Source organism: Rhizobacter sp. P2_D12 (assembly GCF_056404395.1).
Genome location: NZ_JBFUEB010000050.1, coordinates 1 through 44,706, shown reverse-complemented (window position 1 = coordinate 44,706; position 44,706 = coordinate 1). Strand labels below are relative to the sequence as shown.

The 44,706-nt window shown below is 69.7% G+C and carries 43 protein-coding genes and 1 pseudogene; 27 read left to right on the top strand and 17 right to left on the bottom strand.

What is annotated here, in order from left to right; translation table 11 throughout:
- Positions 1–320 precede the first annotated feature (320 nt).
- The 10 genes from AC1DYN_RS17570 (at position 321) to AC1DYN_RS17525 (ending at position 11,844) form a co-directional block, all read left to right on the top strand.
- Positions 321–2,420, top strand: coding sequence for a bifunctional rhamnulose-1-phosphate aldolase/short-chain dehydrogenase (locus tag AC1DYN_RS17570; protein ID WP_477961810.1), 2,100 nt, complete (start codon positions 321–323; stop codon positions 2,418–2,420).
- A 22-nt stretch (positions 2,421–2,442) separates the two neighbouring features.
- The gene (gene rhaI / locus AC1DYN_RS17565) at positions 2,443–3,735 is read left to right on the top strand and encodes an L-rhamnose catabolism isomerase (protein ID WP_477961808.1); all 1,293 of its coding nucleotides are present in this window, start codon (positions 2,443–2,445) and stop codon (positions 3,733–3,735) included.
- A gap of 103 nt (positions 3,736–3,838) precedes the next feature.
- Positions 3,839–4,768, top strand: a complete 930-nt coding sequence (rhaS, locus tag AC1DYN_RS17560) for a rhamnose ABC transporter substrate-binding protein (RefSeq protein WP_477961814.1) — start codon at positions 3,839–3,841, stop codon at positions 4,766–4,768.
- The gene (locus tag AC1DYN_RS17555; protein WP_477961806.1) at positions 4,768–6,303 is read left to right on the top strand and encodes a sugar ABC transporter ATP-binding protein; all 1,536 of its coding nucleotides are present in this window, start codon (positions 4,768–4,770) and stop codon (positions 6,301–6,303) included. The genes rhaS and AC1DYN_RS17555 overlap by 1 nt, the downstream gene beginning before the upstream one ends.
- Complete coding sequence (locus AC1DYN_RS17550; RefSeq protein ID WP_477961804.1) at positions 6,300–7,274, top strand: ABC transporter permease; 975 nt, start codon at positions 6,300–6,302, stop codon at positions 7,272–7,274. The genes AC1DYN_RS17555 and AC1DYN_RS17550 overlap by 4 nt, the downstream gene beginning before the upstream one ends.
- Positions 7,271–8,236: an ABC transporter permease gene (locus AC1DYN_RS17545; protein WP_477961802.1), complete on the top strand. Its 966-nt coding sequence runs from the start codon at positions 7,271–7,273 to the stop codon at positions 8,234–8,236. The genes AC1DYN_RS17550 and AC1DYN_RS17545 overlap by 4 nt, the downstream gene beginning before the upstream one ends.
- Entirely contained in the window at positions 8,236–8,550 is a 315-nt protein-coding gene (locus tag AC1DYN_RS17540; protein ID WP_477961800.1) for an L-rhamnose mutarotase, read from the top strand. Before AC1DYN_RS17545 ends, AC1DYN_RS17540 begins: the two co-directional genes overlap by 1 nt.
- A complete protein-coding gene (locus AC1DYN_RS17535; RefSeq protein WP_477961797.1) occupies positions 8,547–9,845 on the top strand; it encodes an FGGY-family carbohydrate kinase in 1,299 nt (432 codons plus the stop codon). The genes AC1DYN_RS17540 and AC1DYN_RS17535 overlap by 4 nt, the downstream gene beginning before the upstream one ends.
- A 14-nt stretch (positions 9,846–9,859) precedes the next feature.
- Entirely contained in the window at positions 9,860–10,966 is a 1,107-nt protein-coding gene (locus tag AC1DYN_RS17530) for a GGDEF domain-containing protein (RefSeq protein WP_477961795.1), read from the top strand.
- Positions 10,967–10,974: 8 nt separating this feature from the next.
- Positions 10,975–11,844, top strand: a complete 870-nt coding sequence (locus tag AC1DYN_RS17525; protein ID WP_477961812.1) for an EamA family transporter — start codon at positions 10,975–10,977, stop codon at positions 11,842–11,844.
- A 194-nt stretch (positions 11,845–12,038) separates the two neighbouring features.
- Here AC1DYN_RS17525 and AC1DYN_RS17520 read toward each other — a convergent pair whose 3' ends face one another.
- The gene (locus tag AC1DYN_RS17520) at positions 12,039–12,914 is read right to left on the bottom strand and encodes an AraC family transcriptional regulator (protein ID WP_477961793.1); all 876 of its coding nucleotides are present in this window, start codon (positions 12,912–12,914) and stop codon (positions 12,039–12,041) included.
- 103 nt (positions 12,915–13,017) lie between these two features.
- Between AC1DYN_RS17520 and AC1DYN_RS17515 the strand changes: the two genes are divergently transcribed.
- Positions 13,018–13,926: a DMT family transporter gene (locus tag AC1DYN_RS17515; RefSeq protein WP_477961791.1), complete on the top strand. Its 909-nt coding sequence runs from the start codon at positions 13,018–13,020 to the stop codon at positions 13,924–13,926.
- Here the strand turns inward: AC1DYN_RS17515 and AC1DYN_RS17510 are convergent.
- On the bottom strand, positions 13,907–14,377 hold the full coding sequence (locus AC1DYN_RS17510) for a nuclear transport factor 2 family protein (RefSeq protein ID WP_477961789.1): 471 nt from the start codon (positions 14,375–14,377) through the stop codon (positions 13,907–13,909). The genes AC1DYN_RS17515 and AC1DYN_RS17510 overlap by 20 nt on opposite strands.
- Positions 14,378–14,471: 94 nt before the next feature.
- Here AC1DYN_RS17510 and AC1DYN_RS17505 point away from each other — a divergent pair, with 94 nt between their 5' ends.
- The 3 genes from AC1DYN_RS17505 (at position 14,472) to AC1DYN_RS17495 (ending at position 18,139) form a co-directional block, all read left to right on the top strand.
- Positions 14,472–15,035 carry a TetR/AcrR family transcriptional regulator gene (locus tag AC1DYN_RS17505; protein WP_477961787.1) on the top strand — a complete coding sequence of 188 codons (564 nt, stop codon included), beginning with the start codon at positions 14,472–14,474 and terminating at the stop codon, positions 15,033–15,035.
- 76 nt (positions 15,036–15,111) lie between these two features.
- Positions 15,112–17,211 (top strand): RecQ family ATP-dependent DNA helicase, encoded by a 2,100-nt coding sequence (locus tag AC1DYN_RS17500; protein WP_477961785.1) that lies wholly within the window; start codon positions 15,112–15,114, stop codon positions 17,209–17,211.
- Positions 17,212–17,221: 10 nt separating this feature from the next.
- Positions 17,222–18,139, top strand: coding sequence for a DNA-processing protein DprA (locus AC1DYN_RS17495; protein WP_477961784.1), 918 nt, complete (start codon positions 17,222–17,224; stop codon positions 18,137–18,139).
- 52 nt (positions 18,140–18,191) lie between these two features.
- Here the strand turns inward: AC1DYN_RS17495 and AC1DYN_RS17490 are convergent, their stop codons facing one another.
- The 3 genes from AC1DYN_RS17490 to AC1DYN_RS17480 all read right to left on the bottom strand — a co-directional run bounded on the left by AC1DYN_RS17490 (position 18,192) and on the right by AC1DYN_RS17480 (position 20,669).
- Positions 18,192–18,674 (bottom strand): hypothetical protein, encoded by a 483-nt coding sequence (locus tag AC1DYN_RS17490; protein WP_477961782.1) that lies wholly within the window; start codon positions 18,672–18,674, stop codon positions 18,192–18,194.
- A 25-nt stretch (positions 18,675–18,699) separates the two neighbouring features.
- The gene (locus tag AC1DYN_RS17485; RefSeq protein WP_477961780.1) at positions 18,700–19,473 is read right to left on the bottom strand and encodes an NIPSNAP family protein; all 774 of its coding nucleotides are present in this window, start codon (positions 19,471–19,473) and stop codon (positions 18,700–18,702) included.
- Positions 19,474–19,559: 86 nt separating this feature from the next.
- Entirely contained in the window at positions 19,560–20,669 is a 1,110-nt protein-coding gene (locus AC1DYN_RS17480) for a GGDEF domain-containing protein (RefSeq protein WP_477961777.1), read from the bottom strand.
- 215 nt (positions 20,670–20,884) lie between these two features.
- On the opposite strand from AC1DYN_RS17480, the gene AC1DYN_RS17475 reads away from it, so the two are divergent.
- Together AC1DYN_RS17475 and AC1DYN_RS17470 are read left to right on the top strand one after the other, a co-directional pair.
- Positions 20,885–22,612 carry an ABC transporter permease gene (locus AC1DYN_RS17475; RefSeq protein ID WP_477961775.1) on the top strand — a complete coding sequence of 576 codons (1,728 nt, stop codon included), beginning with the start codon at positions 20,885–20,887 and terminating at the stop codon, positions 22,610–22,612.
- 17 nt (positions 22,613–22,629) lie between these two features.
- A complete protein-coding gene (locus AC1DYN_RS17470) occupies positions 22,630–23,907 on the top strand; it encodes an ABC transporter ATP-binding protein (RefSeq protein ID WP_477961773.1) in 1,278 nt (425 codons plus the stop codon).
- A gap of 52 nt (positions 23,908–23,959) precedes the next feature.
- On the opposite strand, the gene AC1DYN_RS17465 is transcribed toward AC1DYN_RS17470, so the two are convergent.
- Positions 23,960–25,069, bottom strand: a complete 1,110-nt coding sequence (locus AC1DYN_RS17465; protein WP_477961771.1) for a sigma-54 interaction domain-containing protein — start codon at positions 25,067–25,069, stop codon at positions 23,960–23,962.
- Between the two features lie 250 nt (positions 25,070–25,319).
- On the opposite strand from AC1DYN_RS17465, the gene AC1DYN_RS17460 reads away from it, so the two are divergent.
- A complete protein-coding gene (locus AC1DYN_RS17460) occupies positions 25,320–25,898 on the top strand; it encodes a peroxiredoxin (protein WP_477961769.1) in 579 nt (192 codons plus the stop codon).
- A gap of 2 nt (positions 25,899–25,900) precedes the next feature.
- On the opposite strand, the gene AC1DYN_RS17455 is transcribed toward AC1DYN_RS17460, so the two are convergent.
- Positions 25,901–26,350: a rhodanese-like domain-containing protein gene (locus tag AC1DYN_RS17455; protein ID WP_477961767.1), complete on the bottom strand. Its 450-nt coding sequence runs from the start codon at positions 26,348–26,350 to the stop codon at positions 25,901–25,903.
- A gap of 252 nt (positions 26,351–26,602) precedes the next feature.
- Between AC1DYN_RS17455 and AC1DYN_RS17450 the strand changes: the two genes are divergently transcribed.
- The 9 genes from AC1DYN_RS17450 (at position 26,603) to AC1DYN_RS17410 (ending at position 35,848) form a co-directional block, all read left to right on the top strand.
- Positions 26,603–29,137 (top strand): TonB-dependent receptor, encoded by a 2,535-nt coding sequence (locus tag AC1DYN_RS17450; RefSeq protein WP_477961765.1) that lies wholly within the window; start codon positions 26,603–26,605, stop codon positions 29,135–29,137.
- 35 nt (positions 29,138–29,172) lie between these two features.
- Complete coding sequence (locus tag AC1DYN_RS17445) at positions 29,173–31,635, top strand: DUF1549 and DUF1553 domain-containing protein (protein ID WP_477961763.1); 2,463 nt, start codon at positions 29,173–29,175, stop codon at positions 31,633–31,635.
- Between the two features lie 20 nt (positions 31,636–31,655).
- A complete protein-coding gene (locus tag AC1DYN_RS17440; protein WP_477961761.1) occupies positions 31,656–33,074 on the top strand; it encodes a DUF1501 domain-containing protein in 1,419 nt (472 codons plus the stop codon).
- Between the two features lie 20 nt (positions 33,075–33,094).
- Positions 33,095–33,451 carry a hypothetical protein gene (locus AC1DYN_RS17435; protein WP_477961759.1) on the top strand — a complete coding sequence of 119 codons (357 nt, stop codon included), beginning with the start codon at positions 33,095–33,097 and terminating at the stop codon, positions 33,449–33,451.
- The gene (locus tag AC1DYN_RS17430; RefSeq protein ID WP_477961757.1) at positions 33,448–33,837 is read left to right on the top strand and encodes a hypothetical protein; all 390 of its coding nucleotides are present in this window, start codon (positions 33,448–33,450) and stop codon (positions 33,835–33,837) included. Before AC1DYN_RS17435 ends, AC1DYN_RS17430 begins: the two co-directional genes overlap by 4 nt.
- Positions 33,838–33,863: 26 nt before the next feature.
- Positions 33,864–34,349 carry a cytochrome c gene (locus AC1DYN_RS17425; RefSeq protein WP_477961755.1) on the top strand — a complete coding sequence of 162 codons (486 nt, stop codon included), beginning with the start codon at positions 33,864–33,866 and terminating at the stop codon, positions 34,347–34,349.
- A gap of 71 nt (positions 34,350–34,420) precedes the next feature.
- A complete protein-coding gene (locus tag AC1DYN_RS17420; protein ID WP_477961753.1) occupies positions 34,421–35,119 on the top strand; it encodes a lectin in 699 nt (232 codons plus the stop codon).
- 77 nt (positions 35,120–35,196) lie between these two features.
- Positions 35,197–35,604, top strand: a complete 408-nt coding sequence (locus AC1DYN_RS17415; RefSeq protein ID WP_477961751.1) for a hypothetical protein — start codon at positions 35,197–35,199, stop codon at positions 35,602–35,604.
- 79 nt (positions 35,605–35,683) lie between these two features.
- Positions 35,684–35,848 (top strand): hypothetical protein, encoded by a 165-nt coding sequence (locus tag AC1DYN_RS17410; RefSeq protein ID WP_477961750.1) that lies wholly within the window; start codon positions 35,684–35,686, stop codon positions 35,846–35,848.
- Between the two features lie 20 nt (positions 35,849–35,868).
- Here AC1DYN_RS17410 and AC1DYN_RS17405 read toward each other — a convergent pair whose 3' ends face one another.
- From AC1DYN_RS17405 to apaG, 9 genes are all read right to left on the bottom strand, one after another.
- Complete coding sequence (locus tag AC1DYN_RS17405; protein ID WP_477961748.1) at positions 35,869–36,552, bottom strand: energy transducer TonB; 684 nt, start codon at positions 36,550–36,552, stop codon at positions 35,869–35,871.
- On the bottom strand, positions 36,549–37,004 hold the full coding sequence (locus tag AC1DYN_RS17400; protein WP_477961746.1) for an ExbD/TolR family protein: 456 nt from the start codon (positions 37,002–37,004) through the stop codon (positions 36,549–36,551). Before AC1DYN_RS17400 ends, AC1DYN_RS17405 begins: the two co-directional genes overlap by 4 nt.
- A complete protein-coding gene (locus AC1DYN_RS17395; protein WP_477961744.1) occupies positions 37,001–37,432 on the bottom strand; it encodes an ExbD/TolR family protein in 432 nt (143 codons plus the stop codon). Before AC1DYN_RS17395 ends, AC1DYN_RS17400 begins: the two co-directional genes overlap by 4 nt.
- Before the next feature lie 10 nt (positions 37,433–37,442).
- Entirely contained in the window at positions 37,443–38,189 is a 747-nt protein-coding gene (locus AC1DYN_RS17390) for a MotA/TolQ/ExbB proton channel family protein (RefSeq protein ID WP_477961742.1), read from the bottom strand.
- A gap of 214 nt (positions 38,190–38,403) precedes the next feature.
- Complete coding sequence (mltA, locus tag AC1DYN_RS17385) at positions 38,404–39,570, bottom strand: murein transglycosylase A (RefSeq protein ID WP_477961741.1); 1,167 nt, start codon at positions 39,568–39,570, stop codon at positions 38,404–38,406.
- Between the two features lie 115 nt (positions 39,571–39,685).
- Positions 39,686–40,090, bottom strand: coding sequence for a VapC50 family PIN domain-containing toxin (locus AC1DYN_RS17380; RefSeq protein ID WP_477961739.1), 405 nt, complete (start codon positions 40,088–40,090; stop codon positions 39,686–39,688).
- Positions 40,091–40,297: 207 nt separating this feature from the next.
- Positions 40,298–40,783, bottom strand: coding sequence for a helix-turn-helix domain-containing protein (locus tag AC1DYN_RS17375; RefSeq protein ID WP_477961737.1), 486 nt, complete (start codon positions 40,781–40,783; stop codon positions 40,298–40,300).
- 50 nt (positions 40,784–40,833) lie between these two features.
- Positions 40,834–42,864 (bottom strand): site-specific recombinase, encoded by a 2,031-nt coding sequence (locus AC1DYN_RS17370; protein ID WP_477961736.1) that lies wholly within the window; start codon positions 42,862–42,864, stop codon positions 40,834–40,836.
- Complete coding sequence (gene apaG, locus AC1DYN_RS17365; RefSeq protein WP_477961734.1) at positions 42,864–43,238, bottom strand: Co2+/Mg2+ efflux protein ApaG; 375 nt, start codon at positions 43,236–43,238, stop codon at positions 42,864–42,866. The genes AC1DYN_RS17370 and apaG overlap by 1 nt, the downstream gene beginning before the upstream one ends.
- An 84-nt stretch (positions 43,239–43,322) precedes the next feature.
- Between apaG and rpe the strand changes: the two genes are divergently transcribed.
- Positions 43,323–44,003 carry a ribulose-phosphate 3-epimerase gene (gene rpe / locus AC1DYN_RS17360; protein ID WP_477961732.1) on the top strand — a complete coding sequence of 227 codons (681 nt, stop codon included), beginning with the start codon at positions 43,323–43,325 and terminating at the stop codon, positions 44,001–44,003.
- 406 nt (positions 44,004–44,409) lie between these two features.
- On the opposite strand, the pseudogene AC1DYN_RS17355 reads toward rpe, so the two are convergent.
- Positions 44,410–44,706, bottom strand: a pseudogene (locus tag AC1DYN_RS17355) (hypothetical protein); the annotation flags it as partial.

Below are 44,706 nucleotides of genomic sequence, written 5' to 3'. Positions count from 1 at the left end.
GGCTTGCATCTATGGGCCGTCAGCATCCCCCGGTCTCACGACCGGGGTTGCTGCGGCTGCGTTCCTCATCGACGCTTGGGCGAACGAAATGGGGAATCACTACGGTGGTCTGTCCGCTGCTGACGGCAGATGGCCCGGATCGTCCCTCCATCCCGACACCCTCATCCGCTGCGTCTGGGGGTGCAGACGGAACATACAAGCCCGGATGCCAATCCGGGTCCCGGGTTGCCACCCGGGCCACGGGGAAGCATCAGTTCATCTTTGCCATCCGATAAGAAACCGTTGCTTGTCCTTATGAATGCCCCGCCCTAGATTTCGGCATGACCGAACCGACCCTCCCCTTCCCGACCTGGGATGCCGACCACGCCGCGCGCCTGGACGAGCCCGGCCGGCTGCTGTACCGCTCCAACCTGCTGGGCTCCGACCTGCGCATCACCAACTACGGCGGTGGCAACACCTCGGCCAAGCTGCTGCAGCGCGACCCGCTGACGCAGCGCGAGGTCGAGGTGCTGTGGGTCAAGGGCTCGGGCGGCGACCTCGGCTCGATGAAGCTCGACGGCTTCTCGACCCTCTACCTCGACAAGCTGCGCGCGCTGCAGGCGCTGTACCGCGGCCCCGCGCACGAGGACGAGATGGTCGGCTACCTGCCGCATTGCACCTTCAACCTGAACGCGCGTGCCGCCAGCATCGACACGCCGCTGCACGCCTACCTGCCGTTCCGGCACGTCGACCACATGCACCCCGACGCGGTGATCGCGATCGCCGCGATGGAGAACAGCCGCGCGCTGACCGACCGCATCTTCGGCGGCAGCGTCGGCTGGCTGCCGTGGCGCCGCCCGGGCTTCGAACTCGGGATGCAGCTGCAGCGCCACGTCGCCGACCACCCCGGCCTGCGCGGCCTGGTGCTGGCCGGCCACGGCCTGTTCACCTGGGGCGAGGACGCGCGCAGCTGCTACGAGAACACCGTCGGCGTGATCCGCGATGCGCAGGCCTGGCTGCAGGCCGAGCGCCAGGAGCGCCGTGTCGTCAGCTTCGGCGGCGCGGCGCGCGAGCCGCTTGCGCAGGCCGACCAGGACGCGCTGCTGGCGCGCCTGCTGCCGGTGCTGCGCGGTGCCGTCTCGCGCAGCGGCCACAAGCTGGCGCACGTCGACCGCTCGGCCGTCGTGCAGGAGTTCGCGGGCAGCCGCGACCTCGAGCGCCTGGCGGCGCTCGGCACCTCGTGCCCCGACCACTTCCTGCGCACCAAGATCCGCCCGCTGATCCTGCCGCAGGCCGTGTACGCCTTGCAGGGCAGCGAACTGGCCGCCGCGATCGAGGAGCGGCTGTCCGCCTATCGCGCCGACTACACGGCCTACTACGAGCGCTGCAAGCGCGAGGACAGCCCGGCGATCCGCGATGCCAACCCGGTGATCGTGCTGCTGCCCGGCGTCGGCATGGTCTCGCTCGCGAAGGACAAGGCCACCGCCCGCATCGCCGGCGAGTTCTACGTCAACGCGATCAACGTGATGCGCGAGGCCGATGCGCTGGACCGCTACGTCGGCCTGCCGGAACAGGAGGCCTTCGACATCGAGTACTGGCTGCTCGAAGAGGCCAAGCTGCAGCGCATGCCGAAGGCCAAGCCGCTGGTCGGCAAGGTGGCGCTGGTGACCGGCGGGGCCGGCGGCATCGGCCGCGCGATCGCCGAGCGGCTGCTGGCCGAGGGCGCCTGCACGGTGCTGCTCGACATCGACGCGCAGGCGCTGGCCGAGGTCGGTGCAGACCTGGCGAAGCGCTTCGGCCGCGACGCGGTGCGCACGCTGCGCTGCGACGTCACCGACGAGGCCGCGGTGCTGCGCGCCTATGCCGACGCGACGATCGCCTACGGCGGCGTCGACATCCTGGTCTCGAACGCCGGCATCGCATCGGCGGCGCCGATCGAGGACACCACGCTGGAACTGTGGATGCGCAACCAGTCCATCCTGTCCACCGGCTACTTCCTGATCGGCCGCGAGGCCTTCCGCGTCATGAAGGCGCAGGGCGTCGGCGGCGCGATCGTCTTCATCGCCAGCAAGAACGGCATGGTCGCGAGCAACCAGGCCTCGGCCTACTGCGCGGCCAAGGCGAGCGAGATCCAGCTGGCGCGCTGCTTCGCGCTCGAAGGCGCGCCGCTGGGCATCCGCGCCAACGTCGTGAACCCCGACGCGGTGATCCGCGGCAGCAAGATCTGGACGGGCAGGTGGAGCCAGGAGCGCGCCGCGGCGAACAAGATCCCCGAAGACGAGCTCGAGGCCTTCTACCGCGACCGCTCGATGCTCAAGCGCAGCGTGCTGCCCGAGGACATCGCCGAAGCCACCTGCTTCTTCGCTTCCGAGTTGTCGGCCAAGTCGACCGGCAACATCCTCAACGTGGATGCCGGCAACCTGGCCGCCTTCCCGCGCTGAGCCCTTGCAGGAGACAACCGCCATGGCCACCCCCTTGATCGCCCCCGGCCTGATCGAATCGCACAACGCGCCGCTCGCCAGGCGTGTGCGCGACGACTACGAAACCCTCGGCGAGCAGCTCGCGCGCCGCGACGTCGACATCGAGACCCTTCGCCGCCAGGTGGCCGAGTTCGCGGTGGCCGTGCCGTCGTGGGGCGTCGGCACCGGCGGCACGCGCTTCGCCCGCTTCCCCGGGCCGGGCGAGCCGCGCGACGTGTTCGACAAGATCGAGGACTGCAGCGTGATCCAGCAGCTGGCGCGCTGCACGCCGACCGTCTCGCCGCACTTCCCGTGGGACAAGTGCGGCGACTACACCGAGCTGCGCGAGCATGCCGCAATGCGCGGCCTGGCCTTCGATGCGGTCAACTCCAACACCTTCTCCGACCAGAAGGGCCAGCCGCTGAGCTACAAGTTCGGCAGCCTGACGCACAGCGATGCCGCGGTGCGCGCGCAGGCCGTCGCGCACAACCTGGAGGTGATCGAGATCGGCCGCCAGCTCGGCAGCCGCGCGATCACGGTGTGGATCGGCGACGGCGCCAACTTCCCCGGGCAGCAGCATTTCCGGCGCAGCTTCGAGCGCTACCTCGACAGCACGCGGCGCATCTATGCGGCGCTGCCGACAGGCTGGCACATGTACCTCGAGCACAAGATGTTCGAGCCGGCGTTCTACGCGACGGTGATCCAGGACTGGGGCTCCAGCCTGCTGGCCGCGCAGGCGCTGGGCGACCAGGCGCGCTGCCTGGTCGACCTGGGCCACCATGCGCCGAACGTCAACATCGAGATGATCGTCGCGCGGCTGGTGCATGCGCGCAAGCTGGCCGGCTTCCACTTCAACGACAGCAAGTACGGCGACGACGACCTGGACAGCGGCAGCATCAACCCGTTCCAGCTGTTCCTGGTGTTCAACGAGCTGGTCGATGCGGCGCAATCCGGCGTGCCCGATTTCGCGCCGGCCTACATGCTGGACCAGTCGCACAACGTCACCGATCCGATCGAGAGCCTGATGASCAGCGCCGCCAGCGTGCAGCGCTGCTACGCGCAGGCCTTGCTGGTCGACCGCAAGGCGCTGTCGGCCCACCAGGACGCCAACGACGTGCTGATGGCCGCGCAGACGCTGAAGCAGGCCTACCAGACCGACGTGACGCCGATCCTGCAGCGCGTGCGGCTGGAGGCGGGCGGCGCGGTCGAGCCGGTCGCGGCCTACCGCGCGAGCGGCTACCGGGCGCGTGTCGCCGAGACACGCCCCGCCGCCGGCCCGAGCAGCGGCATCGTTTGAGTTCCCCCGTCAGTCCATAAAACCACCAGGAGACAAACCCGTGAAGAAACCTCTGCAAGTGCTGTTGTCCGTCCTCGCCTGCGCGGCCTTCGCGCCCGGCGCGATGGCCGCCGACAAGATCGCGCTGGTCGTCAAGAGCCTGGGCAACGGCTTCTTCGATGCCGCCAACCAGGGCGCGCAGGAAGCGGCCAAGGAGCTGAAGGACGTCGAGATCATCTACACCGGCCCGGCCAAGGCGACGGCCGAAGGGCAGATCGAGATCATCAACTCGCTGATCGCGCAGAACGTCAAGGCGATCGTGATCTCGGCCAACGACCCCGATGCGCTGGTGCCGGCGCTGAAGAAGGCAATGGCGCGCGGCATCAAGGTGGTGTCGTTCGATTCCGGCGTGCGCAAGGACGGCCGTCTGATGCACCTGAACCCGTCGTCGAACGCGTTGATCGGCGAGAAACTCGTCAAGATGACGCAGGAGGCGATCGGCCCGAACGGCGAGATCGCGGTGCTGTCGGCCACCGCGCAGGCGACCAACCAGAACATCTGGATCGACGAGATGAAGAAGGTGCTGGCCAAGCCGCCCTATGCCGGGCTCAAGCTGGTCAGCGTGGTCTACGGCGACGACCAGACCGACAAGAGCTACCGCGAGGCGCAGGGCCTGTTCAAGAGCTACCCGAACCTGAAGGCCATCGTCGCGCCGACCACCGTCGGCGTCGCGGCGGCTGCCAAGGCGGTGCAGGACGAGAAGAAGGTCGGCGCGCTGTTCGTCACCGGGCTCGGGCTGCCGTCCGAGATGGCCGGCCACGTGAAGAGCGGAGCGGTCAAGTCGTTCGCGATCTGGAACCCGATCGACCTCGGCTACTCGGCCATCTACGCGGCGCACCAGTTCGTGCACGGCAAGGCCAAGGGCGCGGCGGGCGAGAAGGTGTCGCTGGGCCGCGTCGGCACGGTCACGCTGGATGCGAACAATGAAGCGGCGATGGCCGAGCCGTTCACCTACGATGCAGGCAACGTCGAGAAATTCGCGAAGTTCTTCTGATGACCCAGCCCCTGCTGCAGTTGCGCGGCATCCACAAGCGCTATGGGGCCACCCATGCGCTGCGTGGCGTGGACCTCGCGCTGCAGCGCGGCGAGGTGCTCGCGCTGGTCGGCGAGAACGGCGCCGGCAAGTCGACGCTGGTGAAGATCCTGACCGGCGTGGTGCAGCCGGACGAGGGCACGATCGAACTGGACGGCCAGCCGCGCTGCTTCGCGCACGCGCAGGCCTCGCAGGCGGCCGGCATCGTCGCGGTGCACCAGGAAACGGTGATGTTCGATGAGCTCTCGGTGGCCGAGAACATCTTCATCGGGCGGCACCTGCAGCGCGGACCCTTCATCGACTGGGCCGCGATGCACGCGCAGGCGGCGCAGGTGCTGGCCAGGATCGGTGCACGCTTTGCCCCGGGTGCGTTGGTCAAGGACCTGAGCCTGGCCGAGCGCCACCTGGTCGAGATCGCCCGCGCGCTGTCGCAGCAGGCCTCGGTCGTGATCCTCGACGAGCCGACCGCCGCGCTGTCGCAGCAGGAGATCCGCGACTTCTACGGCCTGGTGCACACGCTGCGCGACCAGGGCGTCGGCGTGATCTTCATCACCCACAAGTTCGACGAGATCTTCGCGGTGGCCGACCGCTACCTGGTGTTGCGCGACGGCGCCTCGGTGGGCGCGGGCGCCATCGCGCAGGCCGAGGAGCGCGAGCTGGTGAAGCTGATGGCCGGCCGAGCGATCGAGCAGATCTACCCCGCACCGGCCGCGCCGCCGGGCGAGGTGGTGCTGTCGGTGCGCGGGCTGTCGCACCCGAGCGAGTTCGACGACCTGTCGTTCGAGCTGCGGCGCGGCGAGATCCTCGGCTTCTACGGCCTGGTCGGCTCCGGTCGCAGCGAGGCGATGCTCGCGCTGATGGGGCTGAACCCGCAGGCGCGCGGCGAGTTCGAGGTGGGAGGCCAGCGCTTCCAGCCGCAGCGCGCCGGCGACGCGATCGCCGCCGGCATCGCCTACGTGCCCGAGGAACGCCAGCGCCAGGGCGGCATCCTGAGCTTCTCGGTGCAGCACAACATCAGCCTGGCCGGCCTGTCGCGTTTCGCGCGCGGGCCATGGCTGTCGGCGCTGCGCGAATCGGCGCTGTGCCGGCGCATGACCGAGCGGCTGCAGATCAAGACCGGTTCGCCGCACACGCCGATGGCCGGGCTGTCGGGCGGCAACCAGCAGAAGGTGGTGATCGCGAAGTGGCTGGGGCTGGACCCGCGCATCGTGATCCTCGACGAGCCGACCAAGGGCATCGACGTCGGCGCCAAGCAGGCCGTCTATCAATTGATCGGCGAGATGGTCGCGCAGGGGCTGGCGGTGATCCTGGTGTCGTCCGAGTTGCCGGAGGTGATGAACCTGGCGCACCGCGTGATCGTGATGCGCCGCGGCCGGCAGGTGGCGGCCTTCGAGCGCGGGCAGGTCGATGCGGAGGCGATCGTCGCGGCGGCCTCGGGCATCGCACCGGTGCCGCGCGCCATGCCGCTGGCCGAGCTGCGGGAGCTGGCGGCATGAAGGGCCTGCACCGCGAGATCGCGCTGCTCGCGATCATCGTTGCCATTGCGCTGGCAGTCGGGGTGCGCGCGCCGGTGTTCCTGACCTGGCACAACGCGCTCGACATCGCCAACGATTCGGCCATCCTGGCCATCCTGGTGATGGGCCAGATGCTGGTGCTGCTGACGCGCGGCGTCGACCTGTCGGCCGCGTCGAACCTGGCGCTGACCGGCATGCTGTGCGCGCTGGCCGGGCGCGCGATGCCGCAGTTGGGCGTGGTGCCGCTGCTGCTGCTGGCGGTGGCCATCGGCACGCTGCTGGGGTTGGTCAACGGCTGGCTGATCACGACCTTCGAACTGCCGCCGATCGTCGTGACGCTGGGCACGCTGTCGGCCTACCGCGGCGCGATCTTCGTCGCGAGCCAGGGCGCATGGATCTCGGACCACCAGATCCACCCCGCGATCAAGGGCCTGCCGCGCGAGCAGTGGCTGGGGCTGCCGGCGCTGGTGTGGATTGCCGCGGTGGTGGTGGTCGCGATGGCGGTCTTCCTGCGCTGGCGCCGCGAAGGGCGCGAGCTGTACGCGCTGGGCGGCAACCCGCACGCGGCGGCCTACGTCGGCATCCCGCTGCGGCGGCGGCTGTTGCTGGTGTACGCGGTGTCGGGCGCGCTGGCCGGGCTGGCGGGCTTGCTGTGGGTGGGCCGCTATGCGATTGCCTTCACCGAACTGGCCGCGGGCTACGAGCTGACGGTGATCGCAGCCTGTGTGATCGGCGGCGTCAGCATCGGCGGCGGCATCGGCAGCGTCGCCGGCGCGGTGCTCGGCGTGCTGTTCATCGGCGTGGTCAACGGGGCGCTGCCGGTGATCCAGGTGTCGCCGTTCTGGCAGCAGGCCATCGCCGGCGTCGTGATCCTGGTGTCGGTGGCGCTGAACGCCGGGGCGCAGCGCCGCAGCGGGCGGCAGATCCTGGAACGGCGCGAGGTGGCTGCATGACGAACGCGTTCGCGATGTGGGAGCGGCTGCTGCTGGCACTGCTGGTGCTGCTGCTGGCGGGCTTCGGCCTCGGCATCGACGGCTTCATGACGCCGTACGCACTGGCCGACAGCACCTTCAACTTCAGCGAGAAGGGCTTGCTGGCGCTGGCGATGGCGCTGCTGATCGTGGCCGGCGAGATCGACCTGTCGATCGCCGCGACGCTGTCGCTGTGCTCGCTGGCGATGGGTCTCGCGATGAAGGCCGGGGCCGGCCTGCCGCTGATGCTGCTGGCGGCGTTCGCGACCGGCGCGGCCTGCGGCGCGCTGAACGGCTGGCTGGTCACGGCCTGGCGGCTGCCGTCGATCGTCGTGACGATCGGCAGCCTGTCGCTGTACCGCGGCATCGCGCTGGTGGCGCTGGGCGACCAGGCCATCACCGGCTACCCGGAGGCGCTGTCGGTGCTGGGCAACGGCTACCTCGGCGACCTGGTCGGGCTGCCCTGGTTGATCGTGCCGATCGAGTTCGCGATCCTGCTGCTGATGGCGGTCGCGGTGGGCACGCTGCTGCACCGCACGGTGGTCGGGCGGCGGCTCTACGCGATCGGCGCCAACCCGGTGGCGTCGCGCTTCTCGGGCATCGAGGTCGATCGCCACCGCTTCGCGCTGTTCGTCTTCGCCGGGCTGATGGCGGCGCTGGCCGCGGTGCTGCTGACCGGCCGCATCGGCAGCACGCGGCCGAACATCGCGCTCGGCTGGGAGCTGGATGCCGTGACGATGGTGATCCTGGGCGGCGTCGCGATCGAGGGCGGCCGCGGCAGCATCGTCGGCGTGCTGCTGGCGACGCTGCTGTTGGGCCTGTTCACCTTTGCGCTCGGCATGGCCAACGTGTCGGGCATCGTGATGGCGATGATCGTCGGCGTGCTGCTGATCGCCTCGATGGTGCTGCCGCGCCTGTTGCGCGGACCGCGGGTGCTGCTGTGATGGAGCAACTGGCCTTCCGCATGCGGCTGCGGCCCGGCTGCGCCGCCGAGTACAAGCGGCGCCACGATGAACTGTGGCCCGAACTCGCCGCGCTGCTGCACGCGGCCGGCGTGCGCGACTACAGCATCTTCCTCGACGAGGAGAGCCTCGCGCTGTTCGCGGTGCTGCGGCGCACGCCGGAGCACCGGATGGACGAGCTGCCGTCGCAGCCGGTGATGCAGCGCTGGTGGCGGGCGATGGCCGACCTGATGGAGACCGAGCCGTCGCTCGCGCCGCAGGTGACGCCGCTGCAGCCGATGTTCCACCTGCCATGAAGCCGCGTGCGACGGTGGTGCTGGACGTCGGCAAGACGCATGTGAAGCTGCGGGCGCTGGATGGCGACGGGCACGAACTCGATGGCCGGGCGCGCGACAACCGGGGCGTCGACAGCGCGCAGGGCTACCTGGCGCTCGACACGGACGGCATCGAGGGCTGGCTCTGGGACAGCCTCGCGTCGATGGCGGGGCGGCTGCACATCGAACGCTTCATCGCGAGCACGCACGGAGCGGCGTTCGCCGCGATCGACAGCCACGGCCTGGTGCTCCCGGTGGTCGACTACGAGTTCGATGCCTATGCGGGGCAGCGTGCCGCGTATGCCGAAGCCGTGGGCGACCTGCACGAGACCTGGTCGCCGCACCTGCCGATGGGCTTGAACGCGGCGCGGCCGTGGTACTGGCTGTCGCGCGAGTTCGCGCGCGAGTTCGCGCAGGCCGACGTGCTGCTGCCCTACCCGCAGTACTGGGCCTGGCGCCTGGGCGGCGTGGCGGCCACCGAGCCGAGTTCGCTCGGCTGCCACACCCACCTGTGGGCGCCGGTGCGGCGCGGCTGGTCGCGCCTGGCGCGCTGCGAAGGCTGGGACCACCGCTTTGCGCCGATGCGCAATGCCTGGGACGAACTGGGGCCCGTCCGTCCTGAACTCGCACGGCGCCTGGGCCTGCCCGCGGATTGCATCGTTCATGCGGGCGTGCACGACAGCAACGCCTGCCTGGCGCGCCACCTGCGGCAGTCGCCGGCGATGACGCTGGTCACCTCGGGCACCTGGACCGTGGTGATGGCCTGCGGCGGACAGGTCGGTGCGCTGGACCTGTCGGCCGACATGCTGGCCAACGTGTCGGTCGCGCAGGACCTGGTGCCGACGGCGCGCTTCATGGGCGGGCGCGATCACGAAGCGCTGTGCGGTGGTGCCGCGCCGGGCGATGCGCAGTTGTCGCTGGTTGCCGGCCTGCTCGCGGACGGGATCGAGGTGCAGCCCGGCCCCGGCGGCGCACGCCCGCGCGTGTCGCGCCGCGGCGAAGCCATCGCGCCGCAGGCGCTGTCGCCGGCGCAGCGCGCCACGCTGGCCGCGCTGTACTGCGCGCAGATGACGGCCGAGCGGGTGATGGCATTGGCCGGCCCGTCGCCGGTCGTCATCGACGGCCCGCTGGCCCGCAACCCGGTCTATGTCGCGCTGCTCGCCGAGCGCCTGCCCGGGCATGCCTTCCGCGTCGCCGACGAAGCCGACGGCACGCTGCGCGGCGCCTGGGCGCTGACGCGCTGGAACACGGGCAGGCGGGAGGCGGCGGGAGGCTGATAACCTCTCGCCCCGTGCCGACCGTTCTCGTTCCCCTTGCCGACCGCCTGTTCGGCACCGAGCCCAAGCAGCGCTTGCGGCTCGTGCAATGCGGCGTCGCGATGCTGCTGGTGCTGGCCAGCGTGGCCAACATGCAGTACCTGGTGTGGGCCGGGCTGGCGCCGCTCTGGCCGGTGGCGGCATGGAGCGGGGTGCTGATCGGCGGTTTCGTGCTGTTCTTCGGCCTGATCCGCAGCGGGCTCAACCTGCAGCTGCCCGACCCGTCGCTGACGCAGCCGCAGATGGTGTTCGCGATCGTTTGCGGCGCGGCCGGCTATGCGCTGGCCGGGGCCGGTCGCGGCGGCGCCTTCCCGATCCTGATGGTGATCTTCATGTTCAGCATGTACGCGTTGCCGCCGGGCCAGGTGATGCGCACCGCGCTGTTCGCGGTGGTGCTGTTCGGCGCGACGATGGCCGGCATGGCCTGGCACGACCCGGCGGTCTACGAGCCGGCGGTGGAGTGGGGCCACTTCATCATGATCGCGGTGATGGTGCCGGCGATCGCGGTGCTGGCCGGCCAGTTGAGCCGGCTGCGCGAGCGCATGCGGCGGCAGAAGAAGGAGTTGTCGGCGGCGCTCGCGCGCATCCAGGACCTGGCCACGCGCGACGAGCTGACCGGGCTGATCAACCGCCGCCACATGGTCGAACTGATGGAGCAGGAGCGCCAGCGCGGCGTGCGCTCGGGCTACACCTTCTGCCTGGCGATGATCGACCTGGACGCCTTCCGCAAGATCAACGAGCAGCAAGGCCACGAGTTCGGCGACCGCCTGCTGCGACGCTTTGCGCGCGAGGCGCTGAACGTGATCCGCATCTCCGACCTGCTGGGGCGCTGGCAGGGCGAGCAGTTCCTGCTGCTGCTGTCGGACACGCGGGCGTCGCTGGCGCGGCTCGGGCTGGAGCGGCTGCGCGAGCGCATCCATGCGATGCAGATCGACGCGGACGGGCCGCCGATCCACGTCAGCTTCTCGGCCGGGGTGACCGAGCACCGGGCCGGCGAATCGGTGGCCGACACGATCTCGCGCGCGGACCAGGCGCTGCGGGCGGCGAAGGGGGCGGGGCGCAACCGGGTGGTGCTCGCGTGAGTGCACCCCTGCCGGCCCGGCACTTCCTTCTGGCGCTTGCCGTCGTTGCGGTCTGGGGCACCAACTTCGTCGTCATCAAGCTGGGGCTGGCGCATCTACCGCCGCTGTTGTTCGCGGCGCTGCGTTTCACGTTCGCGCTGCTGCCGGCGGTGTTCTTCCTGCCGCGGCCCGAGGTGTCGTGGCGCAACCTCGCGGCCTATGGCCTGCTGATCGGCGTCGGCCAGTTCGGCGTGCTGTACCTCGCGATGCGCGGGCACATCACGCCGGGGCTGGCCTCGCTGGTGGTGCAGACGCAAGTCTTCTTCACGATCGGCCTCGCGATGCGCGGCAGCGGCGAGGTGGTGCGCGGCTTCCAGTGGGTCGCCTTGCTGCTGGCGGCCGCGGGCATCGTCGTGATCGGTGCGCACACCGGTGGCGACACCACGGTGGCGGGCGTGCTGATGGTGCTGTTCGCGGCGCTGTCGTGGGCCGGCGGCAACATCGTCAGCCGCCGCGCCGGCCGCGTGAACATGCTGGCCTACGTGGTGTGGACCAGCGCGTTCGCGGTGCCGCCGCTGTTCCTGCTGTCCTGGCTGTTCGAAGGCAGCGCCGCGATCGAGGCCGGCCTGCGCCAGGCCGACTGGGTGGCCTGGGGCTCGGTGCTGTGGCAGTCGGTGGGCAACACGCTGTTCGGCTACGCGGCCTGGGGCTGGCTGCTCGCGCGCCACCCGGCCGCGACCATCACGCCGATGGCGCTGCTGGTGCCGGTGTTCGGCATGGCGGCGTCATCGTGGTGGCTGGGCGAGGCGCTGCCGGCGTGGAAGCTGATCGCCGCGGCGCTGGTGATGGCGGGGTTGGCGGTGAACCTGCTGTGGCCGCGGCTTCGCTTCAACTGGTGATCGGGAACCCTCGAGAAGGCTGCGCGTCGCAGTGGCAGGGACGATTGGACAGTTCGGCGCAGCACGCAAGGAAATCGAAAGTCTGCCGGCGTTCATGAAAGAGTCGCTCAGGCACGCAACCTTGACCTTGCCGCCTACCAAGGCCGAACCCCCACCGAAGCCGCGTCCCTCACGCAAGAAGGCCTGACAACGCGTCAGCGCCACGCCTGCCGATACTTGGCCGGCGTGAACCCGGTGCGCGCCCGGAACCTGTTGACCAGGTGACTGGCATTCGCCAACCCGCACTGCCGCGCCACCTCGTCGAGCGGCGCATCCGACTGCCGCAGCAGCCGCTTCGCGCGCTCCAGCCGCAGCCACAGCACCCAGGCATGCGGCGCGATGCCGAACGACGTGCGGAACATGCGCGCGAAGTGATGCTCCGACAAGGCCGCCTGCGCCGCCATCTCGCCGATCGTCAGCGGCTGGTCGAGCCGGGCCTCGGTCCAGTCGACGAGTCGCCTGCGCACCGCCGCCGACAGCCCGCCGCGCGGCGGCAGGCGGTGCCCGCGCTGTGCGTGCCCCAGCAGCAGTTCGGCCATCGCCGCATGCCCCAGCGCATTCGCCTGCAGCCGCGCCTGCGGGTCCTGCCAGTCCAGGCCGGCCAACGCCTGCAGCGGGGCCGCCACCCGGGCGACGTCGACGAAGGTGAGGTCGGGCACCTGCACCTCGCGCGGTTCGCGGTCGAGCAGCCGCACCGCCAGCGGCGCCAGCTGCTCCTCGTCGAAGTACAGGTGCACGAACGACTGCTCGCCGCCCACCACCCAGCGCGATTCGTGCCCCGCCGGCATCACGCACAGCCGCCCGGGCTCGCCGCGACGGTCGGGCGCCTCGTGCCGCCAGGTGCCTTGCCCGCCGCTCAGGTACAGCGACAGCGTGTGGTGCGACGGCCGGTTGTAGGTGGTCGCGTCCTCGGCGTTGCGCCACACCGCCGCCGCCAGCCCGTCGCCCAGCGACACGCTGCGCAGCAGCCGGGCGCGCGAGTGCGTCAGCACGTCGAACACCTCGTGGCGGGTCAGGTCGGCAGCAGCCATGGCGCTGCCACTGTAGCCGCGCCCGCGTGCGAGCGCACGGGCGCGGCGATCAAACCGCAGTTTTGTGCAACTTTGGCGGCGCGGCGCCCCCGACACTGCCGCCATGAACCTGTTCCTCTATGGCCTCACGGTGCTGATCTGGGGCACCACCTGGATCGCGCTGAAGCTGCAGCTGGGCATCGTGCCGATTCCCTGGTCCATCGCGTACCGCTTCGCGTTGGCCGCCGCGGTGCTGTTCGCCTGGCTGCTCGTCACCGGCCGGCTCAAGCGGCCCGATGCCCGGGCGATGAAGCTGATCGCCGCCCAGGGCGTGTGCCTGTTCTGCGTCAACTTCATCTGCTTCCTGCACGCGAGCCGCTACATCCCGAGCGGGCTGGTGGCGGTGCTGTTCTCGACCGCGACGGTGTGGAACGCGTTCAACGCCCGTGTCTTCCTCGGCCGGCCGCTCGCGCCGCGCGTGCTGGCCGGCAGCGCGCTCGGCATGCTCGGCCTGGCGGCATTGTTCTGGCCGGAGCTGACGCGCCACGACGCTTCGCCCGACACGCTGCTCGGCCTGGCGCTGGGCCTGGCCGGCACGCTGTGCTTCTCGGCCGGCAACATGCTCTCGACGCGCCTGCAGGCGCTGGGCCACACGCCGATCGTCACCAACGCCTGGGGCATGCTGATCGGCGCCGGCGTGCTGACCGTCGGCTGCCTGCTCGGCGGCGTCGGCTGGGCCTTCGACCCGTCGCCCACCTACGTCGGCGCGCTGCTGTACCTGGCAATCCCCGGCTCGGTGATCGGCTTCACCGCCTACCTGACGCTGGTCGGCCGGCTCGGCCCGGAGCGCGCGGCCTACAGCACCGTGCTGTTCCCGGTGGTGGCGCTGAACGTGTCGGCCTGGGTCGAGGGCTACCAGTGGACCGCGCCGGCCTTGTTCGGCCTGGCGCTGGTGATGGCCGGCAACGTGATCGTGTTCCGCAAGCCGAAGGCGGCCGCAGCCGCCCCCGCGGTCACAGCCCCAGCGCGCTGAGCCCGGCGTGGTCGTCGGGGCGGCGCCCCAGCGGCCAGTGGAACAGGCGCTGCTCGGGCTTGATCGGCAGGTCGTTGATGCTGGCGTAGCGGCGCTCCATCAGCCCCTGGGCGTTGAATTCCCAGTTCTCGTTGCCGTAGCTGCGGAACCACTGGCCCGAATCGTCGTGGAACTCGTAGGCGAAGCGCACGCCGATGCGCGCGCCGCCGAAGGCCCACAGCTCCTTGATCAGCCGGTAGTCGAGCTCGCGCGCCCACTTGCGCTGCAGGAACTGGCGCACCGCCTCGCGGCCGACCGGGAACTCGGCGCGGTTGCGCCAGCGCGTGTCCTCGGTGTAGACGGCGGCAACGCGGTCGGGGTCGCGGCTGTTCCAGGCGTCTTCGGCCAGGCGAACCTTCTGGATGGCGGATTCTTCGGTGAACGGGGGCAGCGGCGGGCGCGGTGTGTCCATGGGGTGTCCTCGGGTTGGGGGTTGACCATGTAGACAGGTCTGTCTACATGGTCGGATATTGAAGCAGACAGAGCTGTCTGTCAAACTCCCGCACATGACCCCTGACCTTGCCGTGCTCGAACCCCGCGAGCGCATCCTCGAGACCGCGATGCGCCTGTTCTACGCCGAGGGCATCCGCGCGGTCGGCATCGACCGGCTGATCGCCGAATCGCGGGTGGCGAAGGCCTCGTTCTACCGCCACTTTCCGTCGAAGGAGCACCTCGCGCTGGCCTTCCTGCACCACCGGCACGAGCGCTGGATGGCCTGGTTCGCACGCAGGCTGGAGGCGCGCTGTGCCGAGCACGGCGTCGCGATGGAGCGCGCGGCCGAGGTGCTGCGCGAATGGTTCGAGGAGCCGGATTTCCGCGGCTGCGCCTTCATCAACACGCTGGCCGAGGGCTCGGCCCAGGGCGAGGCGATCAGCGTCGTGCAAAGCCACAAGGACGAGCTGCAGGATTGCCTGCAGGCGCTGGCGCGGCGCTGCGGCCACCCGCGGCCGGTGCAGGCCGCCGAGGAGGCGCTGCTGATCGTCGAGGGCGCGATCGTGCGGGCGCACATGACGGGCGATGCCGGCGCGGCCGACGTGGCGGGCCGGCTGCTGCAACGGGTCCACGGCTGAGCCCGTCGCGGGCCGTTTTCCATCGTTAGACTGCTGGCGAGTCCGAGTCCCCGGACATCTGCAGGGAGCAGGACCCATGGTTGCCAGAGCCGATGCACTTGATTGCCTGCGAGTGGCCATGGGCCACGCGGCGTCGGACTTCCGCGAGGGTCAATGGGAGGCCATAGCCCACATCGTGAACCACCGCGGCAAGGTGCTTTGCGTGCAGCGAACGGGCTGGGGCAAGAGCATGGTGTATTTCGTCGCGGCGAAGCTGATGCGCGCCCAGGGTGGCGGCGTCACGCTGATCATCTCGCCGCTGCTGGCGCTGATGCGCAACCAGATCGAGGCGGCGCAACGCCTCGGATTGCAGGCCCTGAGCGTCAACTCGACCAACCGCGACGAGTGGGACACGGTGCGCGAYGAGCTGCTGGCCGGCCGCGTCGACCTGCTGCTGATCTCGCCCGAACGCCTGGCCAACGACGAGTTCGTGACCGGCACGCTGCAGCCGATTGCCGCACGCATCGGCCTGCTGGTCATCGATGAAGCGCATTGCATCTCGGACTGGGGCCACGATTTCCGGCCCGACTACCGGCGCATCGGCCAGGTGCTGGCCCGCCTGCCGGGCAACATCGCGGTGCTGGCCACCACGGCCACGGCGAACCGGCGCGTCGAGCAGGACGTGGCCGCCCAGCTCGGTGCGTCGGTGGTCGTGCAGCGTGGGCCGCTGTTGCGCGAGAGCCTGGCGCTGCAGAACATGCGGCTGCCCGGTGCGGCCGAACGCCTGGCCTGGCTGGCCGGCTGCATTCCCCGTCTGCCCGGCAGCGGCATCGTCTATGCCCTGACCACGCGCGACGCCGACCGGGTGGCCGAATGGCTGCGCCTGCAGGGCATCGAGGCCCGCGCCTACCACGCGGGCAAGCCCGATGACGAGCGGCAGGCCCTGGAGCAGTCGCTGCTCGTCAACGAGATCAAGTGCCTGGTCGCCACCACCGCGCTGGGCATGGGCTACGACAAGCCGGACCTGCATTTCGTCATCCACTACCAGACGCCGGGCAACGTGGTGGGCTACTACCAGCAGGTCGGGCGGGCGGGCCGTGCGATTCCCGCGGCCTGCGGCGTGTTGTTGTCCGGCGAAGAAGAGGACGACATCAACGCGTACTTTCGCGACGCCGCGTTTCCGCCCGAATGGCAGGTGGATCGGATCCTGGGTGCGCTGGAGACGGCCGACGCGGGCATGGGCGTTCGAACCCTCGAGCGGGCCGTCAACCTGCGGCAGTCGCAGATCGAGAAGGTGCTGAAGCTGCTGGTGGTCGAGCCGGACTCGCCGGTGCTGCGGATCGACGGCCAGTGGTACCGCACGGCCCATCCGTTCAGCATCGACAGGCAGCGCATCGCGCACCTCACGCGGCAACGCGAGGAAGAATGGGCGCAGATGAAGCGCTATCTCGCGAACGAACGCTGCCTGATGCAGTTCCTGGCGGAGGCGCTCGACGACGAGGCGGCGGGGCCGTGCGGCAAGTGCGCGGTGTGCCTCGGGCGCCCGGCGCTTCCGGTCGAGATCGACCGCGACCTGCTGATCCAGGCACAGCGCTTCGTGCGGCACAGCGAGATGCCGCTGGAGCTCAAGAAGCAATGGGACATCGAGGCGCTCGTGCACTACCGGGCCGAGCACGGCTGGAGCAAGGCGACCATTGCGCCGTCGTTGCGGGGCGAGGAAGGCCGGGTGCTGTCCCGCTGGGGCGAGCCGGTCTGGGGCCAGTTGGTGTCGCAGGGCAAGGCGCACGGCCGTTTCGACGATGAACTCGTCCAGGCCGCGCTGGACTTGATCCGGCATCGCTGGCCTGCGGCTGCTGCGATCACCTGGGTGACCTGCATCCCGTCGATGCGGTACCCGGCGCTGGTGCCGGATTTTGCGAGACGCCTGGCCGATGCGCTGGGCGTGCCGTTCCGGCCGATCATCCTGAAGTTGCGCGAGACCGAACTGCAAAGGAACATGGAGAACCGCTTTCACCAGTGCCACAACCTCGATGGCGCGTATGCCGTCGACCCACTGGACGGCATGGACGAGCCGGTGCTGCTGGTCGACGATGTCGTCGATTCGGCCTGGACCTTGACGCTCGCGACCGCCTTGCTGCGGCAGGCAGGAACGTCCGCCGTCTACCCGTTGGCGCTGGCCGCCACCTCGGCGAAGTGAAGCGGCCACGATGAGCATGCAAGGCTTGAGTGCAGATGCCGAAGCGGTCCTGCTGCTGTGCGGCAGGTTCGGCGGCGAACGGCAGGAGGCTTTCCAGCCCTTGTCCAACCAGGACTACGCAGAGCTCGCCAAGTGGCTGAATCTGCGCGGGATGCGCCCGGCCGACCTGATGTCTGCTGCGGGGCGAGAGCAACTGGCGAGCCAGCGCATCGAGTTCCTGTTGCAACGCGGCACGGCCATGGCCTTGGCCCTGGAGCGATGGAACCGGGCCGGCCTGTGGGTCCTCTCGCGGGGCGATGCCGAGTACCCGAAGGCATTGAAGCGCCGCTTGAAGCACGCCGCGCCTGCCTTGCTCTACGGCGCGGGCGACCAGGCGCTGCTGGACCGGGGTGGCCTGGCCATCGTCGGTTCGCGCGATGCCGGCGATGCTGCGCTGGCCTTCACGCGCCAGACGGCGGCCGAGTGCGCCAGGGAAGGGATGGCCGTGGTGTCGGGTGGCGCGCGCGGCGTGGACACGGCCGCGATGCAAGGCGCCGTCGAGGCAGGCGGCCAGGCGGTCGGCGTGCTGGCGAATGACCTGTTGAAGGCGAGCGTCAGCGGAATGAATCGAGCCGGCCTGCAGGCAGGGCGCCTGCTGCTGGTGTCGCCGTTCCATCCGGAGGCAGGCTTTCTTGCCGGCAACGCGATGGGGCGCAACAAGTACATCTACGCGCTGGCGGACCGGGCGCTGGTGATCGACTCTGCGCTGGGCAGTGGCGGCACCTGGTCGGGTGCCCTGGAAGCCTTGAACGAGAACTGGGCGCCGCTCTACGTCAGGACGCCGGGAGACGGCCCCGGCAATGCGGCGTTGGTCGGCAAGGGCGGCATTGCCTTCGACTTCGTGCCCGGCCGCGGCGAGGCGTTGGGCGAGTATTTCTCGAGAGGCTGAAGGGTGCGGTCTTCGCTGCTGGGGTGATGCCCCGGGGCCTCGCGGCCACGTCTCAGGTGGCCTGCCGCGTCATCTGCATCGTCCAGTTCGTCAGCCACTCGACGCCATCGTGCGAGAACGCCTGCTCCCAGCGCGCCGCATCCGGCCCCTGGCGCAACCAGACGAAGCGCGCGAACACCTTGCGCCCGCCGTCCTCGTCCTCGCCGTAGAACTCGCCGCGGTCGCCGCTGAAGCCACCGTGCACCGGCGGAAACAGCGTGCCGCTGCGGCTGCTGATCCAGTAGATCGACCACTGCCGCTTCGCCAGGTCGAACAGCCGCATCGTCAGGCCCGACCATTCCTGCGTCGTGAAGTCGATCTGGTCGACGTTGGCGATGCCGCCCAGCCGCGGCTCGCAGCTCATCTCGGCGGGGAACTCCTGCCAGTCGGTGCTGCCCGGCACGCGCGTCGCGAGCCGCCGGTTCTCCACGTGCCAGCGTCCGTGCAGGAAATCGAAGTCGTCGCGTTGGCCGGTGCGTTCGAGGGTGTAGCTCATCGGTCTCTCCCTGGTTGAAACGAAGTCAGCGCCATGCCGAAGCGGCGGTGGGTTGCAGCCGGAACATCTGCGGCGGCGAGCGCAGCTGCGACAGCCAGCGCGGCCACACCGCATCGCGCCAGATCGGCGACGCGAACAGCCGTTCGGCGCAGGCCTGCTGGTGCGCCGGGTCGTCGAAGCGGCAGATCCACACGAAGGCCTCGGTGTCGGTGCGCACCGGCAGCGCCGGGAAGTCGTTGGCCGCGTGCTCGGTCATCAGCACCGCCTGCACCTCCATGCCGGCGGCCACCAGGCAGGGGCGCACTTCGTGCTCGAAGCGGTGCACCAGCAGCGGTGTCGCCGGCGTGTCCAGGCTGCACACCATGGCCAGCAGCATGCCGGGCCGCGTTGCGTGCGTGGCGGCGGTCTGCACGTTGCGCAGCAGCAGCACGTCGGACGAATCCTGCATCGTCGCGTTGGCCGCCTCGCGGTGCCGGCGCCACACCGGGCCGCCGTAGAACGCGTTCAGCGACGCGCAGCGCTCGGCCATGCTGCGGAAACCACGCAGCCAGACGAAGGCGTCGGGCTCGTCGAGGTCGCGGAACTGGCCCAGCACGCGCATGCCGCAGTCTTCCTGCGTGTGCACGAACTCGCGGTCGAACAGCTCGATCAGCGTGTCGCGCCGGCCGGGGTGCAGCGTGTAGCGCCGCAGCTCGACGATGGCGCACGGGGACGGAACGGTGTCAGCAGTGGCGGTGGCGGCGACAGTGGCGGAGGGCGTGGCAAAACGAGCCGGCCGCTCCAGGGTCATCTCGGTCATCGGGGCATCTCCTCTTCTTCGGGAAGGAGATGCTGCGCCGGGGATGCTGACATCCTCTGTCAGCAGTCTTCGTCAGCAGGGTGGGCTCAGCCTGTCACCGTTCCGTCACGCCCCTGCAGCTTGGCGCGGTACATGGCCTTGTCCGCCCGCTCGATCGCCGCCTGCAGCGCCTCGGCGTCGGCGCAGGTGCTCAGGCCGGCCGAGAACGTCAGCTTCAGCCCCGGCACCACCTCGTCGAACGGCGCCTGCGCCAGCCCGGCGCGCAGCCGCTCGATGCACTGCAGCGCCTGCGCCTGCGGCGTCGACGGCAGCATCAGCAGGAACTCCTCGCCGCCCCAGCGGCCCAGCACGTCGGTGTCGCGCAGCGCCGCCTGCGCGGCGGCGGCAAAGATCTTCAGCACCTCGTCGCCGGCCGCATGGCCGTGGGTGTCGTTGATCGGCTTGAAGTGGTCCAGGTCCATCAGCACCAGGCTCAGCGGCTGGCCATGGTGCTTCTGGCGCACGCGTTCGGCATCCAGCAGCTCGGTCAGGTGGCGGCGGTTCACCAGCCCCGTCAGGTCGTCGCGCGTCGCCAGGTGGTGGATCTTGGCCAGCGCCGCCTGCAGCTCGGCCTGGCGCAGCCGCAGCTTGGCGCGCAGCCGGCCCATGCTGACGGCCAGCGCCGACATGGCCGACATCAGGATCAGGCAGAACATGAACTGGATCGCCTCGACCTGCGGCGGGAACTGCGCCGGGTCGGTGCGCGATTTCCACAGCATCACGCCGCCCAGCAGCACCAGCGCCTGCACGCCCAGCAGCCGCGCCTGGCGCGGCGACATCACGAACATGCCCCACACCAGGTTCAGCAGCATGATGGCCATCACCGCGCCGCGCAGCTGCGGGTTGATCGCATAGCCCCAGGCGGTGATCGCGACGCCGAACACCGATTGCGACATCGTCAGCGACGGGTCGGGCGACAACTGCTCGCTGAGCCCGCTGCGCACCAGCGCATAGAACACCGTGATGCCGATGAGGCTGGTGACACACAGCCAGACGGCCGGCCGTGCCTGCATCATCCCCAGCCGCACTTCGATGGCGCACACCACGGCGAACAGCGCATACACCGCCAGCGCCAGCAGCGTCAGCTTCGCGTGGCCGCGCCGGCGCCCGGACGGGCCCCACAACAGGTCGCGGACGGGGGCGACGACGGCGCTCACGGCGGGCTACTGCAAGACATCGGCGGGATTGTAGGAACGCGGCACGCCCGGCGTCACCCGGCGCACCCCCGGAGGCCGGGGGGCGCGAATCGGGGGTCGGCGTGACACACGACGCAACATCCGGGCCATGGCTTGGTCATCGCCCGGTCGGGCGCCGCGCCGCGGACCGGGGACAATCGCGCGGCGCCCGAGCCCCCTTCTTTCCCCACCGCCCGATGATCGACAAACGCTTCTTCCCCCGCCAGGTGGTCGAGTCCGGCGGCAACCGCTGGGACTGGGCCTTGCTGCCGCTGGTGCTCGCGGTGCTGGTGCTGCTGGCCTGGGGCGGCTCGCAGATGGCGCGGCCCTACGAGCTGGGCGAGGTGCTGCCGCTGACGCTCGATCCGACCGCGCTGCCCTACTACCTGCTGCGCACCACGCTGCGCATGTTCCTCGCGCTCGGCGCGTCGCTGGTCTTCGCCTGCGTGTTCGCGGCGCTGGCCGCCAAGTACCGCGCCGCCGAACGCGTGCTGGTGCCGCTGCTCGACATCCTGCAGTCCATCCCCATCCTCGGCTTCCTGTCGATCACCGTCACCGGCTTCATCGCGCTGTTCCCCGGCAACCTGTTCGGCGTCGAGTGCGCGGCGATCTTCGCAATCTTCACGTCGCAGGCCTGGAATATGGCCTTCAGCCTCTACCAGTCGCTGCGCACCGTGCCGCCCGAGCTGCAGGAGGCGGCACGCGTGTTCCAGCTGTCGGGCTGGCAGCGCTTCTGGCGCCTGGAGCTGCCGTTCGCGATGCCCTCGCTGCTGTGGAACATGATGATGTCGATGTCCGGCGGCTGGTTCTTCGTCGTCGCGTCGGAGGCCATCGCGGTGTCGCAGCAGAGCATCAAGCTGCCCGGCGTCGGCTCGTACATCGCGCTGGCGATCGAGGCGCGCGACCTGCACGCCATCGGCTGGGCCATCGGCGGCATGCTGGTCGGCATCGTGCTGTACGACCAGCTGTTCTTCCGGCCGCTGCTCGCCTGGGCCGACAAGTTCCGCTTCGAAGAGGGCAGCAGCGAGACGGCGCCGTCGTCGTGGCTGCTGACCTGGCTGCGCCGCACCGAGCGGCTGCAGCCGTTCGCGCTGCGCGTCATCGGCCTGTTCGAGCGCTCGCTGACGCTGTTCCGCCGCCGCCACGACGGCACCTCGATCCGCGCGCGGGCGCGGCCGCCCAGCGCGACGCTGGCACGCGCCTGGGACGCGGTGCTCGCGGCCGCGGTGCTGTTCGCGCTGTGGCGCCTGCTGAGCTTCATCCACAGCGAGGTCGGCTGGGCCGAGGCCGGCCACGTGCTGGTGCTGGGGTTCTACACGCTGGTGCGCGTGCTGGTGCTGACGGCGCTGGCCGCGCTGGTGTGGGTGCCGGTGGGCATCTGGATCGGCATGAACCCGCGCTGGGCCGGGCGGCTGCAGGGCGTGGCGCAGTTCCTCGCGGCCTTCCCGGCCAACCTGATGTTCCCGGTGGCGGTGCTGTTCATCGTGCGCTGGAAGCTGAACCCCGACATCTGGCTGTCGCCGCTGATGGTGCTGGGCACGCAGTGGTACCTGCTGTTCAACGTGATCGCCGGAGCGTCGACCGTGCCGACCGAGCTGCGTTACGCGGCGCAGAACCTGGGCCTGAAGGGCTGGCTGCTGTGGCGGCGCTACCTGCTGCCGGCGGTGTTCCCGAGCTTCGTCACCGGGGCCATCACCGCCAGCGGCGGCTCGTGGAACGCGAGCATCGTCGCCGAGTACGTGACCTGGGGCGACACCACGCTGCAGGCCAAGGGCCTGGGCAGCTACATCGCGCACATGACGGCCGTCGGCGACTTCCCGCGCATCGCGCTGGGCATCGGCGTGATGTGCGTGTTCGTGATGGCGATGAACCACCTGGTCTGGCGGCGGCTGTACCGGCTGGCCGAAGACCGCATGCATTTCTGAGATTCCTGGGGGCGGGCATGAAGACACTCATCGAACTGAAAGGCGTCGGCAAGTCGTTCCGCTCGGCCGACGGCAGCGCTCGCTCGGTGCTGGAAGGCGTGGACTTCCGGCTGGCCGAGGGCGAGATCGTCTCGCTGCTCGGGCAGTCGGGCTCGGGCAAGTCGACGCTGCTGCGCATCCTGGCCGGGCTGATCGGCGTCGACGCCGGCGAGGTGCGCTACCGCGAGCAGCCGCTGCACGGCCCGGCGCGCGGCATCGCGATGGTGTTCCAGTCGTTCGCGCTGTTCCCGTGGCTCACGGTGCAGCAGAACGTCGAGCTCGGGCTCGAGGCGCGCGGCATGGCGCCCGAGCAGCGCGCCGCGCGCGCGCTGGCCGCGATCCAGCTGATCGGGCTGGCCGGCTTCGAGGGCGCGCTGCCGCGCGAGCTGTCGGGCGGCATGCGCCAGCGCGTGGGCATCGCGCGCGCGCTGGTGGTGGAACCCGAGATCCTGCTGATGGACGAGGCCTTCTCGGCCCTCGACGTGCTGACCGGCGAGCGCCTGCGCGACGAGATCCTGTCGCTGTGGACCTCGCGCCGCATGCCGACCAAGGCGATGCTGGTGGTGTCGCACAACATCGAGGAGGCGGTGCTGATGGCCGATCGCGTGCTGGTGTTCGCGAGCGACCCGGGGCGGGTGCGCTGCCAGCTGTCCGTGCAACTGCCGCGTCCGCGCGACCCCGACAGCCCCGAGGTGCGCGAGCTGGTCGACGAGGTGTATGCGCTGATGACGGCCGGTGCCGCGCGCCGCCCGGCCGGCGAGCCGGTGGGGCTGCCGCTGGCGCACCGGCTGCCGCAGGCCGACGTGAGCCGCATGGACGGCTTGCTCGAGCTGCTGGCCGACGATTTGTTCGCCGGCCATGCCGACCTGCCGAAGCTGGCCGGCGAGACCGAGCTGACCGACGACGAGCTGCTGCCGCTGACGCAGGGGTTGTCGCTGCTCGGCTTCGCGCAGCTGGCCGATGGCGACCTGCACCTGACGCCGCTCGGGCGGCGCTACGTGGAGGGCGACCACACGCTGCGCCAGGAGCTGTTCGGCCAGCAACTGCTGACGAACGTGCCGCTCGCGGCGCACATCCGCCACAGCCTGGAGCAGGAGTCGTCAGGCGAGCTGCCGCAGGAGCCGTTCCTGCGCTTGCTCAGCGACAGCCTGGATGCGGCCGAGGCCGAACGCGTGCTGCGCACCGCGATCGAGTGGGGGCGCCACGGGGAGGTGTTCGAGTACGACTACCGCACGGGGGTGATCCGCCTCCCGTAGCCCGGATGCCAATCCGGGTTTGTGACGGACGATCCCCGGATTGGCATCCGGACTACGCGGCTTCGAGGTCCTCGTCGCGCGATGACAGCGCCAGCAGGCCGTAGCGCTTCAGCAGCGTCCGCAGCGTGTTCCGCGTCACCCCCAGCAGGCGCGCCGTCTGCACCTGGTTGTCCCGGCAGCGCGCGAACCCCTGCTGCACCACCAGCGATTCGATCGCCTGCAGCAGGTTCGGATGCCGCCTGTCCATCAGGTCGCCGAGGGCCCGCTCCAGCGCGGCCAGCGGGTCGACCTTGGGCGGCGCTGCGGCCGGCTCGGCCGGGACGGCCTGCACCGTCGCCGCCGACCCCATGAATCCGAGCGGCGTGAAGCGGCAGTCGCCGGCCCGCACGATGCCGTCGCGGCAGACGATCAGCGCGTAGTGGATGACGTTCTCCAGCTCGCGGATGTTGCCCGGCCAGGCATACGCCAGCAGCGCGCTGCGCGCCTCGGGCGACAGCTGCGTGCCCTGCAGCGACAGCTTGCCGGAGAAGGTCGACATGAAATGGCGCGCCAGCGGCAGGATGTCGCCGGGCCGGTCGCGCAGCGGCGGCAGCTCGATGGTGGCGACGCTGAGGCGGAAGTACAGGTCGGCGCGGAAGTGCTGCGCCTCCACCGCGCGGTGCAGCTCGACGTTGGTGGCCGCGACCAGCCGCACGTCGAGCGGGATCGCGCGGCGCGAGCCGAGCCGCACCACCTGGCGTTCCTGCAGCACGCGCAGCAGCTTCACCTGCAGCGCAAGCGGCAGGTCGCCGATCTCGTCGAGGAACAGCGTGCCGCCGTTGGCCGCCTCGAACCAGCCGGCGCGCGACTGGCTCGCGCCGGTGAACGCACCGGCCTCGTGGCCGAACAGCTCGGCATCGATCAGCGACTCGCTGAACGCGCCGCAGTTGACGGCGATGAACGGCCCGTCGCGCCCGCTGCGCTTGTGGATGTGGCGGGCGATGAGTTCCTTGCCGGTGCCGGTCTCGCCGACCACCAGCACGGTGGCCTCGCTGCCGGCCACGCGTTCCACCTGCTCCAGCACGGCGAGCGAACGCGGGTCATGGAACAGCAGGGCCTTGGCACGGATCGAGAGCGCGAGGCTGGCGGAATCGGGCAGGGTGAGCAGGTGGTCGGCAGACATGCGGTGGGCGGGTGGCTGGCAGTGACGCGATCCACACAGTAGGTGTCTTGTTCCGTGCCGTGAACGCAGCATTTCACGCTTGCATATGCGCCCGTCAAGGCGATCAGGGTCATCGCTGTCGCGTTGTGCGCGGCGCTGTTGCATCGCCAACAATGGCGCCGCACGGGCTGCTGCCGGCGCAGCAGGTGCAGGGCCGCGGGGCAGGCCCGCGAGTTGCACGCCGGCCCTTTCCAACTCCCGGTCGATCCGCATGAAACACCTGCTTGCCACCTGCCTGCTGTCCACCGCCGCCGCTGCCACCGTTCCCGCGAACGCCGCGTTGCGCGAGGGCGACACCGCGCCGGCCTTCCGCGCCACCGCCTCGCTGGCCGGCAAGGCCTTCGACTACTCGCTGCGCGACGCCCTGGCGCGCGGTCCGGTGGTCGTCTACTTCTACCCGGCCGCGTTCACCATCGGCTGCAGCCTGCAGGCGCATGCCTTCGCGGTGAACACCAGGCAGTTCAGCGAGGCCGGGGCCAGCATCATCGGCGTCTCGCTCGATCGCATCGAGCGGCTCAACGCGTTCTCGGCCGACCCGGAGTCGTGCGCCGGCACGGTCGCGGTGGCCTCCGATGCCAAGGGTGCGATCGCGAAGTCGTTCGACCTGGCCGTGCGGGAGCAGAAGGCCGGCAGCAAGACCCGGCGTGGCGACGAGATCGACCACGGCCTGGCGGAGCGGACCACGTTCGTCATCCGGCCCGACGGCCGCATCGCGGCGACCTTGAGCGGGCTGTCGCCCGAAGAGAACGTGGCGCGCGCGCTGGACGCGGTGCGCGCCCTGAAGCACTGAGGCTACGGCGCGACCGCTGACGCCGCCCGCGGCGCCGGCGGCTGGATGTGGCTGACCGCCGTGCCGCCTTCCTTCTCGTAGTCCTCCGAGCCGGTCGCACCGGCCACCTGGTAGCCCTTGCCCGCGAGCAGGTCGCCGATCGCGCCCGCGCGCTGCGCATGGTTCGACACCGTCAGGATGCGCCGGTCGCGCGGCAGCCACGCGAGCTGTTTCTCGACGTCGCGGTTCTGGATGCTCAGGAACACCGGGAAGCTGCCGTACTTGATCAGTTCGTCGGGGCGGCGGACGTCCAGCACCAGCACGCCGCCGGGCTGCGCAAGCAGCGCGTCGACCTCGGCGCGGGCGAGCCGCTTCGTCTTGTACTTCCAGGCGTCCGCGGCCTGCTGGGCCGATGCGCCGACGGCGCCGACGGCGAGGGCCGCGGCGAGCGCGGCGATCTTGAAACTCTTCATGGAGCGGGTGTCCCGTGGTGGTGGTGAGAGACACCGCCATCGCAGCATTCATGCCATTCGCGCCACCCGGCGATGCGCTGCTGCCGCAGCGACGAACACGACAGCCGCGTTGCACACACAACAGCCGCAAGCCTCGCCCTTGCTGGCTTTGCAGCAGATCCACGGCCGCGCGCCAGGCATGCGCCGTGCTCTCAGGGTGGTGGCTCGACACACGAAGAAGCCACACGACAACCACCACCGAGGGACCCTCTCTTGATCAAGCAGTTGCTCCGACTCTCGCCGATCGCGGCGGCCGTCATCGCGGTCCTCGCGCATGCGGCCGACGCGCCGCCCGCCCCCGATGCCGCCGCCTCGGCCCCGGTCGCCGACAACGAAGCCAAGGCGCTCGACGCGGTCGTCGTGCGCAGCCGCAACCGCATCGAGCGGCTGCAGGACGTGCCGCTGTCGATCTCGGTGGTGCAGGGGTCTGAACTCGAACGGCTCAGCGCCTACGGCATCGACGCGATCACGCGGCGTGCCGCCAACGTCTCGTGGAACCTGGGCAACCAGCGCACCAGCTCGCTGAGCATCCGCGGCGTCGGCAAGATCGGGCAGACCGAGGCGCAGGACCCGAGCGTCGGCGTCATCGTCGACGGCGTCAACTACGCCTACAACGCCCTCACCTCCAGCTTCAACTTCATCGACGTCGACACCGTCGAGGTCACGCGCGGCCCGCAGGGCACGCTGCTCGGCAAGAACACCAGCCTGGGCGTCGTCAACATCACGACGCGCCGGCCGTCGTTCACGCCCACCGCCGACTACACGCTCGAGTTCCGCCAGCGCGGCGGCTTCGCCGGCACCGCGGCCGTCGGCGGCCCCGTCGTCGACGACCTGATCGCCTGGCGCGGCACCTTCTCGGTCGACCGCGGCGAAGGCGACGTCGAGAACCACTACAACCGCGACATCACCTACACCAACACCGACCGCGTGTCGGGCCGCGTGCAGTTCCTGATCACGCCGGACCCGGACTTCAACGCCCGCCTCGCGTTCGACCTGCAGCCGCGCGCCGGCGAGACCACCAACGGCCGCACCGTCTTCACGCCGACGCCGTCGACCTACGCGAACGGCTCGCCCAACACCGCGGTCGACAACGCGACCCGGCTGTCGCGCCGCTGGTTCACGCAGAACACCGGCTACAGCCTGGGCGACTACTACGCCTTCCTCAGCAACGACAACCAGCGTCCGCTGGTCACCGGCAGCCGCGGCGCGTCGGCCGAGCTGAACTGGAAGCTCGCCGGCGGCCACACGCTGACCTCGATCAGCGCGTACAAGGACTACCACTTCGACGCCGTCAACGACGAGGGCACGCCGTTCGACGTCTACCGCAACTCCGGCGGCTTCTGGAACGACTACCGCCAGGCCAGCCAGGAGCTGCGCATCAGCTCGGCGGCCGGCGGCTTCGTCGACTACCAGGGCGGGCTGTACTACATCGACGTGCACAACGAAGCAGACTACCGCCGCGCCTGGGGCAACGATGCCGGCGCCTGGTTCGCGAGCAACGCGCAGTACAACCGGCTGGATGCCGATGCGGCCGGCCGCCTGCTGATGCTGAACTCGCTGGCCAACGTGGCCACCTCGTACAACTCGCCGACCGGCGTGCAGGAGATCCGCAACAAGAGCGCCGCCGTCTTCGCGCAGGCCAACTGGCACCTGAGCGAGCCGCTGACGCTGACCACCGGCCTGCGCTTCACGCGCGAGGACCGCCAGAACGCCGGCCGCTCGACCCTCAACAGCAGCGGCAGCGCGCCCGAGCTGAACCCGGATGCGGTCGGCACCGATGACCTGATCGCGCAGAAGTACTTCGGCGTCCCGACCTATGCCGGGCTGACCGCCGCGCAGAAGCAGCAGGTGGCCGATGCGAAGGCGATCCGCAAGAGCCAGCTCGGCGTGCTGTTCAACCAGACGCAGGCCGAGTCGTTCCAGAAGACCCAGCCGGCGCTGGTGGTGAGCCCGTCGTACAAGGTCAGCGAGCAGCTGACCACCTACTTCTCGTACCAGCACGGCGAGAAGGCGGGCATCGCGCAGCTGGTGAACGGCGTGTCGGCGCTGGTCCAGCCGGAGAAGACCAACGCCTTCGAGCTCGGGTTCAAGTCGACGCTGTTCGACAAGACGCTGGTCTTCAACGCCGACGTCTTCCTGATGAACATCACCGACTACCAGCAGTCGGTGCGCATCGTCGACCAGTACACCACCGCGCTGAACAACGACGGCAGCTTCTACTACACCTCGGCCACCGGCAACGTGCCGAAGGTCAGGGTGTCGGGGCTGGAGGTCGACGGCGTCTATGCCGGCATCCCGAACACCACGCTGCGCTTCTCGGGCGCCTACAACAAGGCGATCTACAAGGACTTCGCCAATGCCGCGCAGCCGGTGGAGAACGGCTACGCCGGCGCACCGCCCTACCGCGACCTCAGCGGCCAGCCGCTGGCCGGCGCGCCGAAGTACAGCGTCAACCTCGGTGCCGACTACCGCCAGCCGGTGCGGGGCGACAAGGTATTCCACACCAGCGCCAACGTGTCGGCCAACAGCAGCTACTACTCCGACAACGCGTTGTCCGCCTATTCGGTGATCCCGAAGAGCGCGCTGGTCGACTGGGCCATCGGCGTCGGCACGCAGAGCAGGAGCTTCGACGTCAGCCTGGTCGTCAAGAACCTGTTCAACGACGACACGCCGCGCTCGAAGACCTGGAACAGCTACGCGCCGGCCATCCCGCGCAGCGTCGGCATCCAGTTCGCCGGCAAGTTGTAGGCGCTTCATCCACCTCCCGCAGATCGAGTACGTCCATGAAACTCAAGTTGCTTTCTGCCTTCCTCGCGATCGGCGCCAGCGCAGCGATCGCCACCGCCGCCGACGAGAAGCCGGCCGCGCCGCCGGCCGCCGCCAAGGCCTGGGCCTACACCCCGCCGCAGGCTCCCGCCGAGCCGGCGGTGAAGAACAAGCGCTGGGTGCGCACGCCGCTCGATGGCTTCGTGCTCGCCAGGCTCGAAGCCAAGGGCCTGTCGCCCTCGGCCGAAGCCGACCGCGCCACCTTCATCCGCCGCGCGACGCTGGACGCCTGGGGCCTGATCCCGACGCCGGAGGAGGTCAAGGCCTTCGTCGCCGACCGCTCGCCCAAGGCGCACGAGAAGCTGGTCGATCGCTTGCTCGCGTCGCCGCGCTACGGCGAGCGGCAGGGCCGGCGCTGGCTCGACCTGACGCGCTATGCCGACAGCGACGGCTACAACGCCGACGGCACGCGGCCCAACATCTGGCGCTACCGCGACTACGTGATCGACGCGTTCAACCGCGACAAGCCCTTCGACCGCTTCGTCAAGGAGCAACTGGCCGGCGACGAGCTGTGGCCGGACAGCATCGAGGCCCAGGTGGCAACCGGCTTCCTGCGCAACTTCCCGGACGAGATCAACGCGCGCGACCTGAACCTGAAGAAGCAGGAGGTCGCCAACGACCTGACCGACACCGTCGGCTCGGTGCTGCTGGGCACCACGGTCAATTGCGCGCAGTGCCACGACCACAAGTTCGACAAGATCTCGCAGAAGGAGTATTACCAGCTGCAGGCCTTCCTGGTGAATGCGAGCTGGCGCGACGACGTGCCGGCGATCAACGGCCAGGCGCTCGCCGAGTACAGCGTCAAGCGCGCCAGGTGGGAGGCCGCGACGCAGTCGATCCGCGACCAGCAGGAGGCGCTGCTCAAGCCCGTCGTCGACAAGCTCGAGTCCGACCGCCTGTCGGGCTTCGTGCCCGAGACGCGCGTGTCGATCAGCAAGCCCGAGGCCGAGCGCAACGCCTACGACCGCTGGATCTACCACCGCAACCTGTGGACCATGTCGGGCCGCACGCGCAACGCGGTGAACCAGCTGAAGACCAAGGACAAGGCCGGCTACGAGAAGTACCAGGCGCTGTCCGAGCAGCTGAAGGCCTTCGACAAGATCAAGCCGCGCGACCCCGGCAGCATCTCGACCATGACCGAGCTGGGCCATGCCGACAGCCCGCCGACCTACGTGCTGTTCAAGGGCATCTACGACAAGAAGCTCGATGAGGTGCAGCCGGCGGTGCCGGCGCTGCTGGGCGGCAACACGCCGGCGATCCAGCCGACCGCGACCTCGTCGGGCCGCCGCACGGCACTGGCCAACTGGATCGCCGACCCGGCCAACCCGCTGACCGCGCGCGTCTTCGTCAACCGCCAGTGGGCGCAGTTCTTCGGCACCGGCATCGTCGACACCGTCAGCGACTTCGGCAAGATGGGCAGCAAGCCCAGCAACCCCGAGCTGCTGGACCACCTGGCGACGAGCTTCGTGAAGAACGGCCGGAGCGTGAAGGCGCTGCAGCGCGAGATCCTGCTGTCGGGCGCGTACCGCCAGGCCTCGGCGGCGCGCCCCGAGGCGCAGGCCGTCGACCCGGGCAACAAGCTGCTGTGGGCCTTCCCGCGCCAGCGGCTCGAGGCCGAGGAGATCCGCGATTCGCTGCTGGCCGCCGCCGGGCTGCTGGAAGAGAAGCTGGGCGGACCGGCGGTGTTCCCGCCGATCCCCATCAACCTGGACAACCGCAATGCGTGGCCGACCTCGGAGAACCCGCACGACCACCACCGCCGCAGCGTCTACATCTTCGTGCGCCGCAACACGCCGTACCCGCTGCTCGACACCTTCGACTGGGCCAACCCGCAGCTGGTGCACAACAAGCGCGAGGTGACGACGACGGCGCCGCAGGCGCTGGCGCTGATCAACAGCGACCTGGTGTTCGAGTGGTCGAAGGCGCTGGCCGGCCGCGTGATCCGCGAGGCCGGGCCGAAGGAGCCGGCGCAGATCGACCGCCTGTTCGAGATCCTCTATGCGCGCAAGCCGGACAGCGTCGAGAAGGGCAAGCTGCTGGCCTTCCTCGACAGCCAGGAGGCGTTGACGCGCCAGCAGCTGGTGCAGGGCAGGAAGCTCAATGCGCCCGAAGGCTATGGCGTGAGCCCGGTGCTGACGGCGCAGATCGACCAGCTCTACAAGACGGTCTACGGCCGCAGCGCCGACCGCTACGAGAAGGCGGTGTTCGTGCAGACGCTGGCGAAGCAGCAGGAGAAGCTGAAGTCGGGCGACGCCGGCGGCGACGACGACGAAGACGATGCGAAGGGCTCCGACGCGAAGGCGGGCAAGGCAGCCAAGGCCAGGAAGGCCGAGCCCACGCTGAACCCGGCGCGTGCCGCCGCCTTCGTCGACCTGGTGCATGCGGTCGCGAACTCCAACGAATTCACCTACCGGTTTTGAGAACCCACGAGGACATTGACATGAGCCACCACCATCACCATTCGCGTCGCGACTTCCTCGGCCAGCTGGGCGCGGGCGCGGCACTCGGGCTGGGCATCCAGTCGGCCTGGGCCAGCGAGCTGGCCGACCCCCAGGCGCTGCGCGAGCCTCATTTCCCGGCCAAGGCCAAGGCCGTCATCTGGCTGCACATGGCCGGCGCGCCGAGCACGCTGGACCTGTTCGACTACAAGCCCGACCTGATCAAGCTGGCCGGCACGCCGCTGCCCGATTCGTTCGGCCGCAACCTGAAGACCGCGACCGACGGCGGCGTCGGCAACCTGCTCGCGACCAAGCGCACCTGGAAGCAGCATGGCGAGACCGGCGCGTGGGTGTCGGACCTGCTGCCCCACCTGTCGAAGCAGGTCGACCAGATCGCGTTCCTGAAGGGCTGCAAGACCGAGGGCAGCACGCACGTGATCTCGTCGCTGAAGCTGCACACCGCCGGCCTGGTGCCGGGGCGTCCGGCGCTGGGGTCGTGGGTGCAGTACGCGCTCGGCTCGTCCAACCCGGACCTGCCGGCCTTCGTCGTGCTGCCCACCGGCAAGGGGGCGGCCGGCGGCGGGCGCGGCCAGGTGATCTGGAGTTCGGGCTTCCTGCCCGCGGCCTACCAGGGCACGGCCTTCCGCCAGGGCGATTCGCCGATCCTGCACCTGGCACGGCCGGCCAACCTGAGCGAGGCCGAGCAGCGCAACACGCTGGCGCTGCTGAAGTCGCTGAACGAGCACCAGTCGGCCGGCTTCCCGAACGACACCGAGCTGCAGGCGCGCACCCGGTCCTATGACCTGGCCTTCCGCATGCAGAGCTCGGCGCCGGAGGCGGTCGACATGGGCAAGGAGACCGCGGCGACGAAAGAGCTGTACGGCATCGGCCAGAAGGAGACCGACGAGTACGGCACCGCGCTGCTGCGTGCGCGCCGGCTGGTCGAGCGCGGCGTGCGCTTCGTGCACTGCATCTCCGGCGCGCCGGACAACAGCGTGGACAGCTGGGATGCGCACAACGGCCTCGAGAAGAACCACGGCGTGATGTGCAAGCAGGTCGACAAGCCGGTGGCCGGGCTGCTGGCCGACCTGAAGTCGCGCGGGCTGCTGGAGAGCACGCTGGTGGTCTGGACCTCGGAGTTCGGCCGCACGCCGTATGGCCAGAGCGGCGACGGGCGCGACCACAACCCCTGGGGCTACACCAGCTGGCTGGCCGGCGGCGGCATCAAGCCGGGCACGCACGGGGCCACCGACGAGATCGGGCTGCGCGCGGTGAGCGGCGTGGTCGACACCTACGACCTGCAGGCGACCATCCTTCACCAGCTGGGGCTGGACCACAAGAAGATCACCTTCCTGTACCAGGGGCGATCGGAGAAGCCGACCTCGGTGTTCGGCGACGTCGTCAAGGAGATCCTCGTCTGAAGCCGGCACGACTTTCACTCGTGCTGGCGGGGCTGCTGGTCGCGGGGGCTGCGTCGGCCGCCTTCTCGCTGGACGGCGACCTGATGCGCGGCATCGAGGACACCACCAAGAGCCTGGACTCGAACGTCTCGCTGAAGAACAAGGAGGCCGCTGCTGCCGAAGCGCAGCAGCTGGTCGACTGGTTCGCGCAGGTCCAGGGCTACTACGAGGCCAAGGGCGACGCGGCCGATGCGGTCGGCTTCTCGCGCAAGACGCATGCGCTGGCGGCCGAGCTGCGCAAGGCGCTTGCGAGCGAGGACTACGACGCGGCGTCGGACACGCTCGGCCTGCTGGTGCGCTCGTGCAAGACCTGCCACGAGGTCTACAAGAACAAATGAAAGCACCGACCTTCCTCGCCGCGGCGCTGGTGGCCGCGGGGCTGGCCGCGCCCGCGTTCGCGGCCAGCGTGCTCGAGTTCGACGTGTGGATGCGTGCGATCGACAAGTCCAGCGTCGCGGTGCAGAAGAGCATCGCGCGCCAGGACGCGGCGGCCGCGCGCGCCGATGCGCAAGAGATCGAGCGGCTGTACGCGTTGATGGAGGCCTTCTTCCGCGACGACCTGCCGGCAGCCGATGCACGGCAGATCTCGGCCGACGGGCGAGAGCTGGCGGCGTCGATCGCGCCGCTGCTCGGCGCCGGCGACTACGAGCGTGCCGGTGGCGCCGCGCGGCGCATCGCGCAGGCCTGCAACGACTGCCACGACCAGTACAAGCCCTTCAAGTGAATCCGTTTCCTCCACCTCACACCATCATGATGAAACCCACGAGCATTCGCATCGCAACCGTTCTGGCGCTGGGCGTCGCAGTTGCCACGACCGCGGCCACGGCCTGGGCGCAGCAGGCGCCGAAACCGGAGAACCAGATCCGCTGGCGCCAGTCGGCCTTCCAGGTGATTGCGCTGAACACCGCGCGCATCAAGGCCTCGGTCGACGGCAGCTACAACAAGGACGAGGTCGTCAGGTCGGCGAGCGCGATCGCGGCGCTGGCCAACACCAATTTGCTGGCGCTGTTCACGCCCGGCACCGAGGCCGGCAAGGGCTGGCACGACACCACCGCCAAGGCCGAGCTGTTCAAGGACACGCAGCGCGTGGCCGAGCTGAACGCGGCCTTCACGAAAGAGGCCAACGAGCTGCTGCGCGTCGCGCAGGCCGGTGATGCCGCGGCAGTGAAGGACCAGCACGGCAAGCTGTCGCGCACCTGCAAGTCCTGCCACGACGACTTCCGCAATTCGAACTGATGTCGTAGCCCGGATGAAGCGCAGCGCAATCCGGGAGAGCCGCACGCCCGATTCCAACGAGGAGAACGACGATGATCCATCACAAGAAAAAGCTTCTGGCCGCACTGGCCTGCGTGGCCATGGGCCCGCTGCACGCCCAGACCGCCGCATCGGCGCCGCGGCCGGCTGAGCCGCCCAAGCCGTTCACATTTTTCGTGACGAGCGAAGGCACCGGCAAGGGTGCCGACCTGGGCGGCCTGTCGGGTGCCGATGCGCACTGCAAGAAGCTGGCGAGCGCCGTCGGCAACGACACCAAGACCTGGCGGGCCTACCTGAGCACGCAGGAGGCGAACGGCCAGCCGGCGGTGAATGCGCGCGACCGCATCGGCGCGGGTCCGTGGACCAACGTGCGCGGCGCGGTGGTGGCGCGCGACCTGGCGCACCTGCACGGCGATACGCTCGAGCTGGCGCGGCTGGGCAGCAATCTGACGCGCAACACGGTGTTCACCGAGAAGAACGAGCCGGTGAAGGGTGCGGGCGACAAGCCGAACCAGCACGACATCCTGACGGGCTCGCAACCGGACGGGCGGGCGTTTGCCGACGCGGCCGACCACACCTGTCGCAACTACATCAGCAGCGCGGCGGACGGCTCGGCGCAGGTCGGGCACTTCGATCGCACGGGCGGGGGCAACAGCTCGTGGAACTCGGCGCATGCGAGCCGCGGGTGTGGGCAGGAGAACCTGGTGAGCACGGGCGGTGCCGGGCTCTTCTACTGCTTCGCGATCGATTGAATCGGTGCGGGTCCCGGATTGGCCAGTGTCCGATGCATTAAGCTTTCGCGTCGGCGACGAGGTGCGGCTGCGACAGCGTGGATGCCCTCCGGAACGATGCCAACCAAGAGCAGTTCAGTTCTTTCCCGGAGGGAGGCAACATGTCGAAAACATCAGCGCCAAGGGCGGCCCTGTCCGCCCTGGCTGTCGCTCTTGCGACCATCGCGCCTGTTGCGCATGCCGTCACCGAATGCCTGGTCACGCCAGCCGACCTGTTCGTCGGCGGCGATCCGCCCGCCAGCGGCGGCAACAGCTACTTCTATGCGAGCTGGCTGGAGGGTGGTGCCGGCGTGGTCAACCAATCCGACCCCAACTACAAATCCATGCTGGCGGTCGTCATGACGGCCAAGGTGATGCACCAGAAGGTCAGGATCCGCTACCTGCCTGACAACGCCAGCTGCACCGCCGGGAATCCCGGTCCGGTGCTGGGCATCTGGATGCTCTGAAGGAGGAACCTCATGCTGATTTTTCACGCGGTGCGCCTGCGCCGATCGATCGCCGCCGCCTTGATGATGTTCGGATTCGTTGCCGCCAGTTCTTCCTGAACCTGACCGACCCCACTACAAGGGCGTCCTGGCGACGGTACTGACCGCGCAGACCACCGGCAAGACGCTGATGATGGGCACGCAGCTGGCGGCTGTCGGCAGCGGCAGCTACTGCCAGATTCTCTACGTGTACCTCATCGGCTGATCACCGGACCCGGCGCAGGTTCAGCGTTTGAAGAGCACGTCCAGCACCACCTGGACCTCCTCGGCTCCCCCGGCCGAGCACTTCATGCGCTTCACCGCGCCCTGCACGTACTTGTAGTACTCCTTGGGCCCCGATTGCGGCACCGCGTCGACCACCTGGCTGCCGCGCACCGTGATGCGCGTGCGCACCGCACCGACGATGCCGACGCGGTCGAAGGCATCGGCCAGCACCTGCTCCAGCACGCCCTGGTAGCCCGGGCACGCGAGGCTGATCTCCTGCTTCGCGACCACCGGCTTCGGCTCCGGCGCTGGCGGGGGCGGCGGCGCGATCACCAGCGGTTCCTTCGGCGGCTCGGCCTGCACCGCGGTGATCTGCGGCTCGGGCGCGGCCACCGGGGTCACATCGGGAGGTGGCACATACGCGGGCGGCGGCGTCAGCACTTTCGGCGCCGGCTGGATCTTCTCGATCTTCGGCGGGGGCGGGGGCGGCGGCGGCGGCGCCTCCGGCACGATGCTCATCTGGATCGGCTTCTTGATCACCTCGACCGCTTCGCGCGCCAGGCCCGAGGCCAGCGCATAGGCGATCAGCACGTGCAGGCCCAGCACGGCGGCCAGGCCGGCACCGCGGCGCGTCCCGGCATCCTCGTAGGTGGGGCTGTCGTCGCGGGCCAGCAGGCGGCCCGACGGGGGAAGTACGGCGCTCATGGGGCTCCCTGGTTGTCGATGAACTGTTCGCTGCCGACCACGCCCATGCGGTGCAGGCCGGCTTGGTTGACGGCCACCATCACCTCGGCGAAGCGGTCGTACCGGGTGTGCGCGTCCGGGCGCACATGCAGCTCCGGCGGTTCGGGCTGTGCCGCCGCCGCCTGCAGCCGCTCCTGCAGCTCGCGCGCATCGCGCAGCGGCGTGCCGTTCCAGTGCACCGTGCTTGCGCCGTCGATCGCGATCGTCACGACCTCGGGCTTGACCTCGCTCACCGGCGGCGTGCCCACCGGCAGCTGCAGGTTCACGTTGTGCAGCTGGATCGGGATCGTGATGATCAGCATCACCAGCAGCACCAGCATCACGTCGATCAGCGGCGTCGTGTTGATGTCGGCCACCGGCTCGTCGACCACCAGCGTGCGACGGATCTTCTTCGTGCGTCGCATCGTGCTCATCCCCTCGGAGGCGGTTCGGTGATGAAGCCGACCTTCAGGATGCCGGCGCGCTGGCAGGCCAGCAGGATGCGGCCGACCGGTGCGTAGTCGCCGCGCGCATCGCCGCGGATGTGCACCTCGGGCTGCGGGTTCTGCGCCGCGATCTTCTTCAGGCGCTGCTGCAGGTCGTCGCGGCCGGCGATGCGTGCATCGAACCAGAAGGTGCCGCCCTGCGCATCGACCGAGATCACGACGTCCTTGGGCGTGCTTTCGCGCAGCTCGTTGGGGCGCTTGGGCAGCTCGACCGGCACCGAGAAGTTCGCCACCGGGATCGTGATCAGGAAGATGATCAGCAGCACCAGCATCACGTCGACCAGCGGCGTGGTGTTGATCGCCGCCACCACCTGCTCGTCGCCGCCGCCGTTCACCGCGGCCAGGTTCATCGCCATCGTGCGGGCCTCAGGCCGGCTGGCCGGACAGCAGCACCGAATGCAGCTCGCCGGAGAAGTCGCGCACCTCGTCCATCACCGCGCTGTTGCGGCGCAGCAGCCAGTTGTAGCCCAGCACCGCCGGCACCGCCACCGCCAGGCCGATGGCCGTCATGATCAGCGCCTCGCCCACCGGCCCGGCCACCTTGTCGATCGAGGCCTGGCCCGCGATGCCGATCGCGGTGAGGGCGTGGTAGATGCCCCAGACGGTGCCGAACAGGCCGATGAAGGGCGAGGTGGAGCCGACCGTCGCGAGGAAGCTCAGGCCCGACGACAGGCTGCGCTGCACGCGCTCGGTGGCGCGGTGCACGGCCAGGTCGACCCAGTCGGCGAAGTCGACCTTCGCATGCAGGCCGCTGTGTTTTTTCGTCGCGGCCAGGCCGCTTTCGGCGATGAAGCGGAACGGGCTGCGCTCGGCCAGCTGCGTGGCGCCGGCCTGCACCGTGCCGGCGTTCCAGAAGTCTCGCGCGGCGCGCTTGGCGTGGCCGCCGATGCGCAGCTGCTCGAGCAGCTTGGTGATGATCACGTACCAGCTGCCGATGCTCATCACGGCGAGGATCACCAGCACCGTCTTCGCGACGCCGTCGCTCTGCGTCCACAGCGCCTGCAGGCCGTAGGGGCTGTCGGTGGCGCTGCCGCCTTGTGCGCAGGCGGCGGTGGCGACGAAGGTCGAGGCGGCCAGCAGCAGCGCGCGGCGCAGGAACGAAGACGGGCTCATCGGGGTGATCCGGAAGTGAAGATGCGAAGGCGCAGTGTGGCCAGCCGAGGGGGCGGCGGGAACAAAGCCTTTGGCACTTCGATATGACCGCAGTCCGCGTTGCGCGGGCGGTTTGCTGGGCTTGCAGCAGGCAATGTTGTGAATGCCGCACCCGGATTGGCATCCGGGCTACAAGGCCCGTAGCCCGGATGCCAATCCGGGGTTCAACTTCACTTCAAGAGCGCGGCCACAACACCCACAGCCGCAGCGGCTGCTTCATCCGCCCCGCCTGCTGCTCCGCGACATCGCCCCAGCCCCAGAAGTAGTCGGCCCGCACCGCCCCGGTGATCGCGGTGCCGGTGTCCTGCGCCATCACCGCGCGGCGCAGCGGCGTCGAGCTGAGCGGCTCGGTCGCATCGATCCACACCGGCGTGCCGTACGGGATGCTCTGCGTGTCGACCGCGATCGAGCGCCCCGGCGTCAGCGGCACGCCCTGCCCCCCCTTGGGCCCGAGCGCCGGATCGGGCAACGGCTCCTCGCGGAAGAAGATCACCCGCGGGTTGGCCCACAGCATCTCGTTCAGCCGCTTCGGGTTCTTGCGCGCCCAGGCCTTGATCGATGGCCACGAGGCCTGCTCCAGCGTCAGCTCGCCCTGGTCGACCAGCCAGCGGCCGACCGACTTGTAGGGCTGGTCGTTGTGCGCCGCGAACGCGACGCGCAGCAGCCGGCGCGTGCCGTCGGCCTCGGTCAGCTGCAGGCGCCCCGAACCCTGGATCTGCAGCACCAGCGCATCCAGCGGGTCGGCGATGTAGGCCAGCTCGCGCCCGCGCAGCGCAGCCTGCGCGGCCGGCACCGTCTCCAGCTGCTGGCGCGTCCAGTAGGGCTTGCGCGCCGCCAGGTCGGCCGGCGGCGCATACAGCGGGATGCGGAAGGCACCGCGCGGCACGCGGCTCGCTTCGACCAGCGGCTCGTAGTAGCCGGTCATCAGCCCCTCGGTGCCTCCTTCGAGCGATTCGACGCGCCACGGCTGCACCCGGTTCTGCAGGAACACGCGCACGCTGCCGTCGGTGATGGTGGTCAGCTTCTGCGCATCCAGGCACACGCGGGTCCAGTCGAGCGCCGGCTTCTCGCAGCTGCGCAGCAGCGCGGGCCACAGCTCGGCCGTGCTGTCGAACTCCCAGCCGGGCAGGTCGGTCCATGCGGCGCCGACCCAGCGGCTGCGCACGCGCGTCAGCATCGGCGGCTTGTCGCCGGGCGCCGGCGGTGTGGCGACGGGCGCGTTGGCGGCCGGGCCGGGAGGCGTCGGCACGACGGGTGCGTACTGCGGACCGGCGCACGCGCCCAGCACGCCTAGAATCGCCGCCGCCATCCACCTGAGGCCACGGCCAGGAAACATCATCATGGGACTGATTCTCCTCGAAGCGCTGGGAGCGCTCGCGGTGCTGCTGCTGATCGTGTGGTGGACGATGTTCGCGGGCCGCAAGAAGGGCGAGCGGCACGACGATGAACGTTAGGCCTCAAAGCCTGTGAATGCCTGCCTCATGGGCCGCGCGAAGCGCGGCTGCAGTTCGCACAAGACCATCGTGTTGCAGGGCGTCCAGCAGCGGTGCAGGTTCCGGCTTTGATGTCAGGTCCCGCCTGAAACTGCGGAAGGCGAACGCGAAATCTCCCGGCGACATTGAGAAGACCCCGTGCAGAAACTCGTCAGGGCGCCTCAGCTCGATCCCGAGGCGGGCAAGTTCGTCCTGCTGAAAATCCCGCGCATTTCGTGTGGCCAGAACCACGGCTTCCAAGCCCGGGTAGGCGTTCGATGCAACCAAGTGATGGGCGCAGGCGGCCACATGGACATCTTTCGCTGAATTGACCGCATGTTGAACCGATTCGAACTGCGCTTGAACCGTCGCGGACGGTGACCATCGCATTCGGCAGTGCATCGCCGAGCCGCTGCTGCAGCACCTTCGGGGCCTCAAGGGTCGGCTTGCGGCGCGCATCCACCAGGGCTCGACTCATCTCGTCAAGAATGAGCGGCGACCAATGAAGCTTGATGAGTCCTCGATAGTCGAGGAAGACGAGCAGGCCCCTCGTCGTCGCACCGAACAACGTGTCGGCATCCGCAACGACGGGGATGCTCACTGGGGGCCGGCAAAGATCTCGTCGTCCAGCTCCTGCGCGAGGCGCTTCAACGCCTTGGCCTGCCGAGATTGTTCATGGGCTCGCCATCGAAGAACGGAGCTCTTGAGGACACGGCGCTGATTGCCCACGCGTTGGTGCATGGGAATGGCGCCTGTGTCAACGAGCTTGACGACGAAGGGGCGCGAAACCCCGAGGAGCTTTGCCGCTTGCTCCGTCGAAAGAACTTCGTCTACCGCATCGTCGACCTTTTCACTTCCTGCAGAAAGCTGCACGCCCGCAAGTTGCAGGGTCGCGGCCAGGTCTTGCTCGAGCGCCGACTTGGCGGCAGCTGACATCTTCACGTGCCGCTCGATGACGGACATCAGCGGCTGCGTCGGCACCGACAGGTGAACGACAAGGTCAATGCTGCCCGTAGCCTTGGCGGTGCGCTGCGCAGGAGCAGGCTTCGGTTTGCGCGTGGCACTCACGTGCTTGGGAGTCATGCCCCGATTCTAGGCGAATTGCACGAATTAATCGAAGCGCGCGAAACGCATCAGCCCCTCGGCGGCACGATGAACGACCCCGGCCGCTGCCACAGCCGCCGGCGGATCGCGCGGTAGATGCGGCTGCGGTCGTTCAGCCGGATGCCGCGCGAGCGCAGCGCCACCTTGAACGCGAGGAAGAAGCTGACCGCCAGGTTCAGCGGCCCGGTCAGCGCGATGCCGGCCAGGCACCACCAGAACGGCGGCTGGTGCAGGATGTCGAAGCCGAGCGCACCCACCGCCGCGGCCAGCTGGCCGGTCGACAGCGTCACGTGGCGCACCTCGATCGGCAGCGCGAAGAAGCTCGCGACTGCCGGCACCAGGCCCAGCATCAGCCCGAGCGAGATGTTGGCCGCGAGACCCGAGATGTTGTTGCGCCAGTAGAGCGACCAGCGCTGCGCGCGCGCCGCGCCGAGCCGCGCGACGATGCGCGGGTTCCAGGCGATCGCGCTGTCGAGCCGGTGCCAGACGAACCAGTTCTCGACCCAGCCGGCGATCAGCGAGCTCAGGAACAGCAGCACGCCGGTGAAGGCCGCGTACAGCGGCGTCGGGCCGAGCAGCGTCAGCGTCTCCAGCACGTGCTGTGCGTCCTTCGCGCCGATCAGCGGTGCGCCGAAGGCTGCCGTCCACGCGAATTGCGCCGTCAGCACCAGCGGCGCCACCAGCGCCAGGTTGCCCAGGATGCCGGCGGCCTGCGATCGGATCAGGTGCGCGACCTCGTCGACGAAACCCTCGACCGCCTCGTCGTTCGACACGTCGTCCAGCTTGGCCGCCATCGCCGGCGCCGTCATCGCCGGCTGCTTGGTGGCCACCGTCCAGTGCATCAGGTGGATCAGCACGAAGCTGCCGGCGTAGTTGACGCCGGCGAAGAAGCCGGCCCAGAAGGTCGACAGCCCGAGCGCCAGCACGAAGAACTTCATGAAGGTGGTGCCGGCCAGCACCGCGCCGCCGCCGGCCGCGGCGCGCAGCATCCGGCGGTACTCGCTGCGGTCGCGGGTGATGTAGTGCTCGCCGGTCTCGGCGCTGCGCTCGGCCACCTTGCGCGCGAGCAGCGAGTAGTGGCGCGCGAAGAGCGCGCGGATGCTGCGCCGCTCTCCGGCGGTGCGCACCAGCATGGCCACCAGGCGCGCGATGTCGCGCGCCGGCTCGGGGCTCAGCACGCAGATCAGCAGCTCCTCGACGCGCTGCGTGCGCTCGCGCAACTGCTCCACCGCGAACACCACGTCGACCGACACGCCGTGCGCCTCGAGGTGCAGGTGCACGCTGTCGGCGCAGCGGCGGCAGGTGTCCAGCAGCGCGCGCAGGTACTGCGCCTCGCGCAGCAGCGCCGGCGTGTCGCCGCCGTCGGCATGGGCGCGGATCTGCTCGGCCACGTGGGCCAGCTGGCGGAACGGCTGCGAGGCCAGCAGCTCGGGGCTCATGCGCTGGCGCACCGTCGGCGAGAAGCCGGTGGCGCGGATCGCGCTCGCGAGGAAGGTGATGGCGTCGAGGAAGGGCGCGCGCCAGTGGGTGGTGGCCGCGGCGGCCGGACCGAGCAGCGCGGTCAGGCGCTCGAGCGTCGCTTCATCCAGCGCGTCCAGCCATACCGCGTCGTCCGGCTGCGGGAACAGCAGCCCGAACAGCTCGGCCAGGTCGGTGGTGGCGGGCGTGCCCGGCAGCAGGCGCAGGCGCAGCCGCTGCCCCAGTTCGCCGGCCAGGTCGCGGCGCGGCGAGAAGCCGAAGTCGGCCAGCAGCGCGGCGACGTCCACCTCGCGCCAGAAGCGCGCCAGCAGCGCGGCCACCTCGGCCTGGTGCTCTGGGTGGCGGTCCAGCACGTTCAGCAGGTGGCGCAGCCGCAGCAGCGGCGTCGGCGTCTGCTGGCCGTCCATGGGCAGCGTGGCGTGGCGCAGCCATTCGAGCAGGCGCACCAGCCACAGGTGGCGTTCCGGCAGCGAGGCCGATGCGTCGGCGGCGTTCAGCAGCGCGCTCAGGTCCCACGCGCCCGGCTTGGCCTTGACGGCAGACGCCTTGGCCGCGCCCGCGCGCTTGCGCTTCCAGGGCATCAGTGCAGCGTCGAGGCGAGCGACAGCCCGAACTCGGGCACCGGGGCGTCGAAGGGCCGCGCGTCCTCGGTCATGCAGAAGAAGGTGCCGCGCATGCTGCCCTGCGGCGTGGCCAGGCGCGTCCAGCTGGTGTATTCGTGGCTGTCGCCGGGCTGCAGCAGCGGCTGCTGGCCGACCACGCCCAGGCCGCGCACCTCTTCGACGCGGCCCTGGCCGTCGGTGATCACCCAGTGGCGGGCGATCAGCTGGGCCGCCACGTCGCCGCTGTTGCGCACGGTGATCGTGTAGGCAAAGGCGTAGTGGCCGGTGGCTGCGTTGGACTGCTCGGGCAGGTGACGCACGGCGACCGAGCAGGTGAATTCAGGATGGGCCATGGGCGCGATTCTACGGAGCGGCCTGTGACCGATTCCTCGCCGGCCTAAAATGCCGGCCTTTCGGCCTTTCACCGGCTGCATCGAATGACCACGTTCCGCATCGCTCCCAGCATCTTGTCGGCCGACCTGGCCCGTCTTGGCGAGGAGGTGCGCAACGTCATCGCCGCCGGCGCCGACTGGATCCACTTCGACGTGATGGACAACCATTACGTCCCCAACCTGACCTTCGGGCCGATGGTCTGCGAGGCGGTGCGCAAGCACGCCGTGCGGCCCGACGGCAGCCCGGTGCCGCTGGACGTGCACCTGATGGTGCAGCCGGTCGACCCGCTCGCGCAGGCCTTCTGCCGCGCCGGCGCCAGCACCGTCAGCTTCCACCCCGACGCCAGCACCCACGTCGACCGCACCATCCAGCTGATCCAGGCCGAGGGCTGCAAGGCCGGCCTGGTGTTCAACCCGGCGACGCCGCTGTCGGTGCTGGAGTACGTGATCGACAAGATCGACCTGGTGCTGATCATGAGCGTCAACCCCGGCTTCGGCGGGCAAAGCTTCATCCCGATGGCGCTGAAGAAGATCGAGCAGGCGCGCCGGCTGATCGATGCCAGCGGGCGCGACATCCGGCTCGAGGTCGACGGCGGCATCAAGATCGACAACATCCGCCGCGTCGCCGACGCCGGCGCCGACACCTTCGTTGCCGGCAGCGCGATCTTCGGCCACCCCGATTACGCAGCCATCATCAGGTCGATGCGCCAAGAGCTGGCGTCATGAAGCCGGACATGACCCAACACGGTGCTTTGTTCGGGTAAAGCCGCGAAAACCCCGTGAAAAGTTCTGGCCTGACAGTGGTATTTTTCGGGCCGGTGTCGAGCGCCGGGCCAGCAAGCTCGCCTGTCGACGGGTTCAACCCAGGAAGCTGTCGGAAAACGTAACCTGTTGTCAGGAAAGCAGTTTTCTGGGATTTTCCTCGGGTTTTGCCTGCATTGACGGGTGGTATTACTGGTACTAAACTGGTAGCTAACGAGTGGTTTTGTACCCGTGTACTTGTGCAGGCATGCAGCTTGCCTAAGCCCCTCTAGGCCTTTGATCTGCACAGGAGTTCGCGACCGATGAATTTTTCGCAGCGACAAGCCGACCCCCGCCGCCACCTGGTCGGGATCGGGTTTGTCATTTTGTTTCACGCGGCGATCGTGTATGCGCTGCTGACCGGGTTGGCCAAGAAGGTGGTCGACGTGGTGAGGGCGCCGATCGAGACGAAGGTGATCGAGGAGGTGAAGAAGCCGCCGCCGCCGCCGGAGATCGTGGTGCCGCCGCCGCCGAAGCTGGAGGCCCCTCCGCCGCCGTTCATTCCGCCGCCGGAGGTGCAGGTGGCCACGCCGCCGCCGGTGCAGCAGACGATCACGGCGAGCACGCCGACGCCGCCGCCGGTGACGACGATCGCGCCGACGCCGCCGCCCGCGGCGCCGCCCGCGCC

Excerpts from the sequence above, each read along its gene's own strand:
- rpe (WP_477961732.1), top strand. The coding sequence starts at position 43,323 with ATGACCACGTTCCGCATCGCTCCCAGCATCTTGTCGGCCGACCTGGCC.
- AC1DYN_RS17445 (WP_477961763.1), top strand. The coding sequence starts at position 29,173 with ATGAAACTCAAGTTGCTTTCTGCCTTCCTCGCGATCGGCGCCAGCGCA.
- AC1DYN_RS17520 (WP_477961793.1), bottom strand. The coding sequence starts at position 12,914 with ATGGCTGCTGCCGACCTGACCCGCCACGAGGTGTTCGACGTGCTGACG.
- AC1DYN_RS17400 (WP_477961746.1), bottom strand. The coding sequence starts at position 37,004 with ATGAGCACGATGCGACGCACGAAGAAGATCCGTCGCACGCTGGTGGTC.
- AC1DYN_RS17375 (WP_477961737.1), bottom strand. The coding sequence starts at position 40,783 with ATGACTCCCAAGCACGTGAGTGCCACGCGCAAACCGAAGCCTGCTCCT.
- AC1DYN_RS17440 (WP_477961761.1), top strand. The coding sequence starts at position 31,656 with ATGAGCCACCACCATCACCATTCGCGTCGCGACTTCCTCGGCCAGCTG.
- AC1DYN_RS17540 (WP_477961800.1), top strand. The coding sequence starts at position 8,236 with ATGGAGCAACTGGCCTTCCGCATGCGGCTGCGGCCCGGCTGCGCCGCC.
- AC1DYN_RS17550 (WP_477961804.1), top strand. The coding sequence starts at position 6,300 with ATGAAGGGCCTGCACCGCGAGATCGCGCTGCTCGCGATCATCGTTGCC.
- AC1DYN_RS17460 (WP_477961769.1), top strand. The coding sequence starts at position 25,320 with ATGAAACACCTGCTTGCCACCTGCCTGCTGTCCACCGCCGCCGCTGCC.
- AC1DYN_RS17570 (WP_477961810.1), top strand. The coding sequence starts at position 321 with ATGACCGAACCGACCCTCCCCTTCCCGACCTGGGATGCCGACCACGCC.
- AC1DYN_RS17475 (WP_477961775.1), top strand. The coding sequence starts at position 20,885 with ATGATCGACAAACGCTTCTTCCCCCGCCAGGTGGTCGAGTCCGGCGGC.
- AC1DYN_RS17405 (WP_477961748.1), bottom strand. The coding sequence starts at position 36,552 with ATGAGCGCCGTACTTCCCCCGTCGGGCCGCCTGCTGGCCCGCGACGAC.
- AC1DYN_RS17510 (WP_477961789.1), bottom strand. The coding sequence starts at position 14,377 with ATGGACACACCGCGCCCGCCGCTGCCCCCGTTCACCGAAGAATCCGCC.
- rhaS (WP_477961814.1), top strand. The coding sequence starts at position 3,839 with ATGGCCGCCGACAAGATCGCGCTGGTCGTCAAGAGCCTGGGCAACGGC.
- AC1DYN_RS17465 (WP_477961771.1), bottom strand. The coding sequence starts at position 25,069 with ATGTCTGCCGACCACCTGCTCACCCTGCCCGATTCCGCCAGCCTCGCG.
- mltA (WP_477961741.1), bottom strand. The coding sequence starts at position 39,570 with ATGATGATGTTTCCTGGCCGTGGCCTCAGGTGGATGGCGGCGGCGATT.
- AC1DYN_RS17425 (WP_477961755.1), top strand. The coding sequence starts at position 33,864 with ATGATGAAACCCACGAGCATTCGCATCGCAACCGTTCTGGCGCTGGGC.
- AC1DYN_RS17490 (WP_477961782.1), bottom strand. The coding sequence starts at position 18,674 with ATGAGCTACACCCTCGAACGCACCGGCCAACGCGACGACTTCGATTTC.
- apaG (WP_477961734.1), bottom strand. The coding sequence starts at position 43,238 with ATGGCCCATCCTGAATTCACCTGCTCGGTCGCCGTGCGTCACCTGCCC.
- AC1DYN_RS17420 (WP_477961753.1), top strand. The coding sequence starts at position 34,421 with ATGATCCATCACAAGAAAAAGCTTCTGGCCGCACTGGCCTGCGTGGCC.
- AC1DYN_RS17370 (WP_477961736.1), bottom strand. The coding sequence starts at position 42,864 with ATGCCCTGGAAGCGCAAGCGCGCGGGCGCGGCCAAGGCGTCTGCCGTC.
- AC1DYN_RS17495 (WP_477961784.1), top strand. The coding sequence starts at position 17,222 with ATGAGCATGCAAGGCTTGAGTGCAGATGCCGAAGCGGTCCTGCTGCTG.
- AC1DYN_RS17555 (WP_477961806.1), top strand. The coding sequence starts at position 4,768 with ATGACCCAGCCCCTGCTGCAGTTGCGCGGCATCCACAAGCGCTATGGG.
- AC1DYN_RS17395 (WP_477961744.1), bottom strand. The coding sequence starts at position 37,432 with ATGGCGATGAACCTGGCCGCGGTGAACGGCGGCGGCGACGAGCAGGTG.
- AC1DYN_RS17545 (WP_477961802.1), top strand. The coding sequence starts at position 7,271 with ATGACGAACGCGTTCGCGATGTGGGAGCGGCTGCTGCTGGCACTGCTG.
- AC1DYN_RS17470 (WP_477961773.1), top strand. The coding sequence starts at position 22,630 with ATGAAGACACTCATCGAACTGAAAGGCGTCGGCAAGTCGTTCCGCTCG.
- AC1DYN_RS17485 (WP_477961780.1), bottom strand. The coding sequence starts at position 19,473 with ATGACCGAGATGACCCTGGAGCGGCCGGCTCGTTTTGCCACGCCCTCC.
- AC1DYN_RS17535 (WP_477961797.1), top strand. The coding sequence starts at position 8,547 with ATGAAGCCGCGTGCGACGGTGGTGCTGGACGTCGGCAAGACGCATGTG.
- AC1DYN_RS17455 (WP_477961767.1), bottom strand. The coding sequence starts at position 26,350 with ATGAAGAGTTTCAAGATCGCCGCGCTCGCCGCGGCCCTCGCCGTCGGC.
- AC1DYN_RS17380 (WP_477961739.1), bottom strand. The coding sequence starts at position 40,090 with ATGCGATGGTCACCGTCCGCGACGGTTCAAGCGCAGTTCGAATCGGTT.
- AC1DYN_RS17390 (WP_477961742.1), bottom strand. The coding sequence starts at position 38,189 with ATGAGCCCGTCTTCGTTCCTGCGCCGCGCGCTGCTGCTGGCCGCCTCG.
- AC1DYN_RS17515 (WP_477961791.1), top strand. The coding sequence starts at position 13,018 with ATGAACCTGTTCCTCTATGGCCTCACGGTGCTGATCTGGGGCACCACC.
- AC1DYN_RS17505 (WP_477961787.1), top strand. The coding sequence starts at position 14,472 with ATGACCCCTGACCTTGCCGTGCTCGAACCCCGCGAGCGCATCCTCGAG.
- AC1DYN_RS17430 (WP_477961757.1), top strand. The coding sequence starts at position 33,448 with ATGAAAGCACCGACCTTCCTCGCCGCGGCGCTGGTGGCCGCGGGGCTG.